The sequence below is a fragment of the Burkholderia sp. KCJ3K979 genome, assembly GCF_016759955.1.
In the GTDB taxonomy this organism is placed as follows: domain Bacteria; phylum Pseudomonadota; class Gammaproteobacteria; order Burkholderiales; family Burkholderiaceae; genus Burkholderia; species Burkholderia orbicola.
Window position 1 is genome coordinate 1 of record NZ_JACFYV010000035.1, and the last position, 42,855, is coordinate 42,855.

Genomic DNA, 42,855 nt, shown 5'->3' on the forward strand with positions numbered 1-42,855 from the left:
AGCTCGCGAAATACGGCCTCGACGAGCCGATCTCGTACGTGAAGACCGATTCGATCCAGTCGGCCGTCGACGCGATCTCGCGCAAGAGCACGACCGGCACCTGGACCGTGCGCCGCATGCTCGAACAGATGTCGCTGGGCGGCCGCTATGCGCCGATCGTCGGTTCGCCGTCGCAGGTCGCGGACGAGCTGCAGTCGTGGATCGACGAGACCGGCATCGACGGCTTCAACCTGACGCGCACCGTGATGCCCGAGTCGTTCGAGGATTTCGTCGACTGGGTCGTGCCCGAGCTGCAGAACCGCGGTGTCTACAAGGAAGACTACGATCCCGCGCCGACGCTGCGCGAGAAGCTGTTCGGCGCGGGCCCGCGCCTGCCCGCCTGGCATACCGGCGCGCAGCACCGGCCGGCCGCGGCAGCCGAACCCGCGCATCCCGCGCATGCCTGAACGTGACGGAGCGAAGCGATGACGCAATTGTTCGATACGCTGGGTTTCATCGAGGCATCGGCCGTGCGCGCCGGTGCCGGTGCCGATGCAGCGGCACATGAGGAAGCCGTGACGCCGGTCGGCGGCGCGGCCGTGTCGCTGGAGCAGGTCGGCAAGGTATTCGCGACGCCGCGCGGCCAGGCCGCCGCGCTGCGCGACGTGACGCTCGACGTGCGGCGCGGCGAGGTGTTCGGGATCATCGGCCGCAGCGGCGCGGGCAAGTCGACGTTGCTGCGCCTCCTGAACGGCCTCGAACGGCCGAGTTCGGGCCGTGTGCGCGTGCAGGGCGTCGACGTCGGCGCGCTCGACGAGGACGGCCTCGTCGCGTTGCGGCGCCGCACCGGCATGGTGTTCCAGCATTTCAACCTGCTGTCCGCGAAGACGGTGTTCGAGAACGTCGCGCTGCCGCTGAAGATCGCCGGCGTGCCGAAGGCCGAGCGCGTGCGCAAGGTCGAGGCGCTGCTCGAGCTCGTCGGGCTCGCCGCGAAGCGCGATGCGTATCCGGCAAGCCTGTCGGGCGGGCAGAAGCAGCGCGTCGGCATCGCGCGGGCACTCGTGCACGATCCGGAGGTGCTGCTGTGCGACGAAGCGACGTCGGCGCTCGATCCGGAAACCACGCAATCGATCCTCGCGTTGCTCGCCGACATCAACCGCCGCCTCGGGCTGACGATCGTGCTGATCACGCACGAGATGGAGGTGATCCGCGCGGTGTGCGACACGGTCGCGGTGATCGAACAGGGCGAAGTCGTCGAAACCGGCCCCGTGTGGCGCGTGTTCGGCGATCCGCGCCACGGCGCGACGCGCGCGCTGCTGAGCACGCTGCAGCACGACCTGCCGGCCGAGCTGGCCGCGCGGGTGCGGCCGCTGCCCGAACAGGCCGCGCTGCCCGACGGCGCACGGATCGTGCTCGACGTCCGCTATACGGGCGAGAGCGGCGGCGAGCCGGACGTCGGCGCGCTCGCGGCGGCGCTCGGCGGCTCCGTGCGGTTCCTGCACGGCGGCATCGAAAGCATCCAGGGGCATGCGCAAGGGCGGCTCGTGATCGCCGCGACGCCGCGTGCGGATGATGGCCCGCCGGCGGCACGCGGCGGTGCGGTCGCCGCGCTGCTCGAACGCGCGCGCCGTCATGCGAATCATGCGGAGGTGCTCGGCTATGTTTGACCTCTGGTGGCCCGAACTGCTCGACGCGATCCGCGACACGCTGTCGATGGTCGCCGCGTCGGCCGCGATCGCCGCGCTGATCGGCATCCCGCTCGCGGTGATCCTCGTGACCACCGCGCCCGGCGGCATCTACGCGCGGCGCGGCGTGAACGCGGTGCTCGGCGCGCTCGTCAACGTGTTCCGCTCGACGCCGTTCATCATCCTGCTGGTCGCGCTGCTGCCGTTCACGCGCGTGCTGATCGGCACGACGATCGGCGTGTGGGCGGCCGTCGTGCCGCTGTCGATCGCCGCGATCCCGTTCTTCGCGCGGATCGCCGAAGTGAGCCTGCGCGAAGTCGATCGCGGGCTGATCGAGGCCGCGCTCGCGATGGGCGCGAAACGCCGCCACATCGTGTGGCACGTGCTGCTGCCCGAAGCGCTGCCCGGCATGCTCGGCGGCTTCACGATCACCGTCGTCGCGCTGATCGGCTCGACCGCGATGGCGGGCGCCGTCGGCGCGGGCGGGCTCGGCGATCTCGCGATCCGCTACGGCTATCAACGTTTCGACACCACCGTCATGGCGACCGTGATCGTGATCCTGATCGCGCTCGTCTCGGCCGTGCAAATCACGGGCGACCGCCTGGTCCGACGCGTGACCCGGCGTACCTGAGCGACGCCACAAGCGTCCGCTCGTTTCATTCCTGATCCTGAGAGAACAACCATGACCTTGCCCATCGGCGCGCCGCGCGAATGGAACGGACAATTCGAGGAAGCGCTGTTTCTGGAGGTGGCGCGACGCCATCGTCCGGACTTCCCCGACAAAGTGGCGACGCCGCCGCGTGAGCCGCGCCACGGCGACGAGCTGGCTGCCGTCGCCGACTACTACACGAAGATGGCGTCGCACGACCTGTTCATCGTGCAGGTCGTCGCGAAGGCGATCGACACGCTGTTCCGCGACGATCCGCATTTCCAGCTGATCTTGTCGCGCCAGCTCGGCGACGACGGCGCGCACGCGGTGATCGGCCGTGAGCGCGTGACCGAACTCACGGGGCGCGATCCGCTGCCGGAAGTCGACCGGCTCGTCGCCGCGCACTGGGCGCGCATTGGCGACATCGCGGTGCGCGACGTCGCGGGCTTTCTCGCATTCGAATGGCATTACGAGCTGCACATCCTCGCGAAGCTGTGGATTCAGCGCAAGACCGGCCGCATCGGCGACAGCGCGATGCGCGAGCACGGCGAGAACCGGATTCGCCCGGACGAGGAATGGCATCGTGTGCAGATCGTCCAGTGGTGGTTCGACACGCTGCAGGCGCTGCCGCCCGCCGAGCGCGACGCGCTGATCGATCGCGTGATCGCGGCCGACGAGGAAACCCAGGCGCGGCTCGACGGCTATCTGCACGACGAGTACGCGCATACCGCACTGGTGTTCGGCGCGGATATCGCCGAATATCGTGCGATCTACGACGACTGGCGGCGCGAGATCCTGTCGCGGCTGACCGGCCGTCAGCTTGGCGCGCTCGTCCCGCTGTCGGGCGAAACCGTTGAACAGGAAGCTGTCGCATGAACGATCCCCGCGGCCCGGCGACGCTGGCGCCGGATACCGATGCACCGGCCGTCGACCGCGCGGCGCTGGCGCGCGCGATCGATGCGCTGCGCGTGAGCGCCGCCGAGCGCGACCGCGCGGGCGGTCATGCCGCCCAGGAGAAGCAATGGCTCGCCGAGGCGGGCTTGCTGACGCTCGCGGTGCCGCGCGCGTTCGGCGGGCAGGAAGCGGCGTGGCCCGAGATTTACGACGCGATCCGGCAGGTCGCGCGAGTCGACAGCGCGCTCGCGCATCTCGTCGGTTTCCAGTGCCTGCAAGTGGTGAGCGTCGACGTGTGGGGCAACGCCGCGCAGCGCGAACGCTACCTGCGCGGCACGGTCGACGGGCGCTGGTGGTGGGGCAACGCGGTCAATCCGCTCGACACGCGGCTCGTCGCCACGGCGACGCCCGACGGCGGCTACCGGCTCGACGGCGTGAAGGGCTTCTGTTCCGGCACGCGCGGCTCGCAGCGGATGACGGTATCCGCGCACGATCCGGCCATCGGCCGCACCGTGTTCGGCGTGGTGCCGACCGATCGGGCCGGGATCACCGTCAACGACGACTGGGACCCGGTCGGCCAGCGCCAGACCGACAGCGGTAGCGTGCGCTTCGACGGCGTGACGCTTGCGCCGGACGAGGTGCTGCACCGGTCGGAAGCGCCGCCGACGCCGCGCGCGACGCTGCGCACGCTGGTGTCGCAGCTCGTGCTGACGAACCTGTTCGTCGGCCTGGCGGAAGGCGCGCTGGCCGAGGCGCGCGACTACGTGCGGCAGCACGGCCGCCCGTGGATTCATTCGGACGTCGAGCGGGCCGAAGACGATCCGTACACGTTGCAGCGCTTCGGCGACATGCGCGTGCGCGCGATCGCCGCGGCGGCGCTGGCCGATCGCGCGGCCAACACGTTGCAGCACGCATGGGCGCGGCAGGACGCGCTGACGGCCGACGAACGCGCCGAAGTCGCGCTCGCGGTGTCGGAAGCGAAGATCGTCGCGCAGCGCGCGGCGCTGGATAACGGCGAAGCGCTGTTCGATGCGTGTGGCGCGCGCGCGACGGCCGCGTCGCTCGGCCTCGACCGTTTCTGGCGGAACGCGCGCACGCATACGCTGCACGATCCGCTCGACTATCGGCTGCGCGACGTGGGCCGATATGCGCTGACGGGTGAGTTGCCGCCGGCGTCGCTCTATACGTAAGCGAGCACGCACTCCGTCATTGATCGCCGGGCGGCGGGCCATCCGGCGCGACGGAGGCGGGCGCAGGGCCGCCGGCCAACGGCGCGCTGCCGTCCGCCCCGGCGCGCTTGTACGATGCGAGTTCGTCCGAATAGCGCGCCGTCCGCATGCCGTTCGTGTCGTAATACTCCTCGACCGACTTGACCCAGCGACCCACCGCCGGCACGTACCAGAACGCCTTGTAGGTCTTGCCGGTTCCTTCCGCCGTCCCGTTGTTGCGGCTTTGCACCACGATCGTCGAACCGCCCGCGTTGCGCGATACGCCGGACGTGATTGACTGCCCCGGTGCGGATTGCGCCTTCCACGAGCCTTCAGCCTCGATCTTGATCGCGTCGAACTTGCCGCCCGTCACAGTGACGGTCTCGTGGCCCACCACCTTGTAGTGCGTGTCGTACGCTTCCGACGCATGCTGCGGATTCGGGTGTGACTCGCTGTACTGGATCGTCCAGGTCTTGCCGATCGTCAGCGGAAACGCCAGCGGGCGGTTCACGACGGTTTCGGTGCCGTTGATGCTGCGTGCACGGCTCCAGTCCGCATCGACGATCATTTCGTGCGGCGCCTGCGTGGCGCCGCTTTGCCGGGACTCGACGTAGATGTGCCCGGGCGTCGTGCGCTGCACGGTAATCTCGTCGCGCGTCTGGCGCCAGCCGTTCGGGCCGATTTCGACCGTATCGACGTAGGTCCAGGTGTCGCCCGGTTTCAGCGCGGGCGCCGCGATCGATTGTGCGAGTGCGATGCCGGGAGCGGCAGCGCACAGTAACAGCGTGGCAAGCGTTTTGTTTTTCATGGTGTTTGAAAGGGGCGGTCTCGCCGGGCAGCCTATCAACCCCACCTTTCAAACCGCATGATGCGTGCATCGCCGCGCTACCGTCGTGCTGGACGTTTGAAATGATATGTTATATCGTAGCGATACAATATATCATTTCGTCCTCAACGTCCTCTTCCGGAATCGCCCGATGAACCCCGCCCTTCATCCGTCCACGCGGCTTCCCGTGACCGTCCTGTCCGGCTTTCTCGGCGCCGGCAAGACGACGCTGCTCAACCACATCCTCAACAATCGCGAGGGCCGGCGCGTCGCGGTGATCGTCAACGACATGTCCGAGGTCAACATCGACGCCGCGCTCGTGCGAGACGGCGGCGCGGGGCTGTCCCGCACCGACGAGAAGCTGGTCGAGATGAGCAACGGCTGCATCTGCTGCACGCTGCGCGAGGATCTGCTGATCGAGGTCGACCGGCTCGCACGCGAAGGGCGCTTCGATCAGCTCGTGATCGAATCGACCGGCATCTCGGAGCCGCTGCCGGTGGCCGAGACGTTCACGTTCGAAGGCGAGGACGGTCGCAGCCTCGGCGAAGTCGCGCGGCTCGACACGATGGTGACGGTGGTCGACGCGTTCAATTTCCTGCGCGATTACGCGTCGCGCGACAGCCTGCAAGCGCGCGGCGAATCGATGGGCGACGAGGACGCCCGCACGGTCGTCGATCTGCTGATCGACCAGATCGAGTTTTGCGACGTGCTCGTGATCAACAAGATCGACCTGATCGACGCCAGCGCGCGAGAGCGGCTGATCGCACTGCTGCGCGGGCTGAACCCGCGCGCGCGGATCGAGATCGCCGAATTCGGCAAGGTGCCGCTGGAACGTGTGCTCGACACCGGCCTGTTCGATTTCGATGAGGCGTCGCGCGCGCCGGGCTGGTTGCAGGAGCTGCGCGGCACGCACACGCCGGAGACCGACGCGTACGGAATCCGCAGCTTCGTCTATCGCGCGCGGCGGCCGTTCCATCCGCGGCGCTTCTTCGATCTGGTGGAGAGCGAATGGCCGGGCGTCGTCCGCTCGAAGGGGTTCTTCTGGCTGGCCACGCATCCGACCGTCGCCGGCTCGTGGTCGCAGGCCGGCGCGGTCGCGCGGCACGGGCCGGCCGGCCACTGGTGGGCGGCCGTGCCGCCCGAGCGCTGGCCGCGGGACGCCGAAGCCGTCGCGCAGATCCGCGCGCGCTGGGACGAGCACGTCGGCGATGCCCGGCAGGAGCTCGTGCTGATCGGCATGGACATGGACGAGCCCGCGCTGCGCGCGCGCTTCGACGCGTGTCTGCTGACCGACGCCGAGATGGCCGCCGGCCCCGAACACTGGACCACGTGGGACAACCCGTTTCGCGACTGGGCCTGACCTGAACGCGCTGCCTGCATCGATCCGGATGGAGAAGGCGCTCCACCGGATTTCAAGCATGAATGCAGTGCTTCCCGATATTTCCCTGACCGACGCCGCGCCGGGCCGCCGCCCGCTCGAATGGGTCGGCATGCAGGGCATCGATCTGCCCGTCGTCGTGGCGGAGCCCGGCTGCCGGCGCGACGTGCATGCGCGTGCCGACGTGCAGGTCGATCTGCCTGCGCCGCAGGTGAAAGGCATCCACATGTCGCGGCTGTACGGGCTGCTGGACGGGCTCGCCGACGGCGAAGCGCTGTCGCCGGCCGGCTTGCAGCGCATGCTGCGCGCAATGGTCGACAGCCACCGCGACTGCGAGACGCGCAGCGCGCGCGTGCGGCTGCGCTTCGACCTGCTGGCCCGCCGCACGGCGCTCGTGACCGAGGGGCTGGCCGGCTGGAAGGCCTATCCGGTGCGTCTCGATGCGACGCTGGCCGGCGATGCGTTCGCGCTGCGCGCGCAGGTGACGGTCGTCTATTCGTCGACGTGCCCGTGCTCGGCCGCGCTGTCGCGGCACTGGATCGAACAGGCATTCCTGACGGCATTCGGGCATGAGGCTCGCGTGGAGCCGGTGGCAGTCGCCGCCTGGCTGAAACGGCATGCGACGGCCGCCACGCCGCACAGCCAGCGCAGCGAGGCCGTCGTCAGCGTGGCGCTGCCTGCCGATGGCGCGACGCTGGGGCTGCTCGACCTGATCGATCGCGTCGAGCAGGCGCTCGGCACGCCGGTGCAGACGGCCGTCAAGCGCGCGGACGAGCAGGCGTTCGCGGTGCTGAACGGCGGCAACCTGATGTTCGTCGAGGATGCCGCGCGGCGCGTGCAGGCCGCGCTCGAAGATCGTCATGCGAGCCCGCGCGTGCGCGTGCGCCATCTCGAAAGCCTGCATCCGCACGATGCGGTGGCATGGGCCGCTCCGTTGCGCGAAGGCGCCGACGCATGCTGATCCGCAAGCTGTTCCGGTTCGAGAATGCGCACGTCGTGCGCGGCTGCAGCACGCGGCGCTGCTCGCATTCGATCCACGGCCATTCGTACCGCGTCGAGCTGCTGCTCGAAGCGCATGCGTTCGATCACGGTCAGATGATCTACGACTTCGGGCTGCTCAAGGGCGACGTGCGCGACCTGATCGACGCGTTCGACCACGCGGTGACGCTGTGGTCGGACGACGATCCGCGCTATGTCGAAAGCATGCGCCGGCATTCCGAGCGCTGGGTGCTGCTGCCGGTGTCGCCGAGCGCCGAGCAGTTCTCGCGCGTGTTCTTTCGCCTCGTCGATGCGGCGCTGTGCGGTACGCGCATGTCGAACGGCGAAGCCGACGTGCGGCTGCATTCGGTGATCGTTCACGAGACCGAGACCGGTTACGCGCAGTGTTTTCGCGACGATGCATTCAACCCGCGCATGGGCCGCATCGACCTCGACGCGATCGTGTTCGCGCCGGCCATCGTCGCGCAGTGGCGCGATCCCGGCCTGTTCGAGCGGCTCAAGCGCGGCCATACTCTTTCCCGGCAGGAATCCTGATGATCCGAAAGAACCCGCGCGGCGACCTGCCGCACATTCATCCGAACGCGTTCGTCGATCCGACCGCCATCCTGTGCGGGCGCGTGATCGTCGAGGAGAACGTGTTCATCGGCCCGTACGCGGTGATCCGCGCCGACGAAACCGATGCGGACGGCCAGATCGCGCCGATCGTGATCGGTGCGCATTCGAACATCCAGGACGGCGTCGTGATCCATTCGAAATCGGGAGCGAGCGTGACGATCGGCCGGCACACGTCGATCGCGCATCGCGCGATCGTCCACGGGCCGTGCACGGTCGGCGACGGCGTGTTCGTCGGCTTCAACAGCGTACTGTTCAACTGCACGATCGACGACGGCTGCGTGGTGCGCTACAACGCGGTCGTCGACGGCTGCCACCTGCCGCCGGGCTTCCACGTGCGCTCGACCGAACGCATCGGGCCGGAAACCGATCTCGCCGCGCTGCCGCAGGTGACGGCCGACGCGAGCGATTTCTCCGAGGACGTCGCGCGCACGAACAATGCGCTGGTGCTCGGTTACAAGCAGATCCAGAACGAGTTCTGACGCATGGACGCGCGGCTGCGACAGGAAGCGGGCGACCGATCGAAGCTGCGGCACGCCGATCTGCTGGTGCATGGCGGCACGGTGATGACGCCCAACGGTGCCGAGCGGATCGACGTCGCGTGCATGGGCGGCCGCGTCGTCGCGCTGGGCGCGTTGCATGGCGTGTGGAGCGCCGACGTGCTGCTCGATGCGCGCGGCTTGCACGTGTTGCCGGGCGTGGTCGACAGTCAGGTGCATTTCCGTGAACCGGGGCTCACGCACAAGGAGACCCTCGAGGCCGGCACGTGCGGCGCGGTGCTCGGCGGCGTCACGACGATCTTCGAGATGCCCAATACGCATCCGCTGACGCTGGACGAGCAGGATCTGAGCGCGAAGCTCGATCTCGCGCGCGGCCGCGCGTGGTGCGATTACGCGTTCTACATCGGCGGCTCGGCCGTGAATGCCGAACGGCTGCCGGTGCTCGAACGATTACCCGGCTGCGCGGGGGTGAAGGTCTTCATGGGCAGTTCGTTCGGCGATCTGCTGGCCGACGACGAAACCGTGTTGCGCCGGATCCTGCGCCACGGCCGGCGGCGCATGGCCGTGCATGCGGAGGACGAGGCGCGGCTGCGCGAACGCAAGTCGATCGCGGAAGCAAGCGGCGACGTGCGCGACCATCCGCGCTGGCGCGACGCACAAAGCGCGCTGGCCGCGACGCGGCGCATCGTCGGGCTGGCTGCCGAGACGGGCCGCCGGCTGCATGTGCTGCACGTATCCACGGCGGACGAAATGGCGTTGCTCGCACGGCACCGGCGGCGCGTGACGGTCGAGGTCACGCCGCATCACCTGAGCTTGCACGCGCCGGATTGCTACGAGCGGCTCGGCACGTTTGCGCAGATGAATCCGCCCGTGCGCGAACGGCATCATCGGGACGCGCTGTGGCAGGCCGTCCGCGACGGCGTGGTCGACGTGATCGGCAGCGATCATGCGCCGCATACGCGCGACGAAAAGCGCCGCCCGTATCCGCAGTCGCCGAGCGGGATGACCGGCGTGCAGACGCTGCTGCCGCTGATGCTCGATCACGTGCAGGCCGGCCGTTTGAGCATCGAACGGCTGGTCGACCTGACCAGCGCCGGGCCGGCGCGCGTTTTCGGCATCGAAGGGAAGGGACGCATTGCGGCGGGCTACGACGCCGATTTCAGCATCGTCGACCTGCGCGCGCGGCGGATCATTCGCGACGAATGGATCGCGAGCGTGAGCGGGTGGACGCCGTACGACGGCTGTGCGGTCACGGGGTGGCCCGTGCATACGGTCGTGCGCGGGCAGGTCGTCGTGCGCGACGAGGCGCTGAACGGACAACCGGCCGGGGAGGCCGTGACGTTTCTCGACCCCTAGATCGGCAGCCGCACCGTCTGCTTGATGCGCTTCAGCGGGATCTCGGTTTCGATGTTGCGCACGCCTTCGATCTGCGTGAGCGTTTCCATCTGAAAGCGCTGATAGTCGTCGAGATCCTTCGCGATCACGCGCAGCAGATAGTCGTAGCTGCCGGCCATCAGATGGCATTCGAGCACTTCGGGCGCGTGTTCCATCTCGCGCGCGAAGCGTTCGACCGTCGTCTTGTCCTGGCGCTCCAGCGTGACGCGCACGAATGCCGTGAAGCGCAGCTCGACGGCTGCAGGGTTCAGCAACGCGACGTACGCGTCGATCACGCCCTGTTCCTCGAGCAGGTGAACGCGGCGCAGGCACGGCGTGGGCGACAGTCCGGCCTGTTGCGCGATGTCGGCGTTCGTCTGGTTCGAATTCTGCTGCAACGCACGCAGAATGCGTCGATCGATTGCATCCAGTTTGATTGGCATTTTTAGCTATAGATGAAGTTGATGTTGGAGAATAACTCCAAATCGGACTTCAAAAATAGCCGGGTTTGCATCCAATCTCCACGGGAAGTTGCCGATAATCTGACGACTGCCCGGCCCCTCGAAAACGCGCGATTCGCGCCCGCCGCGGCCCCCTTCAGGAGCTTCCCGATGTCGCACGTCGCCTGGCTGCCGTTCATGGCCACCTCCCTTCTGATCATACTGACGCCCGGCCAGGACATGGTCCTCGTGATGTCGCGCACGCTGTCTGGCGGCACGCGCGCGGGCCTCGTGACCGCCGCGGGTGTCAGCGTCGGGCTGCTCGTGCATACGATGCTCGCGACGCTCGGGCTGGGTGCGCTGCTTCAGGCTTCCGAATGGCTGTTCACGGCGCTGAAGGTGGTGGGCGCGCTGTACCTGCTGTACCTCGGCATCACGCTGTTGCGCTCGACGGGCGAATTGACGCTGGCGGGCAATGGCAATGCGCCGGCATCGCGGCTGCGGACGTTCGCGCAAGGCGCGCTGTCCAATGTATCCAATCCGAAGGTCGCGCTTTTCTACCTGGCGTTTCTGCCGCAATTCGTTCCGGCCGGCGCCCCGCACCCGATGCTGTCGCTGTTCGTGCTGGGCGCGACGTTTGCGGGGCTGACGTTTCTCGTCAAGGGGCCGGTCGCGCTGTTCGCGGGCCTGCTGTCGGCATCGATCCGCCGCAACCCGCGCATCCTGACGCGCATGCATCGCGTCAGCGGGGTGGTCTTGCTCGCGCTGGGCGTGAAGCTGGCGCTCGAACGCCGCTGAGCGCGGCCCCGGCCCCGCCACGCCTGCCGGCGTTACGCCACCGGCAACGCGTCCGCCAGCACCCGCATCGCCTCCACCGTTTCCGGATTCGCCGGAAAGAACGCCTCGATCGCGAGTTCCGACAGCGTCACGTCGACCGGCGTGCCGAATACCGTCGTCGTACTGAAGAACGTCAGCTCGCCGCTCGCCGTGCGCAGCCGCAGCGGCACGGCGATGTCCGCGAAATCGGTGCGCGTGTGCGAATCGTCGGGCTGCCCGGCCGGCGCCGGATACGCGGCGAGTTCGTCGCGCAGCGCATGCAGCGTGTGGTCGCCGCTCGCATCGATCTGCCGCTGCAACCGATGCAGGATGTGCGCGCGCCACTCATGCCAGTTGACGATCTGCGACGCGAGACCGTCCGGATGCAGGCTCAGCCGCAGCACGTTGACGGGCGGCTGCAGCAGCGCCGGATCGGCCTGCGCGACCAGCGCGCCGAGCATCCGGTTCGCCGCGAGCAGCGTCCAGTGGCGGTCCACCGCGAGCGCCGGATAAGGCTCGTGCCCGCGCAACACGGCTTCGACCGCATGACGCGCGGCATCCAGTTGCGGGTCCGAAAACGGCCGTTCGCGAAACAGCGGCGCGAAGCCGGCCGCGACGAGCAGCGCATTGCGTTCGCGCAGCGGCACGTCGAGGCGCTCGGCGAGATGCAACACCATCTCGCGGCTCGGCTGCGCGCGGCCCGATTCGACGAAGCTCAGGTGGCGCGCGGACACATCCGCGTCGAGCGCGAGCGCCATCTGGCTCAGGCGCCGGCGTTGTCGCCACGTGCGCAGCAGCGGGCCGATGCCGGACGCGCGGCCGGCGGACGGGGCGGGCGAATGGAGGGCGGCGGTCGAGTTCATGGGGAGATGATAGGCAATCCCGCGGCGCTTCGGCATTACCTGCGAGGTAAGCGCCGCGCACCGCCCGGGCGTGCGCAGCCGCTGCGTTACCATAGCCCCCGTGCCACCTGAGAGGCGGCGCCGGACCCGCGGCCACGATGCCGGGGCCGGACGCCGCGCACATCGACAACAAGGCATTCCAGGGGAATCCAACAATGAAAAAACTTGCCGTCCGGCTCGCCTGCGTGGCGACGCTCGCACTCGCCGCGACCAGCGGCCACGCGCAGACCGAAGCTGCGCAGGTCGAAATGAGGGCCGCCGCCGAGGCCGCCAACGAAGCGGTCGTGAAAGGGCCGACCGACATCGACGTCAAACACGAAGCCGTGCTGAAGCTGAAGGCCGGCGAGTCGTTCGTGCCGGCGGCCGAAGCCGGCCGCTACCTGCGCTCGATGGGCAACTCGATCGACGAATCGAAGCTGGTCGGCCTCGTGCTGCCCGACGATCCCGACGCCGACTGGATATCGGTCGTGTCGTTCGAGCCGAGCGGCTACATCCGCGACGACGACGCGAAGGACTGGAAGCCCGACGAACTGCTGAAAAGCCTGCAGGCCGGCACCGAGGAAAACAACCCGGCGCGCAAGGAGCGCGGCCTGCCCGAAACCGAGGTGGTCGGCTGGGCGAAGGCGCCCGCGTACGACGCGGCCACGCACCGGCTCGTGTGGTCGGCGATCATCCGCGACAAGGGCGCGGCGCCGAATGCCGCGAACGACGGCGTGAACTACCGGACGCTCGTGCTCGGCCGCGACGGCTACCTGTCGCTGACGATGGCGTCGACGCTCGCCGATTTGCCGAAGTACCGGCCCTCGGCCGACGCGCTGCTGTCGAACATCCGCTTCAACGACGGCAAGCGCTATGCCGACTTCAACCAGTCGACCGACCACGTCGCCGAGTATGGGCTCGCGGCGCTGATCGTCGGCGTCGGCGCGAAAAAGCTCGGCCTGCTCGCGCTGATCGGCGCGTTCGCGGTGAAGTTCTTCAAGATCGGCGCGGTCGCGCTGCTGGCCGGCGGCGCGGCGCTCAAGCGTTTCTTCGGGCGCAAGCCGAAGGCGGCCGCGGCGCCGGCCGTCGCCGATGCAACCGCTGCATCCGACGCAGCCGCCACGGAGCGCAAGGAATGACGAAGCTGTTGCTGCTGATCTTCGGCGGCCTGAAGCTCGGCAAGGTGCTCGTCTCGGCCGGCACGATGCTCGCGTCGATCGCGGTCTATGCGCTGTTCTACGGCTGGCGCTTCGCGGCCGGTTTCGTCGCGTTGCTGCTGGTGCACGAAGCGGGCCACTACGTCGCCGCGCAGCGGCGCGGGCTCGACGTCGGGCTGCCGACCTTCATCCCGTTCGTCGGCGCGTGGATCCAATTGAAGGAGATGCCGCACGACGCGGAAACGGAGGCCTACGTCGGCCTTGCCGGGCCGTTCGTCGGCACCCTCGGCGCGCTGGCCTGCTACGCGGCCGCGCGCCACACCGACAGCAACCTGCTCCTCGCGTTGTCGTACACGGGCTTCTTCCTGAATCTCTTCAACATGATTCCGCTGTCGCCGTTCGACGGCGGGCGGATCACCGCGGTGCTGTCGCCGCGCATCTGGTTCGCGGGCGTGCCGGTGCTGATCGCGCTGTTCGTGTATCGGCCGAGCCCGCTGCTGATCGTGATGGCGATCCTCGCGCTGCCGCAGCTGAAGCGCGCGTGGCGCTACGATCCCGACGCGCCGGAGAACCGCGTGTACTACGCGACGTCGATCGAGACGAAGACGACCTACGCGCTTTGCTACGTCGGTCTGCTCGCGTTCCTCGCGTTGATGACGTCCGGCGTGCATGACATGCTGCGCGCCGTGCACGCGTCGACCTGACGTCGCTCCGATGTAAAAAAACGGCGGCCGCGCATGAAGCGGCCGCCGTTTTTCAAAGGTCGAACGTCACGCGTCGCGATGACGCAGCTCGACGCGCTTGATGTCCTTCACGATCACGAGATAGCTGAACACGGTGACGAGCGCGTTCAGCCCGACGAACACCAGCGCGCCGTTGAACGAGCCGCTCGCGCCGACGAGGTAGCCGATCGCGATCGGCGCGACGATGCCCGCCGTGTTGCCGAACATGTTGAACAGGCTGCCCGACAGGCCGATCGCTTCCTTCGGCGCGGTATCCGCGACGACGGCCCAGCCCAGCGAACCGATCCCCTTGCCGAAGAACGACACGGCCATCAGCATGATGACCAGCGCTTCGCTGTCGACGTAGTTGCAGCCGATGATGACCATCGACAGCAGCATCCCGCCGACGATCGGGATCTTGCGGGCGAGCGTCAGCGAGACGCCGCGGCGGATCAGCGCGTCCGACAGCATCCCGCCGAGCACGCCGCCGAGGAACCCGCAGATCGCCGGCAGCGACGTCATGAAGCCGGCCTTCAGCAGCGACATCCCGCGCGCCTGCACGAGATAGATCGGAAACCACGTGAGGAAGAAGTACGTGAGCACGTTCACGCAGTACTGGCCGAGGTACACGCCGATCAGCATGCGGTTCGACAGCAACTGGCGCACGTAGTACCAGCCCGCCACGCGGCTGCCTTCGGCAGCGCTGCTGCTACCGCGCGCGCCGGTCGCGCCGCCCGTCGACCGCACGAGGCCGCCACCCTGCTCGATATGGTCGAGTTCCGCGCGGTTCACGGCCGGATGGTCGGCCGGGTCCTTCACGACGCGCAGCCACAGGAACGCGAGCGCGATGCCGGCCAGGCCGAGCCACAGGTACACCTGGTGCCAGCCGTACGCGTGCGTGAGCCAGGCCATCAGCGGCGAGAACACCACGGCCGCGAAGTACTGCGCGGCGTTGAAGATCGCCGACGCGGTGCCGCGTTCGGCGGTCGGGAACCAGCTCGCGACGACCTTCGCGTTCGCCGGAAACGCCGGCGCCTCCGCGATGCCGACCGCGAAGCGCATCGCGAACAGCGCGGCGACCGCGAACGCGGCGCTGCCGCCGAGGCCGATCGTGCTCTGCAGCAGCGTGAACGCCGACCACAGGAAGATGCTCGCCGCATACACGCGCCGCGCGCCGAAGCGGTCGAGCAGCCAGCCGCTCGGCAGTTGCGCGAGCACGTACGCCCAGCTGAACGCCGAGAAGATGTAGCCCATCGTCACCGGATCGATGCCGAACGCCTTGCGGATCGGCGTGCCGGTGATCGACAGCGTGGCGCGGTCCGCATAGTTGAGCGTCGTGACGACGAACAGCATCGCCAGGATCCAGTAGCGCACGGCGGTTCGGCGCGCGGTGCGCGCGAGATCGAGCGGAAGATCGCGAGGGGAGGTCTGATTGTTCACTTTAAATGTACGTCGTCGTATGACATGGAGGAAAGTTTATTGAGAATGCTCGAATTCAGAAACCTCGGGTTTTCCCTTTGGGATCTTCATCACAGTGTGGGAAGTTCGCGATTTACTGGCCGGGTAAGGCTTTCGGCGGTATCGTCGGCGCCTTCGCAGGCGGCGAGAATATGCCGCTTATGTCGGCAGACATCGTATCTGTTGAGCTACAATGAGCAATCCATTCCCGAACCACGGAGCACACCCCATGCAACTGACAGGAGAGATGCTGATCGGCGCCGAAGCGGTGGCCGGCTCGGCCGGAACCTTGCACGCGTTCGACCCGACGAAGGGCGCGCCGATCGAGGCGCCGGCGTTCGGCGTCGCGACGCAGGCCGACGTCGACCGTGCGTGCGACCTCGCACGCGACGCGTTCGATGCGTACCGCACGCAGCCGCTCGCGGCGCGTGCGGCGTTTCTCGAAGCGATCGCCGATGAAATCGTCGCGCTCGGCGATGCGCTGATCGAGCGCGCGCATGCCGAAACGGGCTTGCCGGTCGCACGGCTGCAAGGCGAGCGCGGCCGCACCGTCGGCCAGCTCCGGCTGTTCGCACGCGTCGTGCGCGACGGGCGCTTCCTCGCCGCGTCGATCGATCCCGCGCAGCCGGCACGCACGCCGCTGCCGCGCTCGGACCTGCGGCTGCAGAAAATCGCGCTCGGGCCCGTCGCCGTGTTCGGCGCGAGCAATTTCCCGCTCGCGTTCTCGGTGGCCGGCGGCGATACCGCGTCGGCGCTCGCGGCCGGCTGCCCGGTGATCGTGAAGGCCCATGAAGCGCACCTCGGCACGTCCGAGCTGGTCGGCCGCGCGATCCGCGCCGCCGTCGCGAAAACCGGCATGCCGGCCGGCGTGTTTTCGCTGCTGGTCGGCCCCGGCCGCGTGATCGGCGCCGCGCTGGTCAGCCATCCTGCGATCCAGGCCGTCGGTTTCACCGGTTCGCGGCAGGGCGGGATGGCGCTCGTGCAGCTCGCGAACGCGCGCCCGCAGCCGATTCCCGTCTATGCGGAAATGAGCAGCATCAACCCCGTCGTACTGTTCCCGGCCGCGCTGGCCGCGCGCGGCGACGCGATCGCGACGGGCTTCGTCGATTCGCTGACGCTCGGCGTCGGCCAGTTCTGTACCAATCCCGGCCTCGTGCTCGCGATCGACGGCCCCGATCTCTACCGCTTCGAGACGGTCGCCGCGCAGGCGCTCGCGAAGAAGCCGGCCGGCGTGATGCTCACGCGCGGCATCGCCGATGCGTACCGCAACGGTCGCGGCAAGCTGGCCGAGCTGCCGGGCGTACGCGAAATCGGCGCGGGCGAGGCGGCACAGACCGACTGCCAGGCGGGCGGCGCGCTATACGAAGTGGGCGCGCAGGCGTTCCTGGGCGAGCCGGCGTTCAGCCACGAAGTGTTCGGGCCGGCGTCGCTGATCGTGCGCTGCCGCGATCTCGACGAAGTCGCGCGTGTGCTCGACGCGCTCGAAGGCCAGTTGACGGCCACGCTGCAGATGGATGCCGACGACAAGCCGCTCGCGCGCCGGTTGCTGCCGGTCCTCGAGCGCAAGGCCGGGCGCCTGCTGGTCAACGGTTACCCGACCGGCGTCGAGGTGTGCGATGCGATGGTGCACGGCGGGCCGTTCCCCGCGACGTCGAACCCGGCCGTCACGTCGGTCGGCGCGACCGCGATCGACCGTTTCCTGCGGCCGGTGTGCTATCAGGACTTCCCGGACGACCTGCTGCCCGAAGGGCTGCGAGAAGGCAATCCGCTCGCGATTCCGCGGCTGCGGGACGGCAAGGCGGAGTGACGGGGCGTAACCGGTGAAGGCAGCGTCCCGGGAGGGATGCTTCCCGGCACGTTGGAATACGGCGGCGGGGCCCACGGGCCTCGCCGCTTTTTTATTCAGCGCGGGCTTTCGTGCCGGTTTCGCTCGGTCAGTGAGCGGGGCGGGCGACGAGTTGCAGGCGCTCCGCTGCCGCCAGCAGGCGCCGGTCGCGCGTCCATAGCCTGCTGTCGCTGGTCAGTCTGGCCGACGCAAGCAGGTGGGCATCGACGTAGCCGATGCCCAGTCCGTGAAGCGGTACGACATCGATCATGCGCTGGACTTCGTCGTCGGTGGCAAGGGTTGCAGCTGGAAGGTCGCGCAGCGCATCCAGCACGGTCTCGCGATTGCGCATGCTGCCGAGCGCAAGCTCGCCGACGATGAACGGATGGATCAATACGCGCTCCGCTTCCAGCAATGCGGTGAGCGTCGCGTCGCCGGCTCGCAAGTGATCGATCCAGACGGACGTGTCGACAAGGATCATGCGAGCTCCGACGGGCGGCGTGGGACCGATTCAAGATCAGGCTCGGTGCCGCCGAGGCGGGCGAGTCGTCGCGCACTTTCGCGGGCGATCAATGCGCGCAGCGCTTCCCTCACGAGCGCCGATTTTTCGGTGACGCCGGTCAATTGCTGCGCTTTGGCGAGCAGTGCGTCGTCGAGGGACAAGGTGGTGCGCATGGGCGGCTCCCGGGAAAATCGATGCATCAATTATCGCATCAAACGGTGCTCATTTTGATGCGATGCCGTGGCGGGGTCACCTCGCCTTTCCTGTTGCCCCCGTTTCTCCTACAGTAGCGAAGCCTCGGACCGTCAGGTCCGCGGGCGAGCCTGAGAGACGCACAAGACCAACAAGGAACCATCCAATGAATATCAGCAAGCGTGGCGACCACCTGTTCGCGGCCGGGTTGTGGAAAGCGATCGGCGACGTCGCGAAATCGGTCCGTACCCAGATCGGCGAAACCAGCGAAGGGCGCGTGCTGGCCGACGCGCTGTTCGCGCTGCAGCGCGAGCTGGGCGGCAGCGAATTCGACGTGACGATCAACCAGGGGCGGCCCGTCGCGGGCTCCGATCTGCATTCGGTGATCTTCGGCAGGGCCGTCGAGCGGTTCAGGTACGACATGGAGGCGGTGGTGTTCGCGCTGAAGCACCGCCGCAGCATCGACGGGCCGAACGGCGCGGAACGCGCCGACGCGCTCACGCAGGCCAACACGCATCTCGCGACCGCGAAGCAGTACGCGATGTTCACGGTCGGGCGCTTCTTCGATGCGGTCGTCGACCGCGACGTGCTGGAGCAGATCGTGGGCGCCGAGTCGCCGGCGCGCGGCCGGCCGCTCGCGGCACGCAAGGGGATCGACGAGACGCAGCGCACGCTCACCGGTGTGCGCCAGCGGATCATCGGCGCGATCGCACAGATGTAATGCGATGGCCGCGCCGGCTCGTCGAGCCGCGCGGCCATCGCGTGAGTCGGATACGGAGAAATGGGGGAGCCGGCGCGCCGTGCCGATGAAGGCTCGCGCCGCCGGCGAACCCGCTTACTGCGGGCCCATCTTCTTGATCAGCACGTCGAGCTCGGCCGCTTCTTCGTCGGTCAGGTCGACGAGCGGTGCGCGCACCGGGCCCGCGTCGTGGCCGACGAGTTTCGCGCCCGCCTTCACGATGCTGACCGCGTAGCCCGCGCGGCGATTGCGGATCTTCAGGTACGGCAGGAAGAACTCGTCGATCAGGCGGCCGACGGTTGCGTGGTCGTCCTTCGCGATCGCTTCGTAGAATGCCATTGCCGTCTTCGGGATGAAGTTGAACACGGCCGACGAGTACACCGGCACGCCGAGCGCCTTGTACGCGGCTGCATAGACTTCGGCCGTCGGCAGGCCGCCGAGGTACGCGAAGCGATCGCCGAGGCGACGGCGGATCGTCACCATGCTCTCGATTTCGCCGACGCCGTCCTTGAAGCCGATCAGGTTCGGGCAACGGTCGGCAAGGCGCTCGAGCATGTCCGCATTCAGCTTCGAATTCGCGCGGTTGTACACCACGACGCCGATCTTCAGCGCGCGGCAGACTTGCTCGACGTGGTCGGCGATCCCTTCCTGGCTCGCTTCGGTCAGGTAGTGCGGCATCAGCAGCACGCCGCTCGCGCCGAGGCGCTCGGCTTCCTGCGCATATTCGATCGCGACGCGCGTCGCGCCGCCCGCGCCGGCGAGGATCGGCACCTTGCCCTTGCAGGTTTCCGTCGCGACGCGGATCACGTCCGAGTACTCGCGTTGCGTGAGCGAGAAGAATTCGCCGGTGCCGCCGGCCGCGAACAGCGCGCTCGCGCCATACGGGGCCAGCCATTCCAGACGCTCGGCATAGGTGCTCGGGCGGAAGCTGCCGTCGGCGTCGAAATCCGTCAGCGGAAACGACAGCAGGCCGTGGGAGATGATCTGTTTGAGTTCTTGCGGTGAAGTCATGGTTGGGGTCGTCCGTCTAGCGCGAGTGCTGGTTCGTCGGGAACGGCATACGAGCCGAAGTGGCGATGTCGTTGTATGTCATCGTACAACGCAAGAAAGAGCGGCGCAAGCGGTTTGCTGGCGGGTCAAGGGTAGGGTCTTTCCGGATAAGGGTTTACGCAGCATCATCAACTGACGTTGAATGTCGTATGATGACTAACGATATCGCAGACAGCTCCCAGGAATTCCGATGACTGCTTCCCCTCTCTACATCCGCGTGCATCCGGACGACAACGTCGCGATCGTCGTCAACGACGGCGGCTTGCCCGCAGGCGCGACGTTCGCCGACGGGCTGACGCTGTGCGAAGGCGTGCCGCAGGGGCACAAGGTCGCGCTCGTCGACCTCGCGGCCGGCGATCCGGTCATTCGCTACAACGTGGTGATCGGCTATGCGCTCACCGACCTGCGGCGCGGCAGCTGGGTCAACGAGCGCACGATGCGCATGCCCGAGCCGCCGGGCCTCGACGACCTGCCGCTCGCCACGCGTGCCGCGCCGCCGCTCGAGCCGCTCGAAGGCTATACGTTCGAGGGTTTCCGCAATGCCGACGGCTCGGTCGGCACGCGCAACATCCTCGCGATCACGACGACCGTGCAGTGCGTGTCGGGCGTCGTCGAGCATGCGGTGAAGCGGATCAAGGACGAACTGCTGCCGCGCTACCCGAACGTCGACGACGTGGTCGGGCTCGAACATACGTACGGCTGCGGCGTCGCGATCGATGCGCCCGACGCCGACATCCCGATCCGCACGCTGCGCAACATCAGCCTGAATCCGAACTTCGGCGGCGAGGTGATGACCGTGAGCCTCGGCTGCGAGAAGCTGCAGCCCGAGCGCCTGCTGCCGCCGGGCGCGATTCCGGTGACTGCCGACGGCGCGACCGACAACGGTGGCGTCGTCTGCCTGCAGGATGCCGCGCACGTCGGCTTCCATTCGATGATCGACTCGATCATGACGATGGCCGAATCGCATCTCGAACGGCTGAACCGCCGCCGTCGCGAAACCTGCCCCGCATCGGATCTCGTCGTCGGCGTGCAGTGCGGCGGCAGCGACGCGTTCTCGGGGCTCACCGCGAACCCGGCGGTCGGCTTCGCGGCCGACCTGCTGGTGCGGGCGGGCGCGACGATCATGTTCTCCGAAGTGACCGAAGTGCGCGACGGCGTCGCGCAGCTCACGTCGCGCGCGGCGAACGAAGAAGTGGCCCGCGAGATCATCCGCGAGATGGACTGGTACGACCGCTACCTCGAGCGCGGTCGCGTCGACCGCAGCGCGAACACGACGCCGGGCAACAAGAAGGGCGGCCTGTCGAACATCGTCGAGAAGGCGATGGGGTCGATCGTGAAGTCGGGCAGCGCGCCGATCGCCGGTGTCGTGCGCCCCGGCGATCGGGCGCGGCAGAAGGGCTTGCTGTACGCGGCGACGCCCGCGAGCGATTTCATCTGCGGCACGCTGCAGCTCGCGGCGGGGATGAACCTGCACATTTTCACGACCGGCCGGGGCACGCCGTACGGCCTCGCGCAGGTGCCGGTGATCAAGGTCGCGACGCGCAGCGATCTCGCACGCCGCTGGCACGACCTGATGGATCTCGACGCCGGGCAGATCGCGACCGGCGCGGCGACGATCGAGGACACGGGCTGGGCGCTGTTCCGGCTGATGCTCGACGTCGCGAGCGGCAAGCGCCGCACGTGGGCCGAGCAATGGAAGCTCGCGAATGCGCTGACGCTGTTCAATCCGGCGCCGGTGACCTGACGCGCAAGGTGGTGACGGCAAGACGATGCGGGCGCCTTCGGGCGTCCGTTTTCTTTTGGGGCGGCGCACGCGCGATTTCCTTACCTCGCACGTAATCGACCGTCCGCGCGCGCCCGGCGACGATAGCGGCACGCGGACCCGAAACGTCCGCGACATCGTCCACCGACACAAGGAGCCTCGCCATGAACACCGCTCAAACCGCTTCGTCCGTCCACGCCGACCTGATCGACCGCTACTTCGACGCATGGAACGAACCCGATGCCGCGCGCCGCCGCGCGCTGATCGATGCGACCTACGCGAGCGACGCGACCTATCGCGATCCGCTGATGGCCGGCGACGGCCACGCGGGCATCGACACGATGATCGCCGCCGTGCAGCAGCGTTTCCCCGCCTACCGCTTTCGCCGCACGACCGACGTCGACGCGTTCGGCCAGCACCTGCGGTTCTCGTGGGCGCTCGTGTCGCCCGACGGCGCGGCGATCGTGAAGGGCTCGGACTTCGGCACCGTCGACGCGTCGGGCCGCCTCGCGTCGGTCACGGGTTTCATCGACGAAATGCCGGCCGCCGCGTCGTGACGCGAACGATGCATGCACCACGGTCGCCGGGATCGGGTAACGTTATGCGATTCGTTCCTGATCCCGGAGACAACCGACATGCTGAAGAATCTCGACCCGCTGCTGCACGCCGACATCCTGCACACGCTGCGGGCGATGGGCCACGGTGACGAAATCGCGATCTGCGATGCGAATTTCCCGGCGGAATCCGTCGCGGAGCACACGGTGGTCGGCCGCGCGTTGCGGGTCGACGGCGCCGATTCGGCGCGCGTGGTGCGTGCGGTGCTGTCGGTGCTGCCGCTCGATACGTTCGTCGACACGCCCGCGTGGCGGATGGAAGTCGTCGGCGACGCGGCCGCGGTGCCGCCCGTGCAGCGCGAAGTGCAAGCCGAGATCGACCGCGCGGAAGGGCGTGCGGTGCCGCTGACCGGCGTCGAACGTTTCGCGTTCTACGAGCGTGCGCAGCAGACGTACGCGGTGATCGTCACCGGCGAAACGCGCGGCTACGGCTGCTTCATCTTCAAGAAAGGCGTGCTGTTGAGCGACGCGGGCTAAACGCGTTTTTCATCGAGCCGGGCTACCGGCGCGATCGCCGCGTTGTAAAGATTTGCTACAAGCCCTTGGACACCGCGGAAAGACCCTCTATGCTGGCCCATTTGCCGCGCGCCCTCCGGGGCCGCGCGGCGCCGAACCGCCGGGTGCGCCCGGCGCGGGCGGCCGAATTGCATACGAGGAGAAAGGCATGACGCGTACCGTCGATTCCGGCGTCATTTTTTTCGCACGCCTGGCGCTGGCGGCGTTGTTCTTGTGGGGCGGCATCATGAAGCTGCTCGGCTACAGCGACTTCATCGCGTATCTGCACGGGATGAACGTGCCCTATCAACAGGTCGTCGGGCCGATCGTCGTCGCGATCGAGGGGCTGGGCGGACTGCTGCTGATCGTCGGCTACAAGGTCCGGCCGCTCGCGTTGCTGATGGCGGTCTACACGATCGCGACCGCGATGGTCGGGCACAATTTCTGGGACGCGACGAACGCCGCCGTCCAGCACGACATGGTGATTCACTTCTGGAAGAACGTCGCGATCGCCGGCGGGTTCCTGCTGCTGTTCGTCACCGGCGCCGGCGGCGCGAGCATCGACGCGCTGCGCCGGCCGAGTTCGTCGTACGGCGTGCTGCGCTGAACCGGGCAGAGTTGCGCAGCCGCCGCCAGGCCGCCGCAAGACAAAAGGGCCGAATCCCGCACGCAGCGGGATTCGGCCCTTCGTTCATGAAGCGGGCGCTGACGTTCAGTGCGCGCCCTTCACATCCTTCACGTCCTTCGCATCCTTCGAGAACTGCACGGCGATCGCGCCGAGCACGCAGATCGCCGCGACGTACACGACCGGCGCGAGCGGGTTCGACTTCATCATCAGCGACACGATCACCGGCGTGAGCCCGCCGAAGATCGCATACGCGACGTTGTACGAGAACGAGATGCCCGAGAAGCGCACGACGGCCGGGAAGCTCTTCACCATCACGAACGGCACCGCGCCGATCGTGCCGACCATGAAGCCCGCGATCCCGTAGTAGAGCGGCAGCGTCGACGCATCGGCCGCGACCTGCGCGAACAACAGGTAATAGCACGCGGCCAGCCCGATGCCGCCGATGGCGAGCACGCGCTTCGCGCCGATCCAGCCCGCGAGCGAGCCGGCAGTGATGCAGCCGGCCGTCAGGCACAGCGTCGCGATGCTGTTCGCGAACAGCGTCGTCGCCGGCGTCAGGTGGAACTGCTTCTGCAGCAGCGCGGGCGTCATCAGGATCACGACGACGATCGCGGCCGACAGCATCCACGTGAGCAGCATCGACACGATCACGGCGCGGCCATGGTCGCGCAGCACTGCCTTCAGCGGAATCTCGGCCGCGAGCGCCTTCTTCGCCTTCATCTCGGCGAACACCGGCGTTTCATGCAGCCAGCGGCGCAGGTACACGGAGAACAGCCCGAACACGCCGCCGAGCAGGAACGGGATGCGCCATGCGAATGCGCCGACTTCGGCCGCTGAGTAGCGGCTGTTGATGCCGGCCGCGACGAGCGAGCCGAGCAAGATGCCGGCCGTGAGGCCCGCGGTCAGCGTGCCGCATGCGTAGCCGATATGGCGCGACGGCACGTGCTCGGACACGAACACCCATGCGCCCGGCACTTCGCCGCCGACCGCCGCGCCTTGCAGCACGCGGAACAGCAGCAGCAACACCGGCGCGAGGATGCCGATCGTGTCGTAGGTCGGCAGCAGGCCCATCAGCAGCGTCGGTACCGACATCATCAGCACGCTCAGCGTGAACATCCGCTTGCGGCCGAACAGGTCGCCGAAGTGGGCCATGATCACGCCGCCGAGCGGGCGCGCGAGATAGCCGGCCGCGAAGATGCCGAACGTCTGCAACTGGCGCAGCCAGTCGGGAATGTCGTGCGGGAAGAACAGCTGCCCTATCGCCGGCGCGAAGAACACGAAAATGATGAAGTCGTAGAACTCGAGGGCGCCGCCGAGTGCGGCAAGGCCAAGGGTCTTGTAGTCGCTGCGCGTGAGCGCGCGTTCGGCGGCGCGAGGCACGCCGCTCAATTCGGAAGCTTGCATGGTCAGGACGATCGGTTTTCGAATGTAGTTGTCGGTGCTGCGTCTCCAGGGCCCGCTTTTCGGCATGGACTGACAAGGCGCGGCTTGCGTCGTCGAAGCGCGCCGCGTGCCGGGTGAGGCACGCAACACGCGCCGCCGCACCGGGATGGGGCACGGCGGAGACGAAGCGTCAAAGCGGGTGGGGGGATTCTACAGGAGCGCGAAATGCCTGCACGCGAGCGTGCCTGGGACGGCTTCGGACCATGCAGCCGAAAGCGCGCGCGGCGCGGGCGGCCGGTGAGCCGCTGGCGCGCCGCGCGGGGCAGCGTTTCGCTGGTCAGTTGCCGGCGATCGTATCGACCGGCTTGAACGCGCCGCGCTCGACCTTGTAGATCGTGACCGGTGCGTCCTTCAGGTCGCCCTTCGCGTCGTACGCGATGCTGGGCGCCGACACGCCCTTGATCGACACCTTGCCGAGATACGGCGTGTACACCTTCGGGTCGGTCGAGTTCGCGTCCTTCATCGCGGTCAGCAGCGCGATCGTGCCGTCGTACGAATACGGCGAGTACGTGATCACGTCTTCGTTGAAGCGCGCCTTGTAGCGTGCCGCGTAGCCGGAGAAGCCCGGCATCTTTTCCTTCGGCAGCCCGCCCATGTAGACGATCGCGCCTTCGGCCGCGTCGCCGCCGACCTTCAGGAACGTCGGCGAGCGCGACATTTCGCCCGTCACGAACGCCGACTTCATCCCGAGCTGGCGCATCTTGCGGATCATCGGCGACGATTGCGCATCACCGCCGCCGTAGAAGACCGCGTCCGGATTCACGCCCTTCAGGTTGGTCAGGATCGCCGAGAAATCGAGCGCCTTGTCGTTCGTGAAGTCGCGCTTGACGATCGTGCCGCCGGCCGCTTCCACGGCCTTCGCGAATTCGTCGGCGATGCCCTGGCCGTAGGCGGTGCGGTCGTCGATGATCGCGATGCGCTTGAAGCGCAGCGTCTTCACCGCGTACGTGCCGACGATGCGGCCGGCCTGCGCGTCGCTCGTCAGCAGCCGGTAGGTCGTCTTGTAGCCGCGCGCCGTGTATTGCGGCGACGTCGCCATCGAGATCTGCGGCAGCCCCGCGCGATCGTACAGGTCGGACGCCGGAATGCTGGTGCCCGAGTTGAAGTGGCCGATGATCCCGCGGACGTTGTCGTCGATCAGCCGCTGCGCGACGGTCGTGCCGGTGCGCGGGTCGGCCTGGTCGTCCTGCGAGTCGAGCTGGAACGTGACGGGCTTGCCGCCGATCGTCGGATGCGTCGCGTTGAAATCGGCGATCGCGAGCTGCACGCCCTTCTGCATGTCCGTGCCGTAATTCGACTGCGGGCCGGTCAGCGGTGCGGCGAAACCGATCTTGACGACGTCGGCGGCGACGGCGTGCGCGCCCGACAGTGCGCAGGCGGCGGCCAGCGCGACGTGCGATACCTTCAGCTTCACTTTCACTTCCCCTTGATGGCGTGGTTGGGCCGCCGCCGGCATGCGGGCCGGCGCCGGTAAACCGGGCGAGACGGTTCGATCGGCAGGCCGATGTGCTGGCCATGCAAGTACGCCGTCTGCCGTGCGCGCTGTGCCGGAATCGGCGTGCGCGACGGCGGATGCGGCGGCCCGTGCATGCCGATTGCGGCAGCGGCGGGAGGTCGTCTCGCGACCGTGAAGCGAAGTCTAGGTAGCGAAAATGCGTGCGTCTTGCGCGTTCGATGCGTGGCCGGCGACGATATCGGCATATCGTCGATTACCCTGATATATGCCGAAATCGTCATGGCGAATGCGCAAACCCGCCAAGACGCGGGGCGCCGGCATTTTTAGGATGGCGTGTCCGGGTGCGTGGTGCCGGTGTGCCGATGCGCTGCGCCGGCTACGGCGCAAGCGCAACGGCCGCCGGCCGCGCAGGTGCTGCGAAGCGGTTGCGTGCACAACCTCTGCGGCTCACCGACGTAACCGACGGGACGCACGATGCAACCGGCTGCCGCCTTGCCCGCCCCGCGCTCGGCGCGACGCGATCGAAGGGGCGCTCCTATAATCGACGCCATCTGCCACTCGCTTCGCGGTTGCCGGGATGACGACCTTGCTTGCCGTACCGCCCATGAGCCTGTCCGACCCGTTGCGCGACCCGCCCGACAACGCCGATTTCGGCGCGATGCTCGCGCATTTCCGCCTGCTCGAACCGGTGTTCGATGCGCTGCCGGACGTCGCGTTCTTCGTGAAGGATGCGAGCGGCCGCTACGCGCTCGTCAATCGCACGCTGGCGATGCGCTGCGGCTACAAGGACAAGCGCGACCTGCTGGGGAAGACCGCCGACGAGGTGTTTCCGCGCCGCTTCGGCCGCAGTTACTTCGAGCAGGACATGGCGACGATCAACGCCGGCCAGCAGTTGATGGATCAGCTCGAGCTGCACCTGTATCCGGGTCGCCAGCCGGGCTGGTGCCTGACCTGCAAGGAGCCGCTGCGCGACGCCGCGGGCGGGGTGGTGGGTCTCGCGGGCATCTCGCGCGACCTGAAGGCGCACGAGGGCTCGCATCCGGCGTACAGCCGGCTCGCCGACGTGGTCCAGCACATCCAGGATCATTACGTGCAGCCGCTGAACCTGAAGCAGCTCGCGCAGATGGCCGGCATGTCGGTCGCGCAGCTCGAACGCTACTTCCACAAGGTGTTCCACCTGACGCCGCGCCAGGTGCTGCTGAAGACGCGGCTCGACGCGGCCACCGCGCTGCTCGTCACGCACGACAAGGTGACCGACGTCGCCGCGCTATGCGGCTACACGGATCACAGCGCGTTCACGCGCCAGTTCAAGGCGACGGTCGGCGTGACGCCGACGGAATACCGGTTGATGCTGCAGGAGCGGGCGGGGTGACGCGACTCGCCGGCGTGGCCGGCGCGTCGCAGGGATCGGGGTAAGGCGGGGAAACTGGAAAGGGTGAAAGCGGCGGCTCAGCGGTAACCGAGCCCTTTCAGGACGGCCGTGCCGTCTTCGGTCAGCCGGAAGCTCGGGGCCGTATCGGGGTCGAGCTTGACCATTTCGACGAGGCCGGCTTCCTGCAGCGCGGGCAATTCGGGTTTGGCGTTCGCGCCGATCGGTGCATGCAGCAGCACGAGCAGCGTCGCGATTTCGTGATGACTGAGCAGGCGGCGCAGCATCGTCTTCTTTGCAGGGGGCGCGGCCGGGCGGCCCGCGGGTGCTTCTACGGCGCTCATCGCTTTCCTCCTTTTCGAGATAACCATCGGGTACTGGTTGCGGATGGTGCCGTCGAAGACTTAAGCGATTCTTAAAACGGGGGCGGGCGACGCAATGCTGCACTGCGGTATGGGTTACGGCATGTAACGTCAGGCGAAGCGCGGCTTCCGACACGACCGTGGCAGGCCGCGCGGGCCGGTACTCGGCGGCGCGATATACCCCGATGGCGCGGGCGGGGGGGGCTCATCCCGTCGATCGCCGAATCGCGAGCACGGTCCGGCCCCAAACTCCGCGTCCTGTCCTTATTTTCGCCGCTGCGCCTGCGCGGCGAGCCGCACGGCCGCATTCGCCGCGCCGTAGCCGTCGTACCCGCCGCGCCGTTCGACGATCTCGAGCGAGAAGCGGTTGTCGACCAGTTCCGTATACGCATGCAGGAATTCGCCGCCGTGCTCGTCGCGGTCGTACAGCAGGTGATGCGCGCTCAGCGTGTCGATCAGCTCGTCCGGCAGCGCGTAGCGCGCGGCGAGATCGTCGTAGTAGTTGGCCGGAATGCGCAGGAACGGCACGCCGTCGGCTGCGAAGGCGGCAACCGTCTTCACGATGTCGTCGGTGCGGAACGCGACGTGGTTCAGCCCGGTGCCGTGATAGCGGTCGAGCGATTCGGCGACGGCCGTGTGACGGTCGACCGACGCGTTCAGCGCGATCCGCACCGAGCCGTCGGCGCTGCGCACCGCGCGGCTGCGCATCAGCCCGTACGGGTCGGGCACGAGCCAGCTGCGCTCGGCCTCGAAGCCGAACGCCGTCTTGAAGAACAGGATCCAGGTGTCGAGCGCGTCGGCCGGCAGCGCGAGGCACACGTGATCGATGCCCGTCAGCGGGCCGACCTCGGTCGGGCCGTCGATGTCGGTCAGCACGAAGTCCGATTCATATAGCGTCGGCGTATCCGGCGCTTCGTCGACGAAATATTCGAGGCTGCCGTCCGGCGCCTTCACGCTCGGCAGCACGCGCTCGTTCGGCCCGACCCGGCCGGAGAACGGCGCATAGCCGAAGCCGGCCGCGCGTTCGAACGCCACGTTCGCATCGTCGACGCGGAACGCGGACGCGCACAGCGACAGCCCGTGCTGCTGGAAGAACGCATCGGCGAACGAGTCGCGCTCGGCGTTGAGCACGATCGACGCGGCGCCGTGCTGGAACAGCGTCACGTCCTTGGAGCGATGCCGGCCGGCGAGCCGGAAGCGCATCCGGCCGAGCCATTCGCCGACGGTCGCCGCCGCCTGCGCGTCGACCGCGAATTCGATGAACTGGAACCCGACGTGCGCGGGCGGCGCGGGCGGGGCGAACAGCGGCTGGCTGGCGGCCGGCGCGCGGCCCTCCTGCGCGAGCCGCGCGCGCGTCAGGTCTTCCAGATAGAGCAGCGAGCGATGGCCGTCGGCGGCCGTGAGCGCGGTCGGCGCCGCGCGGAAGCCGTCGTTGAAGATCTCGAGCGACAGCGGGCCCGTATAGCCCGACTCGATCACGCGCGCGGTGAAGCGCGCCAGGTCGAAGTCGCCCTGGCCCGGGAACGAGCGGTAGTGGCGGCTCCATTCGAGCACGTCCATCACGAGCTTCGGCGCGTCGGCGATCTGCACGAACGCGATCCGGTCGCCGGGGATGTCGGCGATCCCGTCCGGCGAATCGTCGAGCGACAGCGTGTGGAAGCTGTCGAGCGCGAGGCCGAGGTGCGGGCTGTTCACCGCGTTCACGAGCTTCCACGCGTGGCCGTACCGCTTCACGACGCGGCCCCACGCGAGCGCTTCGTATGCGGCCACCACGCCAGCCTGCCGGGCGGCTTCGGCGAGCACGCCGAGCTGGTCGACGAGCAACCCGTCGTCGGCGATCGTATCGGCCGCCACGCTGCTGCAGACGAGGATGCGGTCGGTGCCGAGCGCATGCATCACGTCGAACTTGCGCTTGATCCGGTCGAGATTGCGCGCGAGCTGGGCCGGGCTCACGCCCTCGAAGTCGCGAAACGGCTGGAACAGCACGATGTCGAGGCCGAGATCGGCGGCCATGCGCCGGACGTCGGCCGGCGATCCGTCGAAGTAGACGAGGTCGTTTTCGAAGATTTCGACGCCGTCGAAGCCCGCGGCCTGGACGGCGGCGAGCTTCTCGGCGAGCGTGCCGGACAGGGAGACGGTGGCGATCGAGCGCTGCATGGGCGATTCCTGCGGATGAGCGGGGCACGACGCCGGTCGAACCGACCCTGAATGAACCAGTCGTTGAGTTCGACGCGCGCGCCATATCCCGAATTTACTAGGCTAGTCATCGGTATTGTACAAACTAACTAGATGGTACAAATTAGCGAAAACCCGAAAAGACAGCCCGCTTGCGCGGGCGCACACTAGCGCCAAATTCCGATGTCTTCGGGGCGGTGCCGATCGTGGTCCGCCCCTGTTTCAGGAGCAGAAACACGATGAGCAAGCACAAGGTGCTGGTGCTGAACGGCCCGAACCTCAATCTGCTGGGCACGCGCGAGCCCCATATCTACGGCGCGGAAACGCTCGCCGATCTCGAGCAGCGCTGCCGCACGGCGGCGGAAGGGCTCGGGCTGGAAATCGAGTTCCGCCAGTCGAACGCCGAGCATCAACTGATCGACTGGCTGCATGCCGCGCGTCACGACACGCACGGCATCGTGATCAATCCGGCCGCCTATACGCATACGTCGGTGGCGCTGGCCGACGCGCTTTCCGCGATCGCGAAGCCGGTGATCGAAGTGCATATCTCGAACGTCCATCGCCGCGAGGCATTTCGCCACCATTCGTATATCTCGGCGATTGCCGAAGCCGTGATCTGCGGCTGCGGCACCGAAGGCTACGTGTTCGCGCTGCAGCGCCTGGCGACGCTGTTCGCGCAGGGAGCCGCCCGATGAGCCGCCCGTCGTTTCTGATCGGCCTGATCGGCCAGGGCATCGGCGGTTCGCTGTCGCCCGCGATGCACGAGGAAGAAGGGTTCCGCCAGGGTTTCGGCTACGTGTACCGGCGCATCGATCTCGATGTGCTCGGCGTGACCGCCGACGCGCTGCCGCAGCTGCTCGACGCCGCGCAGCGGATGGGCTACAACGGGCTGAACATCACGCACCCGTGCAAGCAGCGCGTGATCGAGCACCTCGACGCGCTGTCGGACGACGCGCGCGCGCTCGGCGCGGTGAACACCGTGCTGTTCAAGGACGGCAAGCGGATCGGCCACAACACCGACTGGTCGGGTTTCGCGAAATCGTTCAGCCGCGGGCTGCCCGGCGCGTCGCTCGAACGCGTCGTCCAGCTCGGTGCGGGCGGCGCGGGCGCGGCCGTCGCGCACGCGGCGCTGCAGATGGGCGCGGCCGAACTGACGATTGTCGACGTCGACGGCACGCGCGCCACCGCGCTGGCGGGCGAATTGCAGCAACGCTTCCCCGCTGCCCGGGTCACGCCGGGCAGCGATCTCGCGGCCGCGATGCGCGCCGCGACCGGCCTGATCCACTGCACGCCGACCGGCATGGTCAAGCATCCGGGCCTGCCGCTGCCGGCCGACCTGCTCCACGCGGGCATGTGGGTGGCCGACATCGTGTATTTCCCGCTCGAAACCGAACTGATCCACGCCGCGCGCGCGGCCGGCTGCGCCACGCTGCCGGGCGGCGGGATGGCCGTGTACCAGGCCGTCGACGCGTTCGAGCTCTTCACCGGACGCACGCCCGACGCCGAGCGGATGTTCAGTCACTTTCAGTCGCTCGTCGCGCGCTGACCCCCTTACAGACAAAGAGACCAGGAGACGACCATGCAGCACACCACCCACACGAGCGCCGCGCCGGCGCAGGCGGCCGGCACGGTCCGGCGCACGTCGGCGCGCTACAAGATCCTCGCGCTGCTCGCGATCGGCACGATGATCAACTATCTCGACCGCACCGTGCTGGGCGTGGCTGCGCCGCAGCTCACCAAGGAGCTCGGCATCAATGCGGCCGTGATGGGCATCATGTTCTCCGCGTTTTCGTGGACGTACGTGGCGATGCAGGTGCCCGGCGGCCTGTTCCTCGACCGCTTCGGCAGCAAGGTCACCTATTACTGGTCGATGACGCTGTGGTCGCTGTGCACGTTCCTCCAAGGCTTCGTGCCGGGTGTCGCGACGCTGCTCGCGTGCCGGCTCGGTCTCGGCGTGACGGAAGCGCCGTGCTTCCCGACCAACAGCCGCGTCGTCGCGACGTGGTTCCCGCAGAACGAACGCGCGATGGCGACGGGTACCTATACCGTCGGCGAATACATCGGCCTCGCGTTCTTCAGCCCGGTGCTGTTCGCGCTGATGGGCGCGTTCGGCTGGCGCTCGCTGTTCTGGGTCGTGGGCGCGGTCGGCATTGCGTTCGGCCTGATCTGGTGGAAGTTCTACCACGAGCCGCGCAACCATCCGGGCGCGAACTCCGAGGAACTCGCGTACATCGAAGCGGGCGGCGGTCTCGTTCACGGCGCGCACAAGAGCGGCGACAAGGGCGACAAGCGGGCGCAGGCCCGGTTCAGCTGGTCGATGGTCGGCCAGCTGGTGAAGAAGCGCCAGCTCGCGGGCATCTGCCTCGGCCAGTTCGCCGGCAACTCGACGCTCGTGTTCTTCCTGACCTGGTTCCCGACCTATCTGGCAACCGAACGCCACATGGGCTGGCTGAAGATCGGCTTCTTCGCGGTGATGCCGTTCATCGCCGCGTCGGTCGGCGTGATGTTCGGCGGGATCTTCTCCGACTGGCTGCTGCGCCGCGGCAAGTCCGCGAACCTCGCACGCAAGCTGCCGATCATCGCGGGCCTGCTGCTCGCGTCGACGATCATTCTCGCGAACTACGTGCAGAGCAACGAAGCGGTGATCGCGATCATGTCGGTTGCATTCTTCGCGCAGGGCATGGCCGCACTCGGCTGGACGCTCGTGTCTGATATCGCACCGGATGGCCTGCTCGGCGTGACGGGCGGCATCTTCAACTTCGCGGCGAACCTCGCCGGCATCATCACGCCGCTCGTCGTCGGCTTCATCGTCGCGTCGACCGGCTCGTTCGTCGGCGCGCTCGTGTTCATCGGCGTGATCGCGCTGGTCGGTGCGCTGTCGTACATCTTCGTCGTCGGCGACATCAAGCGGATCGAGCTGTAAGCACTGGTTCCCCGCACATTCGGTGCGTTCGCCCGGCGGCCAATCGGCCGCCGGGCTTTTTTGTTTGCGGGCGCCGGCGGGCGGGCCGGCATGCACCCCGCTTCATGCGGGCTGCATCGCGATGCCGAGCGATTCGACCGCGGCCGCGATCGCGGCGACCGCACGCCGGATATCGCCCGCATCGATCGCGCCGATGCAGCCGACGCGGAACGTCTCGAGCCGCGTGAGCTTGCCCGGATACAGGATGAAGCCCGCGCCGCGCACCGCGTCGTAGAAGCGGCGGAAATCGTAGGCCGGATGGTCGGGCGCGTGAAACGTGACGATGACCGGCGCCTGCACGCTCGCGTCGAGGAACGGCACGAAGCCGAGCGCGCGCATCGAGTCGACCAGTGTCCGGCAGTTGTCCGCATAACGTGCGCCCCGCGCCGGCTGGCCGCCTTCGGCGAGGTACTGGTCGAGCGCGGCGCGCAGCGCGGCAATCACGTGCGTCGGCGGTGTGAAGCGCCATTGCCCCGTCTTGCGCAGATACGCGTACTGATCGTGGAGGTCGAGCGCGAGCGACGGCGAGTTGCCCTCGCTCGCGTCGAGCGCGTCGCGCCGGACGATCGCGAACCCCATCCCCGGCACCCCTTCGAGACATTTGCCGCTGGCCGAGATCAGCGCGTCGATGCCGCTGTCCGCCAGCGCGATCGGCAGCGCGCCGAACGAACTCATCGCATCGACGATCAGCCGCTTGCCGTGCCGCCGGCATGCGGCCGCGATCGCGTCGAGCGGATTCAGGATTCCGGCGCTCGTTTCCAGGTGCACGAGCGCGACGTGCGTGATGCGCGGCTCGCGCGCGAACGCGGCCTCGACGGCCGCCGCGTCGACGGCCGCGTCCTCGCCGAACGGCAACGCGATCGCGTCGATGCCGAGCCGGCCGAGAATCTTCAGGATGCGCGCGCAATACGCGCCGTTGTCGGGCACCAGCACGACGCCGTCGCGCGGCACCAGCGTGCCGAGCGCGGCTTCGACCGAGAACGTGCCGCTGCCCTGCATCGGCACGCACACGTACTCGTCTCCGCCATGCGCGATGGCGACGAGATCCGCGCAGACGCTGGCCGTCAACTGATTGAAAGCAGTGTCCCACGACCCCCAGTCATGTTGCATTGCATGGCGTGTCGTGGCGGACGTGGTGAGCGGGCCGGGCGTGAGCAGGATCGGGTCGGGCATGGCTTTTATCTCCAGCAAAGGGTGGACGAAACACCGGACGGCATGTCTGAATGACTTGCATGATAGTGGCAAAATGTGTCATTTTTTGGAAATTGTGGCATTCGTCACGGCTTTGTCATCGAACGCTGTGATCCTTCGGTTGCCGCGCGACACCCAGCCTGAGCGCGGTAGCGTGGCGGGCCGTCCAGCGGCCTGCCCGGAGATAACAGGAGAGCCGGATCGTGCCCCGGCCGTTTGGTGTTCCGCCTACGGAGAAGTGAGATGACACTGCAGAAACCCTCGCGCGCCGCTGCCGGCGCGTTCCGCAAGCTCGCGCTGGCCGCGTGCGCCGCCGGTCTGCTGCAAGGCGCCGCGATGCCGGCGCATGCGGCGAACGCGGTCGTGCTGTACACGGCGGACGGCCTCGAGAACCTCTATCGCGATGTGCTGCCGGCTTTCGAGAAGAAGGAAGGCGTGAAGGTCAACATCGTGACGGCGGGCAGCGGCGAGGTGGTGAACCGCGCGAACATCGAGAAGAATTCCCCGAAGGCCGACGTGATCGTCACGTTGCCGCCGTTCATCCAGCAAGCCGGCCAGATGGGCCTGCTGCAGCCGTACCAGAGCGTGAACTACAAGAACGTGCCGGCCATCGCGAAGGCCGAGGACGGCACGTGGGCGACCTTCGTGAACAACTACTTCTCCTTCGCGATCAACCCGGACGTCGTGAAGAACCAGCCGAAGACGTTCGCCGACCTGCTGTCGCCCAGCTATGCCGGCAAGGTCGCGTACTCGAACCCGGCCACGGCCGGCGACGGGATGGCCGTGCTGATCCTGACGACGTCGCTGATGGGCGAGGACAAGGCGTTCGACTACCTCGCGAAGCTGTCGCAGAGCGTGAAGTTCCACACGAAGGGCACCGGCTACCTGAACGTGCTGCTGTCGCGTAACGAGATCAGCGTCGCGAACGGCGATCTGCAGATGGATCTCGACGACGCCGAACACGGCGCGCTGTCCGTCAAGCCGATCTTCCTGGCCGCGAAGGCCGGCGACCAGCCGACCACGTTTCAGCTCCCGTACGGCATCGGCCTGATCAAGAGCGGCCCGAATCAGGACGCCGGCAGGAAGCTGATCGACTACCTGATGTCGACGGAAGTGCAGTCGAAGGTGCCGGACATGTACGGCATCCCGGGCCGTACCGACGTGCCGCTGGCCGGCAAGAACGGCGAAGCGGTCAAGAAGGCGATCGCGGGCGTGAAGCTGATTCCGGTCGACTGGACCCAGGTGATGGCGAAGAAGCCGGAATGGATCGAGCGCTGGAAGAAGGACGTGATCGGCAGCTCGGGCAAGCAGCTCGACGTCGTCAAGCCGAAGTGACCGGCGCACGCCGCCTGTATCAGCGAGCAAGAGGATGAACCCGGTGGACACCACCCTGACCCATCCCGGCGCATTCGGCGCCGCCGAACCGCACGCGACGCTGCGGTCCGGCGCGCCGGGCGGCGTGCAGATCGAGCATCTGAGCGTGCGCTACGGCGCACGCACGGTGCTGGAAGATCTGTCGCTGTCGATCGGCGCCGGTGAATTTCTGACCGTGCTCGGCAAGAGCGGCTGCGGCAAGACCACGCTGCTGCGCTTCATCGCCGGGTTCGTGAAGGCCGACGGCCTGACCGGCACGCTGACCGTGGCCGGACGCGACCTGACCCATGCGCCGCCGCACAAGCGCAATCTCGGTCTGCTGTTCCAGAATTACGCGCTGTTTCCGCACCTGTCGGTGTTCGAGAACGTCGCATTCGGGCTGCGCGCACGCGGCATGGCGTCGTCGGAAGTGACGCGCCGCGTCGCCGATGCGCTCAAGCTCGTGCAGCTCGGCGACACGGGCCACCATCTGCCGGCGCAACTGTCGGGCGGGATGCAGCAACGCGTCGCGCTGGCCCGCGCGCTCGTGATCGAGCCCGACGTGCTGCTGCTCGACGAGCCGCTGTCGGCGCTCGACGCCAACCTGCGCGCGTCGGTGCGCAGCGAACTGAAGGCGCTGCACGAGCGCCTGCCGAACCTGACCGTCGTCTGCGTGACGCACGACCGCGACGATGCGCTCGTGCTGTCCGACCGCGCGCTGCTGATGCGCGACGGCCACATCGCGCAGCTCGGCACGCCGCAACAGTTGTACGACGCGCCGCGGGACGGCTACGTCGCGCGCTATCTCGGCCCGGCGAACCTGCTGCCGCCGCACGTGATCTTTCCGCTCGGCGATCCGCGCCACGAGGTGCGCGACAAGGTCGCGTGCGTACGCCCCGAGCGTCTCACCGTGATGCCGCCCGCGGCGGGCGGCCTGCACGGCACCGTGTCGTCGGTCGAATGGCAGGGCGCGGATCTGTCGATCGCGGTCGTGATCGACGCGGCGCCCGACGAGCCCGTGCGCGTCACGATGCAACGCGGCCGCGGCGCGGCTCCCGAGCGCGGTGCGCGCGTGTCCCTGCATTGCGAGGCAGACGATGTCGTCCTTATCGAGCCCTGAAGCCGGCCTGCCGCCGCACGTGCTCGCGTCGGCCGCCGCACACGCCGCCGCCGCGCGGCGCCGCAGGCGCGTGGGCGACCTGCACCTGGCCGCGTTGGCGATCGTCGTGCTGGGCCCGCTCGTCGTCTATCCGCTGGTGCGGCTCGTGCTGCTGAGCGTGTCGGGCGATCACGGGCTGAGTTTCGCCGCGTACCGCACCTTCTTCGGCAATCCCGACACGCGCAACGTGCTGCTGACGACGCTCGGCGTGCTGTTCGCGAGCGCCGGCACAGCGTCGGTGCTCGGCGTGCTGCTGGCCGCGCTGCTGTTCTTCCGGCCGTTCCCGGGCGCGTCGCTCGTTACGCGCTTCCTGGAGCTGTACGTCGCGTTTCCGTCGTTCCTCGTCGCGTTCACGCTGATCTTCCTGTACGGCTCGCAGGGCTCGATCAGCATCGCGCTGCAGCACCTGTTCCATCTCGAGAATCCGCCGCTCGACTTTCTGTTCGGCATCGGCGGCGTGATTCTCGCGCAGACCGTGTTCTACACGCCGTTCGTCGTGCGGCCGACGCTCGCGTCGTTCGCGACGCTCGACCTGCGGCTGATCGAAGCCGCGCGCAGCCTCGGCGCGTCCGGCTGGATGCTCGCGCGCCGCGTCGTGCTGCCGATCGCATGGCCGGGCATCGCCGCCGGCACCGTGCTGTGCTTTCTGCTGACGCTGAACGAGTTCGGCATCCTGCTTGTGCTCGGCAGCGCGCGGCTCGTCACGCTGCCGGTCGCGATCTACAGCAGCGCGACCGTCGATCTCGACCTGCCGACCGCGTCGGCCGGCGCGGTCGTGATGTTGACGCTGTCGCTGGCGCTGTATGCGGTTTATCGCCGGGTGAACCGGCGTGCGACGGGAGGGAACGATGTCCGCTGAATTCCGTATCGGGCAGGCCGTGCCGCGTCACCCGCCCGGCTGGACCGACGCGCTGCTCAAGCATGCGTCGCGCGCCGCGCTCGCGCTGGCCGCATTCGCGTGCTTCTGGCTGTTCGTGCTGCCGGTCGTCGTCGTCGCGCTGTCGAGCGTGTCGACGCAATGGTCGGGCACGATTCTGCCGGCCGGCTACAGCCTGCGCTGGTTCGAGCGGCTCGGCTCGCCGGAATACGACGCGCTGCTGACCAGCCTCGAAATCGGCTTCGGCGTATCGGCGCTCGGCACGATCCTCGGGCTGTGGCTGGCGCTCGCGCTCGAAGGGCGCGACCGGCGCGGCTTGGGCGCGCTCGTCGACGCGCTCGTGATGGTGCCGAACGGCGTGCCGAGCGTCGTGCTCGGGCTCGCGGTGCTGATCGCGTATCACCAGAAGCCGCTCGACCTGTCGAGCTCGGCGGCGATCGTCGTGCTGGTGCAGCTCGCGCTGATTCTGCCGTTCTGCTATCGCTGCGCGGCCGCCGCGCTGCGCCCGGAACTGACCGTGCTGCGCGAAGCCGCCGCGAGCCTTGGTGCGCCGCCCGCGATGGTGTTGCGCCGCGTGCTGCTGCCGCAGCTCGTGCCGGCGCTGCGCGCGAGCCTCGCGCTCGGCTTCGCGCTGTCGCTCGGCGAGCTCGGCGCAACGCTGACGGTGTATCCGCCCGGCTTCGCGACCGTGCCGATCGTCGTGATCGGCCAGGTGGAGCGCGGTTACTACCTGCCCGCCTCGGCGCTGTCGCTGCTGATGCTCGGCGCGTCGCTCGCGGCGCTGCTGCTGATCGCCGCGCGCGTGCCGCGCGGCAAGCGGGCGGCATCATGAACGCCGCGTTCGCGTTGCGGCTCCCCGGCGAGCAACCGGCCGCCGGCAAGGGTTCGTCGGATCTCGCGGGACGCTCGATCGACGTCAACGGCCGGCGCTACCGGTTGCCGGTGGACCCGACCGTTGTCATCTGTGTCGACGGCTGCGAGTACGACTATCTCGAATGCGCGGTGGAAGCCGGCGTTGCGCCGTTCATCGGCCGGATGATCGCGGAAGGCACCGCATGGCGCGCCGATTGCGTCGTGCCGACCTTCACCAACCCGAACAACCTGTCGATCGTCTGCGGCGTGCCGCCGTCGGTCCACGGCATCTGCGGCAACTATTTCTGGGACCCGACCGCCGACGGCGGGCGCGGCGCCGAAGTCATGATGAACGACCCGGCCTACCTGCGGGCCGGCACGTTGCTCGCGGCGGCGTCCGACGCCGGCGCGCGGGTGGCCGTCGTGACCGCGAAGGACAAGCTGCGCCGGCTGCTCGGCTGGCAATTGAACGGCATCTGCTTTTCGGCCGAGAAGGCCGCGCAGGCCAATCTCGCGGAAAACGGTATCGTCGGCGTGCTCGACTGGGTCGGCCTGCCGTCGCCGGACGTCTATAGCGCGGCGTTGTCCGAATTCGTGTTCGCGGCCGGCGTCCGGCTCGCGCAGACGCGGCAGGTCGACCTGATGTACCTGTCGACCACCGACTACGTGCAGCACAAGTGCGAGCCGGGCAGTGCCGGCGCGAACGCGTTCTACGCGATGATGGACGGCTACCTCGCGCAGCTCGACGCGCTTGGCTGGGCGATCGGCCTCACGGCCGACCACGGGATGAACGCGAAGCACGATCCGGCGACGGGCCGGCCGAACGTGATCTATCTGCAGGATGCCTTCGACGGCTGGTACGGCAAGCAGGCTGCGCGCGTGATCCTGCCGATTACCGATCCGTACGTCGTGCATCACGGGGCGCTCGGTTCGTTTGCGACGATCTACCTGGCGCCGGGCGTCGACCGGGCCGAGGCGATGTGGCGCGTCGGCGGACTCGACGGCGTCGAGCTCGTGCTCGACAACGCGGAAGCTGCCGCTCGTTTCGAACTGCCGGCCGACCGGATCGGCGATCTCGTCGTGATCGGCCGCCGCGACATGACGCTCGGCACCCGCGAGCGCGAACACGATCTGTCGGGGCTCACGGTGCCGTTGCGTTCGCATGGCGGCGTATCCGAGCAGGAAGTGCCGCTGCTGTTCAATCGCCGTATCGAGCGGGACGATCCCGCACGTCGCCCGCGCAACTTCGACGTGTTCGATTTCGTGTTGAACCGGATCGCGACATGATGGCTCATCCGCGGCAGGATCATCCGTCGTTTCGTGCCGAGGCGTTGCGCTGGTGCGGCACGCACGCGATGCGCGAACGCACGCTCGACGTCACGGACCCGTACACGGGCACGCGCGTCGGCACCGCACCGCTCGCCAGCGTCGACGACGTGCGCGCGGCGTTCGATTACGCGATGGCCTATCGGCCGACGCTCACGCGGTACGCGCGCTCGCAGATTCTCGAACGTGCGGCCGCGCTGCTGCGCGAGCGCACCGAGGAAGCGTCCGACCTGATCACGCTCGAGTCGGGGCTGTCGAAACAGGATTCGCGCTACGAGATCGGCCGCGTCGCCGACGTGCTGAAGTTCGCGGCGGTCGAGGCGCTGCGCGACGACGCGCAGAGTTTCTCGTGCGATCTGACGCCCCACGGCAAGGCGCGGCGCGTGTTCTCGCAGCGCCAGCCGCTCGACGGTGTGATCGTCGCGATCACGCCGTTCAATCATCCGATGAACCAGGTCGCGCACAAGATCGCGCCGGCGATCGCGACCAATAACCGCGTGATCGTGAAACCGTCGGAGAAGGTGCCGCTGTCGGCGTTCTATCTGGCCGACTTGCTGTATGAAGCCGGGCTGCCGGAACCGATGCTGCAGGTGCTGACCGGCGACCCTGTCGAAATCGCGGACGAACTCGTCACGCATCCGCATGCGTCGCTGATTACCTTCACGGGCGGCGTCGCGATCGGCAAGGCGATCGCCGCGCGGGCCGGCTACCGGCGCATCGTGCTGGAGCTGGGCGGCAACGATCCGCTGATCGTCCTGGCCGATGCCGATCTCGACCGCGCGGCATCGCTGGCGGTGCTCGGCTCGTACCGGAATTCGGGCCAGCGCTGTACGGCCGTCAAGCGGATGCTGGTGCAGCGCTCGATCGCGCCCGCGTTCACCGAATTGCTCGTCGAGAAGACGCGCGCATGGAAATACGGCGATCCGTTCGATCCCGCGAACGAAATGGGCACGGTGATCGACGAGACGGCGGCGCGGCTGTTCGAGGTACGGGTGAACGAGGCGGTCGCGCAGGGCGCGCGCCTGCTGACCGGCAACGTGCGGCGCGGTGCGCTGTATGCGCCGACCGTGCTCGACAACGTCGATCCGTCGATGACGATCGTGCGCGAGGAGACCTTCGGCCCCGTGTCGCCCGTCATCGCTTTCGATACGATCGACGACGCGATCCGGATCAGCAACGGCACGGCGTTCGGGCTGTCGTCGGGTGTCTGTACGGACAGTACGGCGGCGGTCGTGCGGTTCGTGAACGAGCTGAAGGTCGGCACGGTGAACGTGTGGGAAGTGCCGGGATACCGGATCGAACTGTCGCCGTTCGGCGGGATCAAGGATTCGGGGCTCGGTTACAAGGAAGGCGTCCAGGAGGCGATGAAGAGCTTTACGAACCTGAAGACGTTTTCGCTGCCTTGGGAGTGAACGAATGGCGCTGACGGTGGAAGAGATCCACGGGCTGTATCGCGAGCATGGACATGTGGACTATAGCGGCGAACCGGTCACGCAGCTCGAACATGCATTGCAGAGCGGATTGCTGGCGGAGGAGTCCGGGGCGGACGAAGCGCTGGTCGCGGCGGCGTTCCTGCATGACCTCGGCCATCTGCTGAACCGCCAGGGCGACACGCCGAGCGCGCGCGGGATCGACGATCTGCATCAGTACTACGTGCTGCCGTTCCTGCGGCCGTTGTTTTCCCATGCGGTGCTGGAGCCGATCCGGCTGCATGTCGACGCGAAGCGCTGCCTGTGCCGCACGGATGCCGGCTACTTCGAGAGCCTGTCGCCGGACTCGGTGCGCAGTCTGGGGTTGCAGGGCGGCATCTTCAGCGAAGAGGAGGCGGTGGCGTTCCTGCGGCGCCCGTTCGCGGAGGACGCGCTGCGCCTGCGCCGCTGGGACGATACGGCGAAGGAGGAAGGCAAGCTGACGCCGGATCTCGATCACTATATGGAGATCGTCGCGCGCCAGGTGCGTGCGGCCTCCTGACGGTTCGGCTGCTTCTATATAAGGCGCCGCACGCGGCAGCGTGCGGCGCCTTATATTTTTCGCGAAACCCCTTGCGCGATCGCTGGCGGGTGCATAGAATCACGCCTCTTTCGCGCCAACGGAAACGCGGCGCGGGAGGAAGGGAAGCAGTGCTGTTGAGGTTCGGCGATAGCGAGCCTCGGCGGTACGGACGTTGAGCCCCGCAGTCGCAACGAAGTCGTTCAGAAAGTTGTTGACGAGCTGCGAAACACGGTTCATAATCTCGCTTCTCTGCTGCTGAAAACGCAGCGCTGCTGAGGGGTTCAAGATTCCTCGCAGAAACGCTCTTTAAAAATTAACAGCCGATAAGTGTGGGCGCTTGATGGTAGCGAGCTGATCCTCGGATCAGATAGCGAAAGTATCAAGAGTCTCACACTAAAGTAAGTCAGGTTTATGAAGTGATTCATATTCCTGTCAGCTTTGAGTGAGCGACCGGTTCTTAACTGAACCGAAAACAGTAACAGGTTTAAACTGAAGAGTTTGATCCTGGCTCAGATTGAACGCTGGCGGCATGCCTTACACATGCAAGTCGAACGGCAGCACGGGTGCTTGCACCTGGTGGCGAGTGGCGAACGGGTGAGTAATACATCGGAACATGTCCTGTAGTGGGGGATAGCCCGGCGAAAGCCGGATTAATACCGCATACGATCTACGGATGAAAGCGGGGGACCTTCGGGCCTCGCGCTATAGGGTTGGCCGATGGCTGATTAGCTAGTTGGTGGGGTAAAGGCCTACCAAGGCGACGATCAGTAGCTGGTCTGAGAGGACGACCAGCCACACTGGGACTGAGACACGGCCCAGACTCCTACGGGAGGCAGCAGTGGGGAATTTTGGACAATGGGCGAAAGCCTGATCCAGCAATGCCGCGTGTGTGAAGAAGGCCTTCGGGTTGTAAAGCACTTTTGTCCGGAAAGAAATCCTTGGCTCTAATACAG

At 67.7% G+C, this 42,855-nt stretch carries 42 protein-coding genes, 1 rRNA gene and 1 pseudogene; 31 read left to right on the plus strand and 13 right to left on the minus strand.

What is annotated here, in order from left to right; all coding sequences use genetic code 11:
• The 5 genes and pseudogenes from H3O04_RS10905 to H3O04_RS10925 form a co-directional block, all read left to right on the plus strand.
• Window positions 1-446 (plus strand): annotated as a pseudogene (locus H3O04_RS10905) (N5,N10-methylene tetrahydromethanopterin reductase); the annotation flags it as partial.
• Window positions 447-464: 18 nt separating this feature from the next.
• A complete protein-coding gene (locus H3O04_RS10910; RefSeq protein ID WP_202587659.1) occupies window positions 465-1,646 on the plus strand; it encodes a methionine ABC transporter ATP-binding protein in 1,182 nt (393 codons plus the stop codon).
• Window positions 1,639-2,295 carry a methionine ABC transporter permease gene (locus H3O04_RS10915; RefSeq protein WP_006491339.1) on the plus strand — a complete coding sequence of 219 codons (657 nt, stop codon included), beginning with the start codon at window positions 1,639-1,641 and terminating at the stop codon, window positions 2,293-2,295. Before H3O04_RS10910 ends, H3O04_RS10915 begins: the two co-directional genes overlap by 8 nt.
• 51 nt (window positions 2,296-2,346) lie before the next feature.
• On the plus strand, window positions 2,347-3,189 hold the full coding sequence (locus tag H3O04_RS10920) for a hypothetical protein (RefSeq protein WP_027806050.1): 843 nt from the start codon (window positions 2,347-2,349) through the stop codon (window positions 3,187-3,189).
• Window positions 3,186-4,397 carry an acyl-CoA dehydrogenase family protein gene (locus tag H3O04_RS10925; protein WP_202587660.1) on the plus strand — a complete coding sequence of 404 codons (1,212 nt, stop codon included), beginning with the start codon at window positions 3,186-3,188 and terminating at the stop codon, window positions 4,395-4,397. The genes H3O04_RS10920 and H3O04_RS10925 overlap by 4 nt, the downstream gene beginning before the upstream one ends.
• Window positions 4,398-4,413: 16 nt before the next feature.
• Here H3O04_RS10925 and H3O04_RS10930 read toward each other — a convergent pair whose 3' ends face one another.
• Window positions 4,414-5,223, minus strand: a complete 810-nt coding sequence (locus H3O04_RS10930) for a hypothetical protein (protein WP_011546867.1) — start codon at window positions 5,221-5,223, stop codon at window positions 4,414-4,416.
• A 169-nt stretch (window positions 5,224-5,392) separates the two neighbouring features.
• Between H3O04_RS10930 and zigA the strand changes: the two genes are divergently transcribed.
• From zigA to H3O04_RS10955, 5 genes are read left to right on the plus strand one after another with little or no spacing between them, the layout of a single operon-like run.
• On the plus strand, window positions 5,393-6,601 hold the full coding sequence (gene zigA / locus H3O04_RS10935; protein WP_202587661.1) for a zinc metallochaperone GTPase ZigA: 1,209 nt from the start codon (window positions 5,393-5,395) through the stop codon (window positions 6,599-6,601).
• A 58-nt stretch (window positions 6,602-6,659) separates the two neighbouring features.
• Window positions 6,660-7,580, plus strand: a complete 921-nt coding sequence (gene folE2 / locus H3O04_RS10940) for a GTP cyclohydrolase FolE2 (protein ID WP_202587662.1) — start codon at window positions 6,660-6,662, stop codon at window positions 7,578-7,580.
• Window positions 7,574-8,152 (plus strand): 6-pyruvoyl trahydropterin synthase family protein, encoded by a 579-nt coding sequence (locus H3O04_RS10945; RefSeq protein WP_012339358.1) that lies wholly within the window; start codon window positions 7,574-7,576, stop codon window positions 8,150-8,152. Before folE2 ends, H3O04_RS10945 begins: the two co-directional genes overlap by 7 nt.
• Window positions 8,152-8,712: a gamma carbonic anhydrase family protein gene (locus H3O04_RS10950; RefSeq protein WP_006480468.1), complete on the plus strand. Its 561-nt coding sequence runs from the start codon at window positions 8,152-8,154 to the stop codon at window positions 8,710-8,712. Before H3O04_RS10945 ends, H3O04_RS10950 begins: the two co-directional genes overlap by 1 nt.
• Before the next feature lie 3 nt (window positions 8,713-8,715).
• Window positions 8,716-10,086, plus strand: coding sequence for a dihydroorotase (locus tag H3O04_RS10955; protein WP_202587663.1), 1,371 nt, complete (start codon window positions 8,716-8,718; stop codon window positions 10,084-10,086).
• Here the strand turns inward: H3O04_RS10955 and H3O04_RS10960 are convergent.
• The gene (locus tag H3O04_RS10960; protein ID WP_006480470.1) at window positions 10,083-10,547 is read right to left on the minus strand and encodes an Lrp/AsnC family transcriptional regulator; all 465 of its coding nucleotides are present in this window, start codon (window positions 10,545-10,547) and stop codon (window positions 10,083-10,085) included. The two genes, H3O04_RS10955 and H3O04_RS10960, sit on opposite strands and share 4 nt — an antisense overlap.
• 168 nt (window positions 10,548-10,715) lie before the next feature.
• Between H3O04_RS10960 and H3O04_RS10965 the strand changes: the two genes are divergently transcribed.
• Window positions 10,716-11,342, plus strand: a complete 627-nt coding sequence (locus tag H3O04_RS10965) for a LysE family translocator (RefSeq protein WP_023477064.1) — start codon at window positions 10,716-10,718, stop codon at window positions 11,340-11,342.
• Window positions 11,343-11,374: 32 nt separating this feature from the next.
• Here the strand turns inward: H3O04_RS10965 and H3O04_RS10970 are convergent, their stop codons facing one another.
• Window positions 11,375-12,223, minus strand: a complete 849-nt coding sequence (locus H3O04_RS10970) for a helix-turn-helix domain-containing protein (protein ID WP_202587664.1) — start codon at window positions 12,221-12,223, stop codon at window positions 11,375-11,377.
• Window positions 12,224-12,417: 194 nt separating this feature from the next.
• On the opposite strand from H3O04_RS10970, the gene H3O04_RS10975 reads away from it, so the two are divergent.
• Window positions 12,418-13,380 (plus strand): DUF2167 domain-containing protein, encoded by a 963-nt coding sequence (locus tag H3O04_RS10975; RefSeq protein WP_202587665.1) that lies wholly within the window; start codon window positions 12,418-12,420, stop codon window positions 13,378-13,380.
• Window positions 13,377-14,102: a site-2 protease family protein gene (locus H3O04_RS10980; RefSeq protein ID WP_006480476.1), complete on the plus strand. Its 726-nt coding sequence runs from the start codon at window positions 13,377-13,379 to the stop codon at window positions 14,100-14,102. The genes H3O04_RS10975 and H3O04_RS10980 overlap by 4 nt, the downstream gene beginning before the upstream one ends.
• A 66-nt stretch (window positions 14,103-14,168) precedes the next feature.
• On the opposite strand, the gene H3O04_RS10985 is transcribed toward H3O04_RS10980, so the two are convergent.
• The gene (locus tag H3O04_RS10985; protein ID WP_202587666.1) at window positions 14,169-15,560 is read right to left on the minus strand and encodes a D-galactonate transporter; all 1,392 of its coding nucleotides are present in this window, start codon (window positions 15,558-15,560) and stop codon (window positions 14,169-14,171) included.
• Between the two features lie 247 nt (window positions 15,561-15,807).
• On the opposite strand from H3O04_RS10985, the gene H3O04_RS10990 reads away from it, so the two are divergent.
• Window positions 15,808-17,385 carry an aldehyde dehydrogenase (NADP(+)) gene (locus tag H3O04_RS10990; RefSeq protein ID WP_202587667.1) on the plus strand — a complete coding sequence of 526 codons (1,578 nt, stop codon included), beginning with the start codon at window positions 15,808-15,810 and terminating at the stop codon, window positions 17,383-17,385.
• A gap of 127 nt (window positions 17,386-17,512) precedes the next feature.
• On the opposite strand, the gene H3O04_RS10995 is transcribed toward H3O04_RS10990, so the two are convergent.
• The gene (locus H3O04_RS10995; protein WP_202587668.1) at window positions 17,513-17,884 is read right to left on the minus strand and encodes a type II toxin-antitoxin system VapC family toxin; all 372 of its coding nucleotides are present in this window, start codon (window positions 17,882-17,884) and stop codon (window positions 17,513-17,515) included.
• A complete protein-coding gene (locus H3O04_RS11000; protein ID WP_023477058.1) occupies window positions 17,881-18,078 on the minus strand; it encodes a type II toxin-antitoxin system VapB family antitoxin in 198 nt (65 codons plus the stop codon). Before H3O04_RS11000 ends, H3O04_RS10995 begins: the two co-directional genes overlap by 4 nt.
• A gap of 185 nt (window positions 18,079-18,263) precedes the next feature.
• Between H3O04_RS11000 and H3O04_RS11005 the strand changes: the two genes are divergently transcribed.
• On the plus strand, window positions 18,264-18,818 hold the full coding sequence (locus H3O04_RS11005; RefSeq protein ID WP_202587669.1) for a hypothetical protein: 555 nt from the start codon (window positions 18,264-18,266) through the stop codon (window positions 18,816-18,818).
• 114 nt (window positions 18,819-18,932) lie between these two features.
• On the opposite strand, the gene kdgD is transcribed toward H3O04_RS11005, so the two are convergent.
• Window positions 18,933-19,847, minus strand: coding sequence for a 5-dehydro-4-deoxyglucarate dehydratase (gene kdgD, locus H3O04_RS11010; protein ID WP_011546881.1), 915 nt, complete (start codon window positions 19,845-19,847; stop codon window positions 18,933-18,935).
• Between the two features lie 229 nt (window positions 19,848-20,076).
• On the opposite strand from kdgD, the gene garD reads away from it, so the two are divergent.
• The 4 genes from garD (at window position 20,077) to H3O04_RS11030 (ending at window position 23,364) form a co-directional block, all read left to right on the plus strand.
• Window positions 20,077-21,630, plus strand: a complete 1,554-nt coding sequence (garD, locus tag H3O04_RS11015; protein WP_023477056.1) for a galactarate dehydratase — start codon at window positions 20,077-20,079, stop codon at window positions 21,628-21,630.
• A 182-nt stretch (window positions 21,631-21,812) separates the two neighbouring features.
• Window positions 21,813-22,205, plus strand: coding sequence for a nuclear transport factor 2 family protein (locus H3O04_RS11020; protein WP_023477055.1), 393 nt, complete (start codon window positions 21,813-21,815; stop codon window positions 22,203-22,205).
• Window positions 22,206-22,283: 78 nt separating this feature from the next.
• Window positions 22,284-22,739: an RbsD/FucU family protein gene (locus H3O04_RS11025; RefSeq protein WP_006480483.1), complete on the plus strand. Its 456-nt coding sequence runs from the start codon at window positions 22,284-22,286 to the stop codon at window positions 22,737-22,739.
• Window positions 22,740-22,926: 187 nt separating this feature from the next.
• Complete coding sequence (locus tag H3O04_RS11030) at window positions 22,927-23,364, plus strand: DoxX family protein (RefSeq protein ID WP_011546888.1); 438 nt, start codon at window positions 22,927-22,929, stop codon at window positions 23,362-23,364.
• A gap of 105 nt (window positions 23,365-23,469) precedes the next feature.
• Here H3O04_RS11030 and H3O04_RS11035 read toward each other — a convergent pair whose 3' ends face one another.
• Entirely contained in the window at window positions 23,470-24,789 is a 1,320-nt protein-coding gene (locus H3O04_RS11035; RefSeq protein WP_034175136.1) for an MFS transporter, read from the minus strand.
• A 316-nt stretch (window positions 24,790-25,105) separates the two neighbouring features.
• The gene (locus H3O04_RS11040; protein WP_006480486.1) at window positions 25,106-26,284 is read right to left on the minus strand and encodes a branched-chain amino acid ABC transporter substrate-binding protein; all 1,179 of its coding nucleotides are present in this window, start codon (window positions 26,282-26,284) and stop codon (window positions 25,106-25,108) included.
• Between the two features lie 577 nt (window positions 26,285-26,861).
• On the opposite strand from H3O04_RS11040, the gene H3O04_RS11045 reads away from it, so the two are divergent.
• A complete protein-coding gene (locus tag H3O04_RS11045; RefSeq protein WP_006480487.1) occupies window positions 26,862-27,656 on the plus strand; it encodes an AraC family transcriptional regulator in 795 nt (264 codons plus the stop codon).
• Between the two features lie 77 nt (window positions 27,657-27,733).
• Here the strand turns inward: H3O04_RS11045 and H3O04_RS11050 are convergent, their stop codons facing one another.
• The gene (locus tag H3O04_RS11050) at window positions 27,734-27,997 is read right to left on the minus strand and encodes a hypothetical protein (protein WP_006489463.1); all 264 of its coding nucleotides are present in this window, start codon (window positions 27,995-27,997) and stop codon (window positions 27,734-27,736) included.
• 282 nt (window positions 27,998-28,279) lie between these two features.
• Window positions 28,280-30,172, minus strand: a complete 1,893-nt coding sequence (locus H3O04_RS11055; protein WP_011546893.1) for a bifunctional sugar phosphate isomerase/epimerase/4-hydroxyphenylpyruvate dioxygenase family protein — start codon at window positions 30,170-30,172, stop codon at window positions 28,280-28,282.
• A 257-nt stretch (window positions 30,173-30,429) separates the two neighbouring features.
• On the opposite strand from H3O04_RS11055, the gene aroQ reads away from it, so the two are divergent.
• The 3 genes from aroQ to H3O04_RS11070 are packed head-to-tail and all read left to right on the plus strand — an operon-like array spanning window position 30,430 to window position 33,113.
• Window positions 30,430-30,885: a type II 3-dehydroquinate dehydratase gene (gene aroQ / locus H3O04_RS11060; protein WP_006489476.1), complete on the plus strand. Its 456-nt coding sequence runs from the start codon at window positions 30,430-30,432 to the stop codon at window positions 30,883-30,885.
• Entirely contained in the window at window positions 30,882-31,736 is an 855-nt protein-coding gene (locus H3O04_RS11065; protein WP_006480490.1) for a shikimate dehydrogenase, read from the plus strand. Before aroQ ends, H3O04_RS11065 begins: the two co-directional genes overlap by 4 nt.
• Before the next feature lie 33 nt (window positions 31,737-31,769).
• Window positions 31,770-33,113, plus strand: coding sequence for an MFS transporter (locus tag H3O04_RS11070; RefSeq protein ID WP_202587670.1), 1,344 nt, complete (start codon window positions 31,770-31,772; stop codon window positions 33,111-33,113).
• A gap of 102 nt (window positions 33,114-33,215) precedes the next feature.
• Here the strand turns inward: H3O04_RS11070 and H3O04_RS11075 are convergent, their stop codons facing one another.
• Entirely contained in the window at window positions 33,216-34,325 is a 1,110-nt protein-coding gene (locus H3O04_RS11075) for a 2-aminoethylphosphonate--pyruvate transaminase (protein ID WP_202587671.1), read from the minus strand.
• Window positions 34,326-34,586: 261 nt separating this feature from the next.
• Between H3O04_RS11075 and phnS the strand changes: the two genes are divergently transcribed.
• Genes phnS through H3O04_RS11110 form a run of 7 tightly spaced genes read left to right on the plus strand, consistent with a single transcriptional unit; the run spans window position 34,587 to window position 41,881 of the window.
• Window positions 34,587-35,678, plus strand: a complete 1,092-nt coding sequence (phnS, locus tag H3O04_RS11080; RefSeq protein ID WP_011546897.1) for a 2-aminoethylphosphonate ABC transporter substrate-binding protein — start codon at window positions 34,587-34,589, stop codon at window positions 35,676-35,678.
• 34 nt (window positions 35,679-35,712) lie between these two features.
• A complete protein-coding gene (phnT, locus tag H3O04_RS11085; RefSeq protein WP_006480494.1) occupies window positions 35,713-36,816 on the plus strand; it encodes a 2-aminoethylphosphonate ABC transport system ATP-binding subunit PhnT in 1,104 nt (367 codons plus the stop codon).
• A complete protein-coding gene (gene phnU, locus H3O04_RS11090; RefSeq protein ID WP_202587672.1) occupies window positions 36,794-37,714 on the plus strand; it encodes a 2-aminoethylphosphonate ABC transporter permease subunit in 921 nt (306 codons plus the stop codon). The genes phnT and phnU overlap by 23 nt, the downstream gene beginning before the upstream one ends.
• Window positions 37,704-38,564, plus strand: coding sequence for a 2-aminoethylphosphonate ABC transport system, membrane component PhnV (gene phnV, locus H3O04_RS11095; protein ID WP_023477046.1), 861 nt, complete (start codon window positions 37,704-37,706; stop codon window positions 38,562-38,564). Before phnU ends, phnV begins: the two co-directional genes overlap by 11 nt.
• A complete protein-coding gene (gene phnA / locus H3O04_RS11100; protein ID WP_124476257.1) occupies window positions 38,561-39,871 on the plus strand; it encodes a phosphonoacetate hydrolase in 1,311 nt (436 codons plus the stop codon). Before phnV ends, phnA begins: the two co-directional genes overlap by 4 nt.
• On the plus strand, window positions 39,868-41,322 hold the full coding sequence (phnY, locus tag H3O04_RS11105; RefSeq protein ID WP_006480497.1) for a phosphonoacetaldehyde dehydrogenase: 1,455 nt from the start codon (window positions 39,868-39,870) through the stop codon (window positions 41,320-41,322). Before phnA ends, phnY begins: the two co-directional genes overlap by 4 nt.
• Before the next feature lie 4 nt (window positions 41,323-41,326).
• Window positions 41,327-41,881, plus strand: a complete 555-nt coding sequence (locus tag H3O04_RS11110; protein ID WP_202587673.1) for a phosphonate degradation HD-domain oxygenase — start codon at window positions 41,327-41,329, stop codon at window positions 41,879-41,881.
• A gap of 99 nt (window positions 41,882-41,980) precedes the next feature.
• Here the strand turns inward: H3O04_RS11110 and H3O04_RS11115 are convergent, their stop codons facing one another.
• Window positions 41,981-42,187, minus strand: a complete 207-nt coding sequence (locus tag H3O04_RS11115; protein ID WP_202587674.1) for a hypothetical protein — start codon at window positions 42,185-42,187, stop codon at window positions 41,981-41,983.
• A gap of 201 nt (window positions 42,188-42,388) precedes the next feature.
• Here H3O04_RS11115 and H3O04_RS11120 point away from each other — a divergent pair.
• A 16S ribosomal RNA gene (locus tag H3O04_RS11120) occupies window positions 42,389-42,855 on the plus strand; the annotation flags it as partial.

Coding starts and splice junctions, on each gene's coding strand:
- H3O04_RS10910 (WP_202587659.1), top strand. CDS start 465: ATGACGCAATTGTTCGATACGCTGGGTTTCATCGAGGCATCGGCCGTG.
- H3O04_RS10915 (WP_006491339.1), top strand. CDS start 1,639: ATGTTTGACCTCTGGTGGCCCGAACTGCTCGACGCGATCCGCGACACG.
- H3O04_RS10920 (WP_027806050.1), top strand. CDS start 2,347: ATGACCTTGCCCATCGGCGCGCCGCGCGAATGGAACGGACAATTCGAG.
- H3O04_RS10925 (WP_202587660.1), top strand. CDS start 3,186: ATGAACGATCCCCGCGGCCCGGCGACGCTGGCGCCGGATACCGATGCA.
- H3O04_RS10930 (WP_011546867.1), bottom strand. CDS start 5,223: ATGAAAAACAAAACGCTTGCCACGCTGTTACTGTGCGCTGCCGCTCCC.
- zigA (WP_202587661.1), top strand. CDS start 5,393: ATGAACCCCGCCCTTCATCCGTCCACGCGGCTTCCCGTGACCGTCCTG.
- folE2 (WP_202587662.1), top strand. CDS start 6,660: ATGAATGCAGTGCTTCCCGATATTTCCCTGACCGACGCCGCGCCGGGC.
- H3O04_RS10945 (WP_012339358.1), top strand. CDS start 7,574: ATGCTGATCCGCAAGCTGTTCCGGTTCGAGAATGCGCACGTCGTGCGC.
- H3O04_RS10950 (WP_006480468.1), top strand. CDS start 8,152: ATGATCCGAAAGAACCCGCGCGGCGACCTGCCGCACATTCATCCGAAC.
- H3O04_RS10955 (WP_202587663.1), top strand. CDS start 8,716: ATGGACGCGCGGCTGCGACAGGAAGCGGGCGACCGATCGAAGCTGCGG.
- H3O04_RS10960 (WP_006480470.1), bottom strand. CDS start 10,547: ATGCCAATCAAACTGGATGCAATCGATCGACGCATTCTGCGTGCGTTG.
- H3O04_RS10965 (WP_023477064.1), top strand. CDS start 10,716: ATGTCGCACGTCGCCTGGCTGCCGTTCATGGCCACCTCCCTTCTGATC.
- H3O04_RS10970 (WP_202587664.1), bottom strand. CDS start 12,223: ATGAACTCGACCGCCGCCCTCCATTCGCCCGCCCCGTCCGCCGGCCGC.
- H3O04_RS10975 (WP_202587665.1), top strand. CDS start 12,418: ATGAAAAAACTTGCCGTCCGGCTCGCCTGCGTGGCGACGCTCGCACTC.
- H3O04_RS10980 (WP_006480476.1), top strand. CDS start 13,377: ATGACGAAGCTGTTGCTGCTGATCTTCGGCGGCCTGAAGCTCGGCAAG.
- H3O04_RS10990 (WP_202587667.1), top strand. CDS start 15,808: ATGCAACTGACAGGAGAGATGCTGATCGGCGCCGAAGCGGTGGCCGGC.
- H3O04_RS10995 (WP_202587668.1), bottom strand. CDS start 17,884: ATGATCCTTGTCGACACGTCCGTCTGGATCGATCACTTGCGAGCCGGC.
- H3O04_RS11000 (WP_023477058.1), bottom strand. CDS start 18,078: ATGCGCACCACCTTGTCCCTCGACGACGCACTGCTCGCCAAAGCGCAG.
- H3O04_RS11005 (WP_202587669.1), top strand. CDS start 18,264: ATGAATATCAGCAAGCGTGGCGACCACCTGTTCGCGGCCGGGTTGTGG.
- kdgD (WP_011546881.1), bottom strand. CDS start 19,847: ATGACTTCACCGCAAGAACTCAAACAGATCATCTCCCACGGCCTGCTG.
- garD (WP_023477056.1), top strand. CDS start 20,077: ATGACTGCTTCCCCTCTCTACATCCGCGTGCATCCGGACGACAACGTC.
- H3O04_RS11020 (WP_023477055.1), top strand. CDS start 21,813: ATGAACACCGCTCAAACCGCTTCGTCCGTCCACGCCGACCTGATCGAC.
- H3O04_RS11025 (WP_006480483.1), top strand. CDS start 22,284: ATGCTGAAGAATCTCGACCCGCTGCTGCACGCCGACATCCTGCACACG.
- H3O04_RS11030 (WP_011546888.1), top strand. CDS start 22,927: ATGACGCGTACCGTCGATTCCGGCGTCATTTTTTTCGCACGCCTGGCG.
- H3O04_RS11035 (WP_034175136.1), bottom strand. CDS start 24,789: ATGCAAGCTTCCGAATTGAGCGGCGTGCCTCGCGCCGCCGAACGCGCG.
- H3O04_RS11040 (WP_006480486.1), bottom strand. CDS start 26,284: ATGCCGGCGGCGGCCCAACCACGCCATCAAGGGGAAGTGAAAGTGAAG.
- H3O04_RS11045 (WP_006480487.1), top strand. CDS start 26,862: ATGACGACCTTGCTTGCCGTACCGCCCATGAGCCTGTCCGACCCGTTG.
- H3O04_RS11050 (WP_006489463.1), bottom strand. CDS start 27,997: ATGAGCGCCGTAGAAGCACCCGCGGGCCGCCCGGCCGCGCCCCCTGCA.
- H3O04_RS11055 (WP_011546893.1), bottom strand. CDS start 30,172: ATGCAGCGCTCGATCGCCACCGTCTCCCTGTCCGGCACGCTCGCCGAG.
- aroQ (WP_006489476.1), top strand. CDS start 30,430: ATGAGCAAGCACAAGGTGCTGGTGCTGAACGGCCCGAACCTCAATCTG.
- H3O04_RS11065 (WP_006480490.1), top strand. CDS start 30,882: ATGAGCCGCCCGTCGTTTCTGATCGGCCTGATCGGCCAGGGCATCGGC.
- H3O04_RS11070 (WP_202587670.1), top strand. CDS start 31,770: ATGCAGCACACCACCCACACGAGCGCCGCGCCGGCGCAGGCGGCCGGC.
- H3O04_RS11075 (WP_202587671.1), bottom strand. CDS start 34,325: ATGCCCGACCCGATCCTGCTCACGCCCGGCCCGCTCACCACGTCCGCC.
- phnS (WP_011546897.1), top strand. CDS start 34,587: ATGACACTGCAGAAACCCTCGCGCGCCGCTGCCGGCGCGTTCCGCAAG.
- phnT (WP_006480494.1), top strand. CDS start 35,713: ATGAACCCGGTGGACACCACCCTGACCCATCCCGGCGCATTCGGCGCC.
- phnU (WP_202587672.1), top strand. CDS start 36,794: ATGTCGTCCTTATCGAGCCCTGAAGCCGGCCTGCCGCCGCACGTGCTC.
- phnV (WP_023477046.1), top strand. CDS start 37,704: ATGTCCGCTGAATTCCGTATCGGGCAGGCCGTGCCGCGTCACCCGCCC.
- phnA (WP_124476257.1), top strand. CDS start 38,561: ATGAACGCCGCGTTCGCGTTGCGGCTCCCCGGCGAGCAACCGGCCGCC.
- phnY (WP_006480497.1), top strand. CDS start 39,868: ATGATGGCTCATCCGCGGCAGGATCATCCGTCGTTTCGTGCCGAGGCG.
- H3O04_RS11110 (WP_202587673.1), top strand. CDS start 41,327: ATGGCGCTGACGGTGGAAGAGATCCACGGGCTGTATCGCGAGCATGGA.